The sequence below is a fragment of the Leeia speluncae genome, assembly GCF_020564625.1.
Taxonomy (GTDB): domain Bacteria; phylum Pseudomonadota; class Gammaproteobacteria; order Burkholderiales; family Leeiaceae; genus Leeia; species Leeia speluncae.
The window spans coordinates 57,672-115,342 of record NZ_JAJBZT010000010.1; the positions used below are offsets into that span (position 1 = coordinate 57,672).

Sequence of the window (57,671 nt, forward strand, 5' to 3'; positions counted from 1 at the left end):
GCATTTTTGTATTGGTTTTCTTGATGCTGAAGATTGTTAATGCTGGCTGTTAGCTCTGCTTTTGCCGCAATCCATTGGTCTTGCTCTTGGCTGGTTGTCACGCCATTCTGGATTCTGCTTTGCGATAGTCTTGATTGCGCTTCAATCAACTTTCTTTTTTCATTCAGTAGTGAAAGTTGTTTTTGTACCCATCGGTACGATTGATATTGTTTAGTTAATTCAGAAACTAAAATTGTTTGGGCATAGTAAGCATCTAATTCTGTTGCCAGTAGCCGTGCATTGGCTGCTTTTTCAAGCGCGTCTTTATAGCCCCATAAATCTAACTCCCAACTAGCGCTAAAGTTAGTTGCCCATGTATCGGTTGGCGTAGTGGGTGCCCCTAGTTTTACCAGTGGGTTGTATTCACTTAATGCCGCTCTTGCGTAACTTGCATTAAATGCCACTTGTGGTTCATTTGCAGATTGCCTCCAGCCAAGAATTGCTCTGCTCTCATCAATTTTGGAAAAAGCTAGCTTGAGATCTAGGTTTTGACGAATTGCACGATCAACTAATTGGTTAAGGGTTTCATCATTAAAGACGTGCCACCACGCTGCTTTTTTGGCAGTGGTTTTTAATTCTGGATGTTCTGCTAAATAGCGTTGTTGGGCCGCAAGACTAGGAGCGGAAAGATTCGCTTCTAGGATGTCGCTTACCGATTGCGAAGCGCAGGCAGCTAGTAAGGAACTAACCAATCCCACACTTATCACTGAAATAGGGCGCTTTAGCGCCGTGTGCCACATGGAGATCATCTTTGCTTTCTGCAATTGTGTAAAATCAATTGCTAATTACTGTACCGATCGGTACTATAAAGAAAATTTGATGATAAAGTCAACCATATAAATTAGAAATACTTAGGTTAAAATCCAAATAACCAACCTAGGTAAAGGCAATAGGCCGTTTGCCATACCCAAAAATAGAGAAAAGCATGGTAGAGAACTGCACGAAAGAGAAAAAAGACAAAGCACAGACCGTGCTAGATGCGGCGACCGAGATATTTCTATCTCATGGGTTTAGTGCTGCCACCACGGATATGATTCAAAAAAAAGCAGGGGTATCGAAAGCTACCATGTATGGTTGTTACGCCAATAAAGAAGCTATTTTTGCGGCGGTAATAGAGAGAGAATGTCAGGCAATGATCTCGGTAGTGAAAGATGTCGCGCCAACACCAGATAATATTGCCCAGACGCTCACCGCCATTGGTACTTCTTATTTAACCATTATTCTTTCAGAGACCGGTATCGCCTTGTTTCGTGTGGCGGTGGGGGATGCGCCTAGATTTCCTTCCTTAGCGAGAGCATTTTATTTATCCGGCCCAAAAGCCATGACGAATGTGCTGGCCGATCATTTGGCGGAAGCTGCGAAAGATGGGCAACTTAATTTGCAAACAGTGGGCATTGATCATGCTGCAGGCTTGTTTATTAGTTTGCTACGCGGTGAATTGCAAATGGATACCCTGACACACCCCGGCGCGACCCCTTCTGCCGCCCAAATTGATTATCACGTTGGATTAGCCGTAACCACTTTTATGGCTGCGTTTGGTGTAAAAACTGCCACATAAGGCTTAGAGAATCTCCGCTCGGCTACCAAAGTATTCGACTAAGAAATCGAGCAAGCACCGAAGGCTGGTGGGCATAAATTGTCGAGAGCTATAAACCGCATAAATTCCCATCACAAACGGGGCGTAATCGGGCAATACTTGGACTAGTTCACCCTTATTCAAATTGGGGAAGGCTAGGCTCTTTGGTAGCATGGCAATGCCATTCCCATTCATCGCGGCTTGCATTAATACCGTCACTTCATTGGCACTTAGGTTGCCGCTTACCTCTACGGTTTCCGGTTGGCCATTTTTAAAAAATACCCATTCGCTTTTTCCTACATAAGAATGGGTTAAGCAGTTGTGCGTAGATAATTCAGAAAGTGTGCTGGGCAATCCATGCTTGGCAAGATACGCTGGCGATGCGCACACGACAGAGTGGCAATCTCCCAGTTTTCTGGCAATCAACGAAGGGTCTAGATCGTTGGTAATACGCAGGGCTAAATCAATACGCTCTTCTACCAAGTTCACCCGATAATCAACTAACTGCAGATCTACTTTTACTTTTGGGTAGCGGTTTAAAAACGCTGCAATGGCACCAGAAAAATACGTTTGCCCAATCGATACAGGGGCAGATAGCCGTAATAGCCCGCTTGGTTCTTCGTGCCCAGAAAGTGCATCGGACTCTAGTGCATTAACTTGATGTAAAACAGACTGACAATACGAAAGTGTTTTTTCACCTGCAGGTGTAAGGCTTAGTCTTCTGGTGGTTCGGTGTAACAAGCGCGTGCCAAGCCAAGACTCAATCTCTGTTAGGTAACGCGTGACCATGGCGCGGGACATATCTAGCTTTTCTGCCGCCGCTGTTTGGCTTTGCTGGTTAACCACCTCTACAAACACCTTCATGGCCGTGATCTTGTCCATCTATATTCCTTTGTTTATTAGATCGAATTATGCAACAAATATGTCTGGTTAATGATGTTTTTCCGATCAAATACTGGGCGTAAACTGCGTTCATACCAAATTGAACACGAAGGAAAACAAATGAAAGTCGCGTTAGTTGCCCCAACCGGAAATATTGGCTCTCATATCGCAAAAGAGCTATTAGCCAACGGTCACGAAGTCATCGGAATTGTTCGCTCAGAAAAAGCAGTACCTGCAGAATTAGCAGGCGTTAGCTTTAAAGTGGTTGATATTGCAGATACCACCGCATTTGCGGCTGCAATTGCCGGTGCGGATGCTTTGGCTAGTGCTTACGGCCCTGCATTAGATAATATTGATTCTGTAGGTTTGGTGGCAGAACAACTAGTGGCTGCAGCCAAAGTGGCTGGTGTAAATCGCTTAATCGTCGTGGGTGGGGCAGGTAGCTTAGAAGTGGCGCCAGGCATGCAGTTGGTCGATTTGCCAGATTTCCCAGATGCTTACAAGCCATACGCGCTAGCGCACCGTAAAGCGTTTAATTACCTACAAACGGTGAATGATCTAGACTGGACATTTTTCTCCCCAGCCGCTGAAATTGGCCCTGGTGAAAAACTAGGGGGCTTTACTGTGCAAGAAAAGCGTTTCTTGGCCAATGCAAAGGGTGAAAGCCGTATTCATTACCCAGACTACGCAATTGCTTTTGTTAGTGAATTAGTGGCTAAGCAGCATTTAAAAACGATTATCACCGTTGCTTACCAATAAGCTAGCTTCAGCTGGGCAAGATAAAGCAGGCACGAATTGACGTGTCTGCTTTTGTTGTTTGAAAAGAAAGAATTACCATGACCCAACAAACACTTATTTACGTGCATGATCCCCTGTGCGGCTGGTGCTATGCAGTGGCACCCCTAATGAAAGCGGCAAGCCAGCTACCAGATTTGCAAATCAAACTATTTGCCGGTGGTTTATTTATTGGCGATAACCGTCAGCAGTTGTCCAAATTAAAAAGCTACATCATGCCGCATGATCAACGGATTGCTGCCATGACAGGGCAAGTTTATTCGGATGAATACTTTAATGGCTTGTTGAATGACCCTACGGTTATTCTAGACTCTGCCATCCCCATGGCGGCCATTATTGCTGTCGATCGCTTAAGTGGGAAAGCATTGGAAATGCAGCACCGAATTCAACATGCGCATTATGCGGAAGCTAAAAAAGTCATGGATCCTTCTGTACTAGCGGATTTGGCGGTTGAGCTAGGGATTGATCGTGCTGAATTTGAAGCAGAAATGGCGAAAGTAGATGAAACGGCGCTGGTGCAAGAAATTAACCAAGCACATCAGTGGCTACAACGCTTGGGTGGAAGAGGTTTTCCAACCTTAGGGTTACAAATTGGCGATGAAATATATGCGCTACCTGTTAGCGAATACCTTGGTCAGGTAGATAAATGGTTGGCAATGCTGGCTAGCAAATTACCTGCAAAGGCGGAATCTTCAGACCTACCATTCTGTTCGCCAGATGGTTGTACGCCTGTAGCGGAGTAAGCGGCATGAACCGTCGTGATCATCTAAAAACGATGTTAGCAGGCTTAGTGGCCAGCATTGGTTTTATTCCAGAAGCCAATGCAGAGAAAACAAAGCAAGCTACACCAGTCAAAATGCCGGTTTTATTTGTCGGGCATGGCTCTCCAATGAACGCGATTAGTGATAATCCCTACACGCGCCATTTGCAGAAGCTAGGTAAGCAACTACCTACACCGCATGCAATCGTGGTGATTTCTGCGCACTGGGTCAGAAACGATACCCGTGTAATGATTTCCGCCAAGCCAGAGACAATCCACGATTTTGGTGGGTTTCCGCAAGCCTTGTTTGATATGCAATACCCCGCACCGGGCTCGCCTGCATTGGGTAAGCAAATTCAACAATTAATGGCCCCGGTGAATGTCATAGGTGATGCGAAATGGGGCTTAGATCATGGTGCTTGGACGGTGCTGCATCACTTATATCCCAAGGCCAACATCCCTGTGATTCAGCTTTCTATGAATGCCAATTTGACGCTTGTCCAACATATGCAAGTGGGGGCTGCTTTGCAGACTCTCCGCCAGCAAGGTGTGTTGATTTTGGGTAGTGGGAATATCGTACATAACATTCCCATGGCGCAAGACAGAATGGCATCCAAACCATTTGAATGGGCGGCAGCATTTGATGAGCTAACCAAAGAAGGGTTATTGCATCGAAACCTTGGACAATTACTCGCAACGGATAAGCGCCAAGCACAACTCTGGCAATTATCTCATCCAACTATCGAGCATTACTTGCCCTTGCTGTACACCCTAGGGGCCAGCAATAGCACCGATAAAGTTAGCTTTCCTTACGAGGGCTTTCAAGAAGGCGCATTTTCTATGCGATCGGTGCTATTTAGTTAATGTAGGGCGTGGCGTGCAACGTGTTAATGAGAGCCAGACAGTTTCATTAACACCAGCCCACTCACAATCAATAAAGCAGCCATTATCCGCATGGTGGTTAATGGCTCTCCCAACCAAATTACCCCAGCTATAAATGCACCTACCGCACCAATGCCTGTCCAGACCGTATAAGCTGTACCAAGGGGAAGCGTGCGCATAGAGTATGAAAGCAAAATCACACTCCCAATCATGGCAATTAAGGTGATTGCAGAAGGAATCGGCTTGCTAAACCCGCCCGATAACTTCATGGTATACGCCCAGACTACTTCTAAAAGACCTGCAAAAAATAACATTACCCAAGACATATTCGCATCCTGAAAAATGTCAGGTCGTCCTGACGTATAGACCCAAAATGGGGGAGGTCGTCCTCGCGTTGATACTTATTTATAAATAACCGGCCAATACAATTGCGACCATGCCAGTAATAAACGGAAGCCATGGGCTGCGTGAAACCATGATGGTCACTACTGCCACCACCGTGGCGATAATTTTGGGGCTAAATGGATCTAAATCTAGCTGATTATGCGAGAGTAAAATATCTGGCAGAATCAAACCGGCTAGCGCACAGGCCGGTGCAAATTTTAACGCCCGCTGAATAGATCGAGGTAATTGTGCCCGCTGGCCTAAAACAATAAAACTACTTCTTGGCAAGAAAGTGCCTAAACCAATAAGGATGATTGTCGTCCAGAGTAGCCATTTATCATGCAGCATTTGTCGGCTTCCTTGTTTGCCAATTTTCCCAAAGCACGCCAGCAGTCATCCCAATTAAAATCGCCAGCAAAAAACCCAGTTTTAATGGAAAGTTTCTAAGTAAAACCGCTAGAGTTCCGCTCACTAGAGCACCTACCAAAATGCTTTTATCTTTGATCAGCATCGGGACGACTAAAGCGAGTAGGGCGATGGTCGCCATAAAACCAATGGGTAAATCTGGCGGTAAGCTGCTACCAATCACTAACCCGACCCAAGTGCTTAGCTGCCACATCACCCAATTGAGAGTGGATGGGCCTAAGAAGGTGCCCCAGCGAACATCCTGATTTTTTTCACCCAATAATTTGCTGCTAAACGCCGCTACCACGCCATCGCTCAGTAAATAGCCAGCCAACCAACGACGTTTCTTTGGCATATCATGAAACGCAGGTGCAATAATCGCGCTAAAAATCAAAAATCGCAGGTTAAGCGCCACCGCCGTAATAGCAATTAACCAAAGTGGCGCACCGCTAATTACAAGCGGCATTGTGCCAAGCTGCGCAGTTGCACCATAGACAATTAGATTGATCGCAAAGGTTTCGAACGTAGAATACCCCGCGCCACGCATTGCAATGGCAGTCGCCATCGCCCAAGGAATCATCGCAAGAGAGAGGGAAAAATACTGCTGAATGCCTTCACGGAAAGCATTTTTAAACTGAAGGTTCATCTGCCGCCAAACGAATTAGCCCTACTGCTAGCAGTGCTAATAAATTGATTTGTATACAAAAAATTATTTTATCAAATAATTGATACGCTGCGAATGGGAATGATTACGGAAGGAGTGTTTATTTCTGTTCTAGCTGCTACCCCCAATCTGTTCCTGTTTCCATACGCAGACAATCTCTACCATCACTAGCAAATCAATTGTCATTTGCGGGGAGGTGGGTATGTGGAAGGATGTGTCGTTGTCTGCCATTGTGGCGGGGCTGATCGCGGTGACGATCTCGTATGCGGGGCCGGCTTTGATTATTTTTCAGGCGGGGAATGCAGCGGGGCTAAGCCAGTCGGTCATGGCTTCCTGGATCTGGGCGGTATCGATTGGTAGTGGGGTAGCAGGGCTGTGGTTGAGCTATCGCTACAAAGCGCCGGTCATTACCGCATGGTCTACACCGGGGGCTGCACTATTGCTTAGCTGCCTGGGGCAGGTGAGTTTCCCGGAAGTCATTGGTGCTTATTGTTTTGCTAGCTTTTTGATTCTGGTGCTGGGGATGACGGGCGGCTTTGACAAGATCATTAGCTGGATTCCCAAAGAAATAGCCGCCGCAATGTTGGCGGGCATTTTGTTCCGGTTTGCATCAGAAACGATGACCGCCTTGCATGATTTGCCCATGCTAGTCGTGCCAATGTTTCTTGCCTTCTTGGTGTTGCGCAAGCTACTGCCACGCTATGCCATTTTGCTGGTGCTGTGTGTGGGAGTCATCATTTCTGCAGAAATGGGTTTATTGCATCTTGGCAATGTACATCTGGCGGTGATGCAACCTGTTTGGACTACGCCGCAATTTAGCCTAGCGGGGATTATCGGGATTGGTTTGCCGCTAGCCATGGTGACGATTACCGGGCAGTTTGTGCCGGGGATTGCCGTGATGCAGAACGCAGGCTATGAAACCGCTGCCAAACCAATGGTATCAGTCACCTCTCTAGCTGCCCTGTTGCTAGCGCCATTTGGTGCGCATGGTATTAACTTGGCTGCCATTACCGCTGCTATATGCACCGGACGGGAATCGCATGAAGACCCTAAAAAACGCTACATTGCCGGTATTGTGGCGGGTGCGTTTTATATTGTAGTGGGGATGGTGGGCGGGGCATTAGTGGCGCTGTTCGCTGCCTTACCAAAAGCACTGGTGATTACCATTGCCGGTTTGGCACTGCTGGGGGCGTTAATGAATGGCTTGGCAGTCGCCATGAGTAACGAGCAGCAACGCGAAAGTGCGCTGATTACTTTTGTTGTGACAGCCTCTGGCGTGACGCTGGTAGGCTTAGGCGCGCCATTCTGGGGGCTGATTGCCGGAATGATTGCCAAGTGGTTGCTAGAAGGGCGCGGATTATCGCTAGTGCTGGCTTGGAAGAAAAGTTAAGCCACAACACTCGCTATTCAAACGAACAACAAAAAACCCGCACTCATCGGAGGCGGGTTTTTTGTTTGCTACAGAAACCTAACAGCGGGAAAGCTTATTTGCCTTCTTCGCTTTTCAGGTTTGGTAGCGCAGAGGCGCTAGATGCAGCTAGCAGGCCAGCTTCGGTATAAGTCATCAACTTATCACGTGTATCCGCGATATCGTGGTTACGCATGGTCAATTGGCCGATACGGTCTAGTGGGGTGAACGAAGATTCGTTCTTCTCCATGGTCAGACGCTCCGGCTTGTAAGTCAGGTTGCCAGAACGGGTATCCAAGATAGAGTAATCGTTACCGCGACGTAGTTCGATGGTCACTTCACCAGTGATTGCACGAGCCACCCAACGCTGAGCGGTTTCACGCAGCATTAGCGCTTGAGAATCGAACCAACGGCCTTGGTACAACAAACGACCCAAACGACGACCGTTTTCACGGTATTGTTCGATAGTGTCTTCGTTATGGATACCAGTTACCAGACGCTCGTAAGCGATAAACAGCAGTGCCATCCCTGGAGCTTCGTAAATACCACGGCTCTTCGCCTCGATAATACGGTTTTCGATCTGGTCACTCATGCCCAAACCATGACGGCCACCAATGCGGTTAGCTTCTAGCATCAGTTCGACAGGGTCGTTGTATTCCACGCCGTTTAGGGCAACTGGCTGACCTTCCACGAAGCGGATAGTTACTTCTTCCGGTTTCACTTCTACGTCATCACGCCAGAACGCCACACCCATGATTGGCTTCACAATCTTCAGGCTGGTACTTAGGAATTCCAGATCTTTCGCTTCGTGGGTCGCACCTAGCAGGTTAGAGTCGGTAGAGTAGGCTTTTTCAGCACTCATTTTGTACTCGAAACCATACTGCGCCATGTACTGAGACATCTCAGAACGGCCGCCCAACTCATCAATAAAAGTCTGGTCAAGCCATGGCTTGTAGATTTTCAGTTCTGGGTTGGTCAACAAACCGTAGCGGTAGAAACGCTCGATGTCGTTACCTTTGTAAGTACTGCCATCACCCCAGATGTTTACATCGTCTTCTTTCATCGCAGCCACTAGCATGGTACCGGTCACGGCACGGCCAATCGGTGTGGTGTTGAAGTAAGTAGAACCTGCGGTCGTAATATGGAACGCGCCAGCTTGCAAAGCGGCAATACCTTCTGCCACTAGTTGTGCACGGCAGTCGATCAGACGGGCATTTTCTGCACCGTATTCTTTAGCACGACGTGGGATAGAGTCGTAATCGGTCTCATCCGGTTGGCCAAGGTTAGCTGTATACGCGTAAGGAACCGCGCCTTTGTTACGCATCCACAATAGGGCTGCGCTGGTATCTAGACCGCCAGAAAATGCGATGCCGACTTTCTGACCTGAAGGAATATTCTGAAGAATGGTTGCCATGTCGTGATGTCTGGCCACTTGCGTGGCTTGATAAAAAGTGAACAGAAAACCGGTTGCTACCGGGGCGCGCGCTGCCGATTTTACCCGCTGGCAGCCTTGCGAAAGTGCAGTTTAAAGAAATGCACGTATAACCTTGCAATTGTCAGGCTTAACGGTAGGTTTGGTCAAGTATCTGTTTGTTATTTCAGCAGTTTTTTGCGTGTGTCGCGGTTATTGCTGAGCAATAAATTGCATGTTGGGGGGAGTGGCTGAGAACAACTTCCATAATGCAGACAAAATTAAGTTTTAAATACAATGTTGGCTCAACGTGTAGGTCGTAAGTTCGGCCGGGCTGTCTCTCGACAGATAAGTATGGAGCAACAGGTTTACATGGAATATCGGACTTGTCCGGCATAACGTGAAAGTAAGTGGGCGTTGGAGTCGGCCCCCACCGGGTGAGCTAGAGACATAGGTCTCTGTGCTTTTGGCTGTCGATATTTTGAAGGAAGTGTGAGTCTTCTTCTCGATAATTATAAACTGTGCGTTTACCGTTGAAGAGGTTGCTTTGAAAGGCAAGTAAAGCTACGAAATTAATGAATTTCATGTTTGCGATCGACCGTGAATTGATGTGGCTAGCGTTGAAGCATGGCCAACTGGTTAGACTTCACCTAGCTAGGCGTGCTTAGTTGATTCAATCGTTTGATTCGCCATGGTCATTACGTTGAGGGTCGCAGAATTCTCAATCGCAATTGCCTCCTCTACACGCTCAACGAATAGGCGGAACGCTTCTGGGTCGTTCATTCCTTGATAGCGACCTACTCTCGACTGAAACAAGAACCGCTCGTGTCCTAACAACTGCTCCGTTGAGCGATAGTTTTTCCACTGCTCGCGGTAGTGGAAAACGCTTTCAAGCGAAACACAAACTACCACCAAGAGACTGATAACCGTGACAGCCCACTGGGTTACTGATGCGCCAAGGAACGTGTACTTGGAACTCACATTCACCAACACGGGAACAAGACTACCACCAACGACTGAGAACGCGCGCATTTGCAAATATCGACTCTTGCTGCTGACAGCCTTGCCGTTGTACCAATTTTGATACTGAACAACGCGCGTCTCGATGTAGTCCTCGGGTGTCATTGATGTTCCCTTTATGTGAAATTGAAGTCTAACGCAGAATTAATGGGCTGTGCGTCAGCGCGGTCCTAGTACACGAAGTATGTGATTGGCATGGCGGGGTGGGTGCGTTACTCATAAAATTTGACTGCACACAAAATGTGCGCACAAAGTTGCTATTGATTATATTTGCTTTTTTATTGATTGAAGCAAGTAAGGTATCAAGATTTTGAGGCATGAAATCACCTAATGTCAAAGTTGTGAGGTGAACAGCATCGATTCGAACAAGGAATTAGACCCCACTACATTGACCTGCATTGCTAGCACTATCCTTGTTCCTCGATTGTTTCAACGAGAAGAGTTGAGATGCCGCCTTCAGGATTAATCTGCTGTACGTTTGAAGTCGTGTCAAAGCCGTCGCCGTCACCTTGAACTGTAGGAACCGAACCGAAGTATCGCTCGTGAATTGACGCGCTGGACCGTGATGCGTCTATAGATGAAGGTGCTCCCGATAGCATCATGAACATGATGCCCGGACCAACCGGAACATCACCTGAAAGTCTTGGAGTATCTCCGCGGTTGATATTTTTACGCTTGTAAGTCTTGCGGCCAGTGACTTCGAGAAGCTCTTGAATTGTCTTTGACCATTCGTCCTTCGTGGTGCCCAGTTTGAAGGGGCGACCTTCCTTACCGAGGATCATGTCTCCCAGCATTCTTGCAAGCGAGCGGTCAGCTGTTAGTCGCTGTGTGGCGGGACTGGCGGCCCACGGACATTGGTCTGCCCAGACGATCTGTTCTGGGTAGGCTTGCCTGTCTAGTACCAAGGCATATCGCGAACCTCTTCCCGTCTCGTTGAGATTGCGAATGCCCGAAGCAAGGCCACCAGTTACGAATTCGAATGGAGGCCAATGCGAAAACAGTTGCAGTTGGGCATCTCCTGCCGGAAGCAAGTGTGTTGAATCTGCTGACATCTTCGCTTGGAGCAGGATCGCGCGCGCAGAAGCTCTTTTGCCTTGAGTGTGCTGGTGAACGATGAGAAGATCAGCGAGTTCCACCTGATTTGATGGCGTCCCGAATTTCACTTGCGGATGTCCATGACAAAATACACCGGATAATCTCAACCCGATCCGCTTTGATTGAAGTAGCGGAATCCAACGTTCCGCTAGGAAAGGTATTCCGTTGGTTACAAGCGTTGCCACATGATCTTCTTCTCGAGTCTTGCGCTTTGATGAGAGATAATTTGCCAGTTCGTGTGCATGCCAGACTGCCGCATTTGCTCCGGTATACAGAGTTTCTATTTCGTGGGGTTTTAGAAGCTTCTTGATGGACATATGTATATCTTGTTGGGCCTAACGTAGAGTTAACCGGCGCTGCGCGGCTTTATCACGCAGCGTCCAGCGACCGAAGGCAGCGAGGTTGAGCGCTATGTTAGAGCCTTGTGGACTTAACGTAAGTAGCGGCATGAAGCCCAATTGCCGTAAATGTGAAGCCTAATTCTTCTGAGACAAACAGCGGCACTTGTCGGATAGTGTTTAAAGACTCAAGGACTTCCAACTCTTGATTGACAACTAGCTGGCCGCTCCAAAATTGAGGTCCTGCATTTAGTGCGGAAATAATATCATTGAGCCAAATCGCTTTGGCTGTTTGTATAAGGCCACCTGTGGAGAATTTCTTTTCTTGCGGTGGTGTACTCAGCATCACAGAAAGTAGCTTGATCTGAACTGAAGTGAGACGCGAAAGATGCTCCAATACAGAAAGCTTCTTTGCATCACTGGCATGCTCAACAGTTCCGCATGTTGCCACTAACCGGCCTAGTGCATCGACTTTTGCTTTGTCCGGCTCATATGAGGCCTTGTCGGAGAGTATTTTGAATGCCGCCAACGCTTCTTCCGATGAAAACCAATCCTTATCGATTGCCTGGTGCCCTAGCTTCTGAACTTCATCTGACAACGATGCAACAGCGGCTTCCATATTACGCATACGGATGGTATCAGCCTTGTCAAATAGAAGATGGTCAAGGGCGCTACCGGCAACTGGGATTGATGATACTGCGGCTCTTAGCCACGATGTACCTTCGGGTATGTATTTCTCAATGTTGCTCATGTCCAAGGGCTCTAACGTTTGAGTGTAGGGACTATGAAAAAGCGCAGCTTTTTCATAGTCCCCTGGAACGAATTGTTATGCCGTCGATTAAAACGGGAGAGATAATGAGTCTTCTAGTTTGTTTGTTGTAATCAATAGTTCAGCAGCCAATTTCTTGATTTGTTCAATCAGACCTAAAACTTCATTTTCGGCAAAAACGATTGGGGTGCCGTCCTTATCGTGCCCGGCTCTATGTACGCAGTGGTGACGTTTTGCAACTGCCTTAAATAGCCATGAAATATCGCCAAAATCATGGCCCAAAACATCTTTGTACATTGGCTTTATTTTCTTTAGGTCGTGAAATATTAGGTCGTGAAGATACTTTGCGACCGTGTCTTTGATTTGCTCTCTTTCTTTGAAAAGCTGAGAAAGAGTGAACTTCATGTCCGAGAACTTTGGATCTGTCTCGACCAATTTTCTTATCAGCTCTTCGTGACCAACAGTTGTTTTGATGAAGATTGATGACAAAAAACCTTCCGCTGCTGCCACAACATGCCCGTAAATCATTACATTCAGGCTAAACCTATTTCTTTCGTTCACGGCAACTTTTAATAATTCGGATGCGCTGTCAAGGTGGTCATTGAGGACTCTGTAATGTTCTGGTGATTCGTTTTTCCAGTAAAGCACCTCGTCATCGTCATCGTCTTTGCTGTAATACGGGCCGCTGTTCTGAGAGTTTATATCCCCGTTATTTACGTATACATCCGCGCCGCCAAACGAATTCATTATGGTTACGTCGTAATCGGCTCCGCAGCTTTCGCAAATTACCGACTCGTAGCTTTCGGTGTAACTATCACTATTTCTTTCAGCCATGAAATTTGGCTCAGGGCAAGGTAAAGTTTCAGAATTTCTCTGGCCGCACTTGCAATTAAATGAGATGTCAATGTTCATTGTTGGCGAGACTCAAATGTCCAAGGTGAAATATACACCATTGCAGGTGTATATTTGGTTTGTCTGGGTGTATAACATGGTATGTTATATGCATTTATATTTGTTTTACAAGCTATAGCATTTGCTAATACCTAAAAGTACACAGCCAGATGTACTGCCGCGGCACGCTTGCTCGATTTGTTGGGCGAGATGCTGCGAATCAGGCATTTCAGCCTGCGTACCGAGTCGCAATACGTTAATCGGGCTCGGCGCTTTTTGCTATTTCACTATCATCGACACCCTCGCAAGATGTTGGGCTGGCTAATATGTGCTATTCGTCACCTGTTTTGTGTATGGATTGAGTGGTGGTAAGTAGATGCCCCTAGTTAGCATTCGCCTTCATCAATACTGTGAACCTGGCGTTTAATCAGATCGGCCAATACGTCGACGGCGTCTTTAATTTTTTCATCCCATGGGTTGCCGGCATTTAGCCGAACGGCATTGTGGTATAACTCCCGTGCACTAAATACGGCGCCGGGTACCACATTGATACCGTGCATCTTGGCGTCTTCGTACAGCTGCATCCCGTTACATCCTTCCGGCAGTTGCACCCATAAGGCGAGCCCGCCCTGTGGGTGAGTGACCGTACAGCCGGGTGGGAACTGGGCTTCCACATAACACCTTAATGCATCTACTTGTCGAGCCAGGTCGATGCGCAGTCTTTTCAGATGCCGACGATATTCGCCACTATGTACAAAATCGGCCAGTGCCAGTTGCAGTGGCGAGTTCACAGCCAGGCTTTGGCTTAAATGCAGGCGACTAAACGCCGGTGCATAGCGTCCGGGGCCGCACCAGCCTACACGGTAGCCGGGGGCCAGCGTCTTGGAAAACGATCCGCACCATAGTACATCGCCAGTCTGATCCCAACTTTTAATCGGCAGTGGCCGCTGCGGGTGATAGCCACACTCGCCAAATACATCATCTTCCACGATCGGGCATTGGTAGCGGCTGGCCAGCGTCGCAAGCTGCTGCTTTTGTGCAGAGGTTAAACAATACCCCAATGGGTTCTGAAAATTGGCAGTGACCAGACACGCCTGCACCTGACCGCTGGCCATGCTTTGTGCTAACGCATCCATGTCCAAGCCACTGGCAGCAGAGGGAATTTCCACTACGTTGCGCCCAAGGCTGGCCAACAATTGAAGCTGCCCGCTGAAACAGGGGGAGGGGATGGCGATATTGTCCCCCGGCTGGGTGGTGGCAGAGATTGCCAGACTCAAGGCAGACATACATCCGTTGGTAATGTGGAGTTCGTGTGCAGGCAGATGAATGCCATCCTCACCAAAATGATGACTGAGGGCCGCGCAAAGTTCCGGTTCGCCACTGGGTGGGCAGTAGGTACTGGCAACCAAGGGGCGATTTCTTAAGGTTCGTTGCAGACTTCTTTGTAAGGCGGCTAATGGCAACAGCTCTGGGGCGATCATGACCGTGCCCAAGCCAATCCGGTGTGGGTCATTCGCTGCCGACTGGATCTCATACAGCAGCGCTTCATTATCTACGCTACCCACTACTGGGCGGAATGCCGGTAGTGATAGTTCTCCTAGCTGCTTTGGCCGTGGGCGAACGAAGAAACCAGCCTGAGGTCGCGATATTAAATAACCTTCGGCTTCAAGTTGTTCATAGGTCTTTAATGCGGTGGTGATGCTGATTTTATACTGTTGACTCAACGCCCGAATGGAAGGCATGCGCTGCCCCGCCTGCAAACGGTTGGCATTGATGTCGCTGATCAGTTTATCGGCCAGATGTCGGTATTTAAAAGTCACTGTGCTTTATTTTCTTAAAAATTTTGTATCTGTACTCTTTTTTCAGTCCAAGGATAATCCAAAGCATCATTCCATGACAAGAGAGGTACCCCATGAACCAATTCAATGCCGATTTCTCATCTCTGCCTCAGTTGGCAGAGAGCGTCAGCCGCTGGGCTATCGATTTTCAGCAAACGCTTTCAGAGCGCCCGGTGGGCTGCCTGAATGCCCCTAATCTGTTGGAGGGGGGATTGCCCGAGGTGGGATTGGGTGCCAAACAGGCATTCGCAGAATTTGAACATCGGGTAGCACCGTTTTTAAATGCGTCTGCCGGGCCGCGTTATCTGGGGTTTGTGACTGGTGGCACGACGCCCGCCGCCATGCTGGGAGATTGGCTTGTTTCTGCGTGTGACCAGAATGTGGCGTCCCCGGGGGATTCGATCAGTAGCGCTGTCGAACTTCAGGCATTGGCCTGGTTACGCCAACTACTTGAACTGCCCGAAGAATTTAGTGGCATTTTAACGAGTGGGGCGACGGCCTCGAATGTACTCGGTGTGATCTGCGGCCGACAATTTGCCGGTAAACAACAGGGGCAGGATATCGCTCGGGATGGTTTGGCCGGTGCCAGTATCGAGGTGTTTTCCGCTACTCCGCATGCCAGCGCACAAAAGGCGCTCAGCTTTGCCGGTCTGGGGAGAAACCAGTTCACCCAGATTGCCCGACTCGACAACTCCGAAGCCATGGATGTGAATGCATTGGCCCTTGCGCTCCGGGAGAGTTCGGCAGCAGGTAAAATCGTATTAGCCAGTGCGGGTACAGTGACGGGGACGGATTTTGATGATTTGGAAGCCATTGCGGCCCTTTGTCGTGCTCATCAGGCGTGGCTGCATGTAGATGGTGCCTTTGGATTGTTTGCCCGTTTGTCAGCCACGCGCCATGCCTGGACAAAGGGCATCGAACTCGCAGACTCCATCACCAGCGATAGCCATAAATGGCTGAATGTGCCTTACGATAGCGGGATTTTCTTCACGCGCCACCCCGAGATTTTGCAACAAAGCTGCTCGGTGGCCGCCCCCTATCTGGATGTTGAGTCCTCACTCCCTTCCTTTATGGATCGTGGCATCGAAAACTCGCGAAGGTTTCGTGCGTTGCCACTTTGGTTTAGTCTTCAAGCCTATGGCAGGGAAGGGTTTGCCGCACTGATCGAGAGCAATTGCGCCCAAGCCAGCATGCTGGCTGACTGGATTGAGCAGTCTCCCGGCTACGAACTGTTACACCCTTGTCGCCTCAATGTCGTGGTATTCAGGCCAACGTCAGATACGGTGTCGGTCAAAGAGAGGCTAAAACAGATCAATCAAAGCGGAAAGGTATTGCTGACGCCGGGCATGTGGGACGGAAAAAGTGCAATCCGCGCTGCGTTCAGTAATTGGCGGACTACAACAGCGGATGTGGAAATTGTCTGCGACATTCTCGCAAATTGTGCGATGTAAATCTCTCTATTGAATTTAAAGCTAGTCCTGCAACCAAAATGAATCGACGGCTGTAAAGGCGTAGAGGTAGCAAGCCGTTGACGTGTGGTTTCGTTCCAGCTTAGAAATGCAGCAAGCCTAATATTTACGCCTGATTAGGGAACTACTTTGTCTGGAGCGACCGAGTAGTTCCCGCTTCCCAAGCCGAGACTATGCGTTTGCCAATGGGGGCAAAGTCTGGGCGTTCTGATCCGTAGCGGATTAGATCGGGAAGGGTATCGCTTACTGCGTCGGCGACTTTTTCCATTAGCTGTTTTGCCGTGCGGGGGGCGATGCCACAGGCTTGCTGTGCGAATTTGCTTAAAACTTTGGCGGATGGGTAGGATTTTCTGCCATCCAGTGTCAGTGCTATGACATCCCTCGGTAGGTAGGGGCTGGTGCTCACCACGTCGTATATCGGTGCGAGATATGTGCTGGAAAACGGGTCGGCGTACAGTATCCCAAAGTTTTTCAGGTGCGCATCGCCATTTTGCACGGCGCAATTCACCAATAACGCGGTAAAGAATTGCGCTAATGCCTGTGATCGATGTGTGGGGCTAACAAACTGTCGTATCCCTTTGGCCACCCGTTCATAGCTAAGGCTGTATTTATCTTGTGTAGGCAAACCGGTGAGCACACAGAAGTCTTCAAATCCCAAATAAGCCCCTTCAGGCGATAGATCGAATCGGGTCACTACTAGCAATTTGCCATTATCTGACAACGCCACTTCCGGGATGGGCAAGCCCGCTTTTTTTGCCACTTGCAGACAGAAGTATTCATTGGCGGCGAGTTCGGGAAACTCGTTGGCATCCCATGATTTGACAATATGGGTGGCACTTTTCATTGTCAGGCTTTTGCGTCCATCACCAGAGAAGTAGGCGTCGTCTCTGATCAGTACTTTGGGCTGTACGCCAGAAATGCCGGATTGCTCGGCAAAACGATTCAGTAAGTCCTGAAACAGATCTTCTGCCCCGTCATAAGTCAGAATCTCTGCAATACTTTGTGTTTGAAAAGCCGGGTGATCTAGATGGCTGCCATAACGCAGGCGCCCAATTTGCGAGGGACCGGTGATTTCGAGCAGCGAGAGTTCATCATAGTCTGGGGTTAGCTTGCGGACTCGTCTTTCGATGGATTCTTTCAAACGACCTTCCGGCAAGTTCATCTGAAAAATAGGATGTAAGCCATTGGGGTAGGGGTAGCTTTTACTGCCCACCGGCATGGTGAGCGATACTGCTGCTGATGGGGGCGCGTCGGGTTGATAAGTAAAAGTAAACTGCTTGTCATCTAATACCGACCTAGCCACCACCCCCGCTTCCAGGTTATCTGCCCAGACTTTTAGCATTTATCGGCCTCGTTTTTGTTTTTCTTGCCGATTTTCATTGATCAGCTGTTGCAAGGTGGGGCGGAAGGTATCTTCTTCTAATATAAGCCGCAGTCCAAGATGCTCTGCCAAGCGCATGAGTTTACGAATCCCAATATCTGGCACTTGGCCGGTTTCGATTTTGCTCAGCGTAGGTCTGGCAAGGCCAACGGCATCGGCCACCGTTTGCTGTGAAAAGCCGAGTGATTTGCGTTGCAAACGCAGGGTTTGCCCAAATTCAGTTAGGTCCATTTTGTAACCTATAAATAACAAAATTTTTATATTGGCTAATTATGTTAGATATAGATTACAAAATCAAGGTATTGATGAGCTTCGTATTACCAGATGAATTCAAGGCGATGCTGTGAAGCAGCATTCCCATTTATGATTACAGTTATTTTTTGAGGTAAGGGACTTTTAGGGTTTAGTTAATACATGTCATGGAGTGGGAGGGTTCGAGCTTCCAACCCCTTGCACCCCATGCAAGTGCACCTGCAGGTGGGCAGGGTGTGTATGGCGGAGATTACACCCGCTTAAACAATGGGTTTCGGATCTGCTGCGCATCGGTGGTCGAGAAGAACTTCTCGGTATAGATATCGCGTTCGAACAGTCGGCCTTGCATAAGGGTTGTGATGCAGGATTCGATCACAATAGGCGGACTAGAACAGCGGACGTGGAAATTGTCTGCGATATTCTCGCAAACTGTGCGATGTGATCATCATCTACTTGGTTTGCTAAATGTAGCTTCCCTGATTTTCTAGCGTTTTAAGTGATGCACTATGTGATGGCAGTTTCCTTGCGCTGGCATGCATACAACCTAAGTAACTGCCATCTCTACAGGGGAGGTCGTTTATTTGATGCGACCTCTGGCGGAGAAAGTTATTTGCGGTTTATAAATCTTTATGTGCTGGTAGCTCATGCCTAGAAAACTCATTAAATGGGCAAGATAGCGACTGGTGCGGTGCATTTTGCGTTGAAGTGCGGTCGATAGCAAACATCTAAAACCAGAAAAATTACACAAGTTTTGGTGTTACCCTCGGATAGATGATGCCGTTCTCGACTTTAACTAGTGCGGGCCATTTGAGAGTGGGTAAATAGTAAACATCAGCCAAATACTCTCCTGAAACGGGTTTCCATCCGATGGGGATAAAAGCTATCTGCCAGTGCTGAGTGCCATTAGTTGGTGTAATAAGAAAGTATTTAGTTGTTTCTGATTCATCATCAACTGCAATCTTAATAATTAACTGTTGAATATTGGCGTTGTCCAATGCTTTCACTGCTGCTTTGATATGCGGATTACCGTGATAGGCGGAAAAAGCAATGAGTGAAGTACAAAGTCCACCAATCAGGTATTGGGGATGCTGTTCTATGGCAAATACAAACAATAATATGATCGATATGATGGACAGTATCCTCGCTATCCATGCCAGAACATTGCGGCGAACGACTTTTTGTAGCGCGTGGATTTGCTGATCTGTTGTCATCGATATTCAGTGGGATAAGGAATGATCAGTGTAGTCTACTAAATGACATTTGGGTGATGTCTTTTTTTAAGTTTTCTCTTAATTTGGATAAGTTTCATCTTTGGCAAGATGTGTAGCAACAACAACTGCGGTTAAATGTATGTATTTACACTGCTAAATGAATAAAGCCCTATGTAGATATAAACTGCCTAGGGCTTTCTACACCAATTACGTTTAATGACTACCTACACGCGCTTAAACAACGGGCTGCGGATCTGCTGGGCATCGGCGGCCGAGAAGAATTTCTCGGTGTAGATATCGCGTTCGAACAGTCGCCCTTGCATCAGGGTGGTGATGCAGGATTCGATCATGATCGGTGGGCCGCACAGATAGGCTTTCTGGCCACGGAAGTCATTGTCGAAGTGGGCTTTGGCAGCCTCGTGTACGTAACCACGGTAGCCTGTCCAGTCGCTATCTTCAGGTTCTCCTGATAGCGCGGGGAGGTAGGTAAAGTTGGCGTGCTTTTCAGCTAGCGCCAAGAATTCCTGATGGTAGTACAGCTCGGTCTGGTTACGTGCACCATAGACGAGGGTGATGGGTAACTCCGAGCCATCGTCTAGTAAATCCAGAATCATGGAGCGGGGGCTAGATAGCCCGGAGCCACCGGCCATAAAGAGTGAAGCGACATTGGCAGATTTATGCACAAAGAAGCGGCCATAAGGGCCTGAGAAACTGATGCTATCGCCTACTTTTAGCGATTCGTGAATCCAGGTGGTGCCGACACCGCCGGGGACGATGCGGATATTCAGTTCGATTTCGTCTGCGGTCGAGGGCGGGTTGGCGAGCGAGAAAGCACGTACGCCGATTTCTTCTGGCAGGTTCAAGTTGATGTATTGTCCCGCCTGAAAATCCATTGCTTTGCCGTTGTTTAGCTTGATCCAGATTCCTTTAATCGTCGGAGTCAGGTCTTCGATGCGGCTGACCACGCCATGATAGTCTTCAACGGGGATGTCACGCGCGTCGACATCGGTTTCGATTTCGACATCAATCACGGTGTCGGCTTCTAACCGCGCACAGCAGGCCAGAGTTTTGCCTTCTTCCCGTTCGTAATCCATTAGCGCGAAGCTGGACGCGTTGGCGTGGTCTACTTCGCCATCCAATACGCTAATTTTGCAGGTGGCACAGTAGCCTTGGCCACAGGCGTGCGGCAGGTAGATACCAGCACGTAAGCTGGCATCCAGAATGGTTTGGCCTTCTTCTACCTCAATGGTGCGGCCAAGTGATTCGATGGTGAGTTCGTAACTCATGGTTTTCTCCTCTGGGCAAGCAGGTGTAAAAGCGAATCGCCCGTAATAGGCAGGCCACCAGCGCGGAGCGGGTGGCCTTGAGTTGCTATCTCTAATTAATAGCCCGTCCCCGCGATGCCATCCAGGCCGGGGGTGGTAAAGCGGATCAGGTCTTTATGACCGATACCGTTTTCTGCTAAAGATTTATTCATGTCTGGCGTAAAGACATCGTTACTGTTCTGCCACACCACTTTGCTCCAATCGATTTGGGCAAAGTCGGGGTGATAGCGGTAGCAATCGGTAATGTATTTGTCTTTGATGACAGAAAACGGGGTGTCTGGTGTCAGCGCGAGCACAAATGGGCGGGAAAACATACGGTGTTTTTCCCAGTTCACATACACCAGTTGCTTGCCTTTAAAGTTTTCCAGGCGGTCGCTGGAGGGAAATTCGTAATCCGCTAATGCATTGATCGACATGCGGTGTCTCCTTAGTTCTTGGTCGCTTGGTCACGCCAAGCAGCAAAGTTCTGTTTGTCTTCCGAATCGGCAAAATCGCCAGTCGCTCGCTTATCCAGTTTCCAGTAATCCGCGATATGCTCGCCCGGATTAAAGTCTGGCGCAGTCGCATCGACGCCTTCGGGTACGCAATTACCTTGCAAGCCTTGGTGGGACGATACATAGGTTTGCACGTATTTTTCTGGCTCGTTCTCGAAGATTTCTTTGCAATGATCCGAGCAGAAGTGGAATTTCTCGCCTTTGTATTTGGTCTCGCGGAAGCAAGTCGACATCGGGTCGTTCGGCTCGTTGAACTTGATGGTGCTCACGCACACTTGGCAGTTCATCGGCTGGGTTTTGTTGTTAAACCGGTTGCCCGCCTTAGCTTCTTTATCCAGATGCTCTAGCACCGGACGATAGTATTTATCGAAGGTGTTAGGGTATTTCTCGGACAGCCAATCCATCTCTTCAGGTTCTGGAATCCAGGTGTGGAATGGTGTGGAGTCGGGCTTCATGTAGAAACCAATCCACGATTGATGGGTAACGTGTTCTTTTTCGTCGATGGTTTGCTGGAAGCATTTTGGCGGGCGAATGCCGTAACGTGCCAAATCGTTAAACAAGGCACCGCCGTTTTGTTCGACGTAGATTTCCCACGCTTCTTTAAAGCTCATGATGCGTTTAGGCAGCATGTAATCCATCATCATGCCGACAGACGCCAGCTTACGCGTACCACGCCAGGTCCACTTGTCGATCCAGCGTTGCACGATTGGCAAGTTGTCTGGGTCTTGTTCCAGCATGAACTTGATACATTCCAGACCCAAAGTCATGTGGCGTGCTTCATCAGATTGAGACGAGAAGCCAACCGTCATCGCCGCCATGTCGCCGTTGTAAGCCGCGCCAGAGATATACGGCACAAACAGGATGTTGGTTAGTACGTATTCGAAAGCAAAGCCAATCGCCACCATAAATTCGAACGGGCCAGCGGTAATGGCATCGTCAAAGAACGATTTACCATCCGACAAATACCACATGCGTGATTGCTGATGGGCGAATTCATCCAAGCCGTTGTAGAACTTGTTGTAGTTCGAGAGCGAGTGGATCTGGGTCTGGAAGTGGCGGTATTCGTCGACTGCCTGCATCTGGCAAGCCACACGCGGGCCAGCGCCGACCATCTGACGCCCGACCATGCTAAAGCCGCGAGCAGCCATTAGTTCGAGTGGCGGGGTAGAGCCCAGGAACAGTTTTAGCACGTTCATGTAGCGAGCGTCAGTTACCGACAAATGGCCGTTATTCTGGTTAAAGGCATCCAGAATCGCATACAGTTTGCGTTCTTTTTCGCCTTGGTATTTCCAGTAAGCATCCATCGTCAGGCGGAATGGATCTTCCCATTTATCCCAATCGTGAATCTTGATGCCTTCATAGGTGACTTGCGGGAAAACTTTGTCCATTGGCTGGTAAGTGGTGTCCCAAGCCAGATCACGTGTCATCAGGGCGTAGCGTTCTTTTAGCCCCAGTTTTTTGCTAGCTTTCATATCCATAGTATTTACTCCTTGCCCGCTGGCTTAGTTGGCCCAGCTAAGGGTGAATTCGTCGTCGGTTTCGTCCAGATGGCCTGAAATGGTGATCAGATGCAGTTGCAGTTCTTGCAGGTCAAAATCACGGCCCATTTTTTCTTCGACAGTTTCGCGTTTAATCACTAGCTTGTTAGGCACATCCACTTTCACCATGGCGGGTTGTTCGTTGACGATGGCACCGGGGTTGTCATCCACAATCGCCTCGACAATGCAGCGTGTTTCTTCGTTTTTCTGAAAAGCGATAAAGGCATAAGAAACCATGACTGCTCCTTGATTAGAGAGGAATACCGGCTTTGGTCGCGCGGGCTTTGAGTTGAATAACGGCGTCGTCCATTTCGCTACCGGCTTGCTCGCCAAAGGCGATTTCGACAATCGGTGCCAAGGCATTCACAACACGCGCCAGATAGTGATTAGCCCATTCGCCCAGTAATGCTTTGTTTTCAGCGCTCTCAGCAGCAGTGGTTTTCATGATCGAATCAATCCACTTGGTGTTTTCTGTAAACCATTCGCGCTGGAAGCGGGTGAGCATCGAGAATACCGGGCTGTATTTGTCGTTTAGGCGATCATTAAAGCGATCGTAAATCAGTGGGTAGAGCAGGCCTTCCATCACGTAGTTCTGGGCAACCAGTACCTTGAACCAGTCTTTTTCTACCATCAGGTCTTCTACTAATTGGCGCAGACCTTGCCACTCTGGTGCGTGTAGCCACGCATCTTTAGCACTTGCGAGTGCATCCAGATCGCCAAATGCCATGCCCAGGCGGGTAACGTATTGGGCAATCCCCAACTGATCCATACTGGCGTAACAGGTCGCCTGAGAGATCGCAATCCCGTAGCTGTAAGCAGAGATATAACCGTTGTTCAGGTTGCCTGCCCAAGCCAAATGGCGTAGCGGTAAGAAAACACGTAACGCTTCGTTTTTGCCGACTTCCGGGTAAGTGCCCGCCAAACCAAGGTCTTCTACCAGCTCAAAATCCCCTTCGGCGGTTTCTTGCATCCGGCCACGTGCGAGTGTCCAGGTGCCGTAGTAGTACTGGCGTGGGTCTTTCAGTGCGTACCAGTCTTTCATCACAATCGCGGTACGCGCTTTATCGAAAATATCGAATTCAGGCTCCCAAGTTGGGCGATAGTGGAAGTTCTCTACCGGTTGCAGATCAAAGGTGGCTTCTTGGTAGCGAGAAGCGGGTTTGTCTGCACCAAAACGACGGGCCAAATGGCCGAAGGTTTGGCGCAATGGGGTAATGCTGACGGTACGCAAATCAATTTGCATGGCGTGCTCCTAAAAGGAAGTCTGACCAACAGCAAGTTTCTGTTGGTGGGTATGGCAAGTACGTTTGAATTCGGGCTTGAATTCGTGTTTACGTGGGGTCGCGAAAGCGTTGGTTAGTCGCGTCACTCAGACGCCAATTCCAATCGCTGTTGCTTGCCGAATCAGTAGAGGGGGCAGGATTGTTTGTCAGGAAGATGACCTGATTTTTTTCGCAGAACTCGGCAAACGCCGGTTTAGGCATGACAAGTTCCACCATCATCTCGGGTTCACCGACAGAGAATTCGAAAAGTACCAGTCCGTTAGACTGCTCTTCCATTATCCGAACGTATTTTTTGTTCAGATCAAATGTGGATGGATGATCCATTAGAAACCGCTCCTCTTGTTCGGCAGTCTTTGCTGCTCGTTGTGTAGGGCGTATTTCAACAAATCAAACGAGGAATGAGAATGGACGAAAGGAATGATCAATTGTACTTTTCATAGGTAGGGAAAATCCCCTTGGAAAAATACCAATTTTGGATAGTCACAAAAATAGTAGAAACAAGCTAAGGCTTGCAGGTGTTGTGACTTGTAAGCTAAAAAACAACTTATTGATAGCTAACAGAAATTAATTTCCCCATGTTTTTCTTTGGTTTTTCTTTATTTAGCTGCTCTAATCCTTTGTTAAACGCTTTGATTAACTCTTGTGAACGCGGGGCATGAATGGGAAACCCGACTACACTATCCAAATTATTTAACTGAATCTCTGTTTTATAAAGACGTAACTTGCTCGCACTAAGATCGGTTTGCAATAACCAATCGACGCGCTCTTTGGTGGCAACGGCGTAGTCGGTTCTGCCCATTAGTACTTTTCGGAAAATACTAATGTCGTCATTCGAGTAATCTAATTGCAGGACACCTTTTGAGATTTCATTTGGGTATCCGTAGCTACTCACTAAGCCAACCGTATGGCCTTTTAATTGGCTGATAAATTTCGGCGGATATGCGTCATCCGATCTACCATAAATACTAAAGATAGAATGATGAACACTGTGTGAGGGTAGAAAATCTTTGGCACGCTCAGGCGTCATCCATAAGTCGTAAATGCCATCAAATTTCCCCGCTTTTGCCATGGCATAACCACGAGCAAAGGGTAGGAAGGTTACTTTTACCTCATAGCCAGCTAATCGAAAAGCTTCTTTCACTTTTTGATCTAGTAATCCTCCATTTGGCATTTTTTCGCTAGTGGTCGGCGGATATTCAGAGGCTACTAGATGAACCAATTTGTAAGTTTCATCTTTAGCGTAAACAGTAGAACTGGCCAATATAGATAGACCAAGAAATAGGGACGGCAATGCGAGACTCTTCATTTTAGAGCGATTATTTTTTCTATTAATATGATTTAATCATAGGTGATGCATAATGAATTGTCATGTAGTTTGTATACAAAATTTGACGACTAAATATTCGTAAAATGAATCAATCTACTATTTTGTTTTGCTAGCTAAATGTGCACAATTTCATTTGAAACAATTTTTACGCTAACTATATGTATTCTTACCCCTTATCTAAAGAAGCAAAGCTGTGTTTGTTGACCATTGCGCTAATGGTCTCGTTAGAGTTCATGCAAAATGCCATGGTCTCTTTCTCTGCGTTATCCATCACCCACGGTTTTCATGGTACTGCTGAATCTTTTAGTTTGGCGGCGTCACTTTATGCGGGCACAGCTATTTTTATGATTGCCATCCACCACTGGATTGCAGATAGACTTGGCTACCGGCGCATGTTGCACTGTTCTTTGGCGCTCTTTGCGATAGGGGCTGTTATTTGTGCAACGGCGAATACACCACTTCATTACATTATTGGGCGTGTAGTACAGGCGCTAGGGGGCGCAACCTTCTTTACCGGTGCACGTGTATTGGTGAACTATTTTAAAGGCCCTTCTAGATTAGATGCGGTAAGAGCTTTAATTACGGGCTTGATTGCATTTAGTGGAGTAGGGGTCATCATCGCGACCTTGCTACTTACTTTTGCTAGTTGGCGTTGGATATTTCTAGTTCCGCTCATTGTGATTGTGCCGGTTTGGTTGCTCGTGAATAAAGTGTTAAGCCACGATCAAGGCACAAGGCTACCAAGCACATTGCATCCTTGGAGTGCCATTTTATTAGTGACGGGTGTGCTAGCAATTCAGATTCTATTAGAGCGGATTGCTTATGATCAGTTAGACACACGTGCCGCGTGGGTCATTCCTGCTGTGGTTGGTATTGGTGGCTTGATTTGGTTTATTCGTCACGAATACCAACGAAAACACGCGCTATTACCCTTTTCTACCTTTTCTAATAGCCCCAATAACCGTTACCTAGCGGGGATGACGATTTATGGTATTTGCTATTTAGTATTATCTAGTGGTTACTATATATTGCCTGTTTTTCTAGGCAAAGGGCTTGGCTATTCGGTAGCGATTACCGGTAGCATATTGGCGGTGACGTCATTTTTTGGTTACGGGATGGCACACTTACATATGTACTGGGTAGGTAAACATCCTGGACATAAAAAGTATTTATTTTCGGCTTTTTTAGTCTTGAGTATTTACAGTGGCTTAATGTGGTTATTAGCCAAAGACATGGCTGGCGTGTGGGTATTACCCATTGCGCTTATTTCTATTGCTTCCTTTGCTTCATTAGGGCAGGGAACGGCTGCACTGAATTCATTTATCGGTATTGATGAGCAAGTATTTTCTCAAGCTTACCAAAGCAAAAATATGATGCGTGAAGTACTTATTTCTACCGGTATTTCTCTCTCTAGTTTGTTACTGCATCATGCGGGGGCTTTTTCTCAACATGCCAATGTGAGTGAGTTGGTGAGAAATGCAAGTGCGCATTTCTTTACCATTTTGCTGTTGCTAGGCGTGGTAGGGATGCTAGTTTCTTTATGGCAAAAGCGAATTGTTTAAATTTGTGTATTATCCCGTATCAATTTTGTCAATAGTATCGAGTATAATTCCCAACTTTCTTTAGATTGATTTGGGTACTGCAGCATGAAAAAGCCATTGGTGGGAATCTTTTGTGACCGTAAGTTTATCGGTGAACATGCTTTTCATGTGGTAGGTGAGAAATACATCTCTGCGGTGGTTGGTGGTGGAGATGTGTATGCTGTACTCGTCCCTGTATTAGAACCTCAACAATCTTTAGCGCAAACCTTAGAACAATTTGATGGCATCGTGTTTACGGGTAGCCGTTCTAATCTAGAGCCTCGACACTATGGCGGACCAGCAAGTGAGCCGGGTACGCTGCACGATCCACACCGTGACGCGAATAATATGAGTGTGATGAAAGCAGCTGTCGCAGCGGGCATCCCTGTATTGGGTATTTGTCGTGGTTTCCAAGAAATGAACGTCGTTTTTGGTGGTACATTGCACCAAAAAGTACACGAAGTACCGGGCAATATGGATCACAGAGAAAAAGGCGAGGGGGCAGAGGCTCATTACGCGCCATCACATGAGATCGATATCCTGCCGGATAGCCACTTGCGTCAATGGTACGGAAACACCAAAGCAATGGTAAATTCTGTGCATAGCCAAGGGATCAATCAATTAGGAGATGGGGTAACAGCGGAAGCGGTTGCGCCAGATGGCTTGGTCGAAGCGATTCACGTAAAAGATGCAAAGACATTTGCATTTGCGATTCAATGGCATCCTGAATGGCAATATCAGGATAATCCACTTTCTCTTTCTATCTTTAATGCATTTGGTAAGGCTTGCCACGCCTATCAAGCAAGTCGCTAACCAATTAGCGTTCTGCTATGCGGAAGGCTGTGCAGGTGTATAGACCAAACGGCCTTCGCATATTGTATCCATTCTGTCACTGTTGGCATGGGCTAATGATGCGTAATGTCTACATTCAAAATAACATCCAATTTCAAGAGTAGACATGAAGCATGATCCCCATCACACCATTCTGAAAGGAATGGGACTTTCTGTTTTTTCATCCGTTGTGTTTATGCTGATTGCAGGCTGTACGCTGCGACTAAAGCCATTAGACGGTATGGAAATCTTTGCCTGGCGGATTATCTGGACGCTACCTTGCGTGCTGCTATTTATTCGCTTGTCTGGTCGTTGGGACGCGCTCGTTCAATTCATCAAGCAACTGATTCAGCAACCCAAATTGTTTGGGATTGTATTGGTCGATGCGTTGTTGCTTGGGTATCAGTTGTGGATTTTTGTCTGGTCACCGCAGGCGGGGAAATTAGTCGATGTTTCCATGGGCTACTTTTTGCTCCCGCTCATTATGGTACTGGTGGGAAAGGTTCTCTACAAAGAACATGTTGGCCCGGGCGAACTGTTTGCGGTGGGTTTAGCCTCGCTAGGTTGTTTGCATGAATTATGGCTAACCCATGCTTTTTCTTGGGTTACCTTAACAGTGCAGGCTTATATTCCCTATTTTATTATCCGCAAGAAATTTAAGGTAGATGGGATAGAGGCATTTGCCGTTGAGCTTTCACTGATGCTCCCTGTGATGATTATTTATATGCTGATGAATCAGCATATGTGGGAAACGTTCCAGCATTATCACCACTTATGGTTGTGGCTACCTATCTTTGGTGCCTTAAGTAGTATTGCCTTAGTTTCCTATTTAGTTGCGGTAAGATTATTGCCGCTAGGCTTGGTTGGTATGCTTGGCTATGTAGAGCCAGCTTTACTCTTTATGTTTGCGGTGTTTTACCTGCAAGAACCATTTACGAGTGATTCACTCGGCACATACATACCAATATGGAGTGCGATTGTCATCATGTTAGTAACCAATGGTTACCGCTATAGAAATAGCTTTAAGAGTCTCATTTCTAAGTAGATTTGTAAGCCATAACTTCTGATGACTGTCTAACACTAAATCCCCATGAAATGTTTTTTCATGGGGATTTTTCATTTGGGGAGTGGCTAACTTTAGGCTTTCTTTGCCAAGAAATGCAGATCAACTTTTTGAAAAAACTCTGCTTCAGCCCATTTTTCTGACAACGCTGTTGCCAGTAATTGCTGACCTGTTTGGGGAGCTAAACCACCAACCGGTGGAGACTTGTCTAAGTTATTAGGGAAAGAGTAGCCATCTGCCGACATGGCAATTGCAATGGCTAATTGGCTTTCTGATAAGGCATTGTTACTGACCTTCTCCAGTAAAGTTGGGTAAACCGCTTTCATCATCGCTTGATGATCAATGGTTTCCATGGGTTTTCCAAAAGCAGAAGAGACTTGTAATAGGTTCGCCATTCGATGAAGGTGCTGGGTGGTATTGTTGCCTGCCGCATGGAAAAGCGCTGGGCTAAAGAAAATAAGATCCCCTTTACTGAGTGGCAATTGCACATGATGCTGTTGGAAATACGCTTTAAAACGTTCATCTCTCCAAGCTAAATAGCCCAGCGCATATTGCTGAGAATAGGGGAGTAACAAGGTTGGCCCGCTTTCAATAGGCATGTCTGTGTGGGCGACCGCACCTTGCAGGGTTAACAGTTGTGACATGACTTGAAGCTGCACCGGAAACTTGGCAATGTCTTCTACCACCTGAAAACCAAGGTGATAATCACGATGCGGTTGTTGTGCTTCACCACCTGGCCGCACCACATTGACTTGCGCCGTCATCTGATACCACGGTCCTAGCCATGCTTCACAAACTAAATCAATCATGGGGTTAGCGTAATAATCGATAAAGGCGGATGGGTCTAAAACGGCTGCTTTTTGAAATGAATTCCAAATCCTGCCATTGGCACCTGCTTTCGCAAAATGGTCTGCGGCTACACCATGCTTACTTTCTTCTTCTAAGATCTTTTCAAATACAGCACTCTCTTTATCCACTTCAGCTAGCTGATCAAACCCCGCTTGAATCACTATCACCCCAGGGCCATTTGAAAGTGCGTAGTTAAGCTCACTGAGAATGGCACGCCTTTGCGTTGTTAGTTGTGCACGTAATTGATGCCCATCATAGATCAGTACATTTTTCTGAGTGGCTTTGGCAAATGGGTAGTTTGCCAGCTGCGTTTTTTGTGCGCAGATCGTCTGAAACGCATCGAAATCCAGATTGGCGCTGTCCGCAAACTGAGTAACGGTGTTCATGTGTGTTGTCTCCTCAATTCAATCATTGATTTATTGTTTGAGGTCATCCTATCAATATTTGAGGTTGTTAATTAATCAAAAAAGAATCAAAATGACATCAAATAAGAATCATTAGAGGATGAAATGGAGACATTGCCAAAGTTTTCGGTCAAGCGTATTTCTGCACAAGCAGGGGTAAGTAAAGCGACGGTCGATCGGGTGTTGCATGGGCGAGGGAATGTGCATTTCGAGACAGAGCGCAGAGTCCATCAGGCCATTGAAGAATTAGAAGCGCAAAGTCGGGTGAGTTTGGCCTCTGGCCGCACGTTTTACATTGATGTCATCATGCAAGCACCTAAGCGATTTTCTACGGCGGTAGAAAAAGCGATGGTCGAGCAAGTGGCTAGTCTTGCCCCTTTTCGTATTAGCCCACGCTTCTTCTTTCAAGAAGATATTTCTTCAGCGCAATTAGCCAAACAACTGCATAAATCTCTCTCGAATGGGGCCGCAGGTGTGATTGCCAAAGTCCCTGATGACGCGATGATGACAGGGTGTATCAATGAAATTGCGCTTGCAAATATCCCGGTTGTGACGCTAGTTACCGATGTACCAAAAAGCCAGCGTATTGCTTATGTCGGCATGGATAACCGTTCTGCCGGCGAAACAGCGGCGTACTTAATGAATAGTTGGCTTCCAACGAAACAAGCAGCAAAAGTTGGGGTGATTTTAAGTAGCCAACGTTTTAGAGGGGAAGAGGAGCGCGAAATGGGGTTTCGTCATTGGTTAAGAGCCAGAGCACCCCAGCTGACGGTGATTGATATTAGCGGTGGGCTAGGGGTAGATGATAAAACCGCTTCGCTCGTTGCCAATGCTCTTCTTCTACATCCAGAACTCGTCGCTATTTATAGCGCGGGTGGTGGCAATCAAGGAGTGTTAGCCGGGTTTGAAACTGCAAAGCGTCAATTAGCGGTATTTATTGGCCATGATATGGATGAGGCCAATCGTCAGCTGCTGCAACAAGAAAAGATTCACGCCATCATTGATCATGACTTACAAGCCGATGCGCGAGCGGCTTTTCAGCATATTTTGCAATTTCATAAAGTCATCCCGAAAACGAACATTCCGTTTTCCCGTGCGCAAGTGATTACGCCGTTTAATCTGTATTAATGCAAGGTAGACAGTTTACTTAGCCAGTGGCAAATTCAGTTTGTTTGCTTTTATCGCATCTAAGATAAATTGCTTTGCCTCTTCCGATGGGGCGGGTTTCCCTAACAGGTAACCTTGCAAAATATCGCAGTCATTTTCAACCAAGAAAGTTTGTTGCTCTACGGTTTCTACACCTTCAGCAACTACTTTTAAACCTAGGCTGTGGGCTAAATTAATAGCGGCAATACAGATGACTTCATCGTTTTGATCTTGCCCGATGTCATTCACAAAGGATTTATCAAGCTTCAGCGTGTGAACAGGCATCACTTTCAAATAAGAGAGAGATGAATAACCTGTACCAAAGTCATCAATCGCCAGTTGTACACCCATAATGCGTAAAGCGTTGAGCTGCCCAATGCACGCATTTGGGTCTCGCATCGCCACGGATTCGGTAATTTCTAATTCCAAATCATTCACCGATAATTCGTAACGCTGCATTACCGCATTCACTTCAGACAATAAGGTGGTAGAGCGAAGCTGATAGGCCGATAAGTTAATCGCAATCGGGATTGCGTAGTTGAAAGTTTTTTTCCATTCATACACTTGTTTACAGGCTTCTTCTAATACCCATAATCCTATTTGGCTGATCATGCCATTTTCTTCGGCAATTGGAATAAAGCTGAGTGGTGGCACCATGCCAAGCGTTGGGTGGCGCCAGCGGATGAGCGCCTCGAAGCCAATTAGTGTTAAGTCTTTGGCCGAATATTTAGGTTGGAAGTAGAGTTGGTATTGCCCTAAATCTTGCGCACTACGCATCTCTTTTTCTAAATGAAGCCGCTCTAAGGCCGCACGGTTCATTTCGCCGGAATAAAACTGGAAGTTATTCCGTCCGGAGCTTTTGGCATGGTACATTGCCGCATCCGCATTTCGCATGAGTTCGCTGGCTTCAATGCCATCGTCTGGGTACATCGTAATACCAATACTAGGAGACGAGTTCATCTCTGTGGTGCCATGGTAATAGGCATTCTGACCTAGGCTGACTTGCAGTTTGGTTGCAACGGTCGTGACATCGGCAACAGACTCCACTCCATTTAACACGATGATAAATTCATCTCCCCCCCAGCGGCAGACCAAATCACTTTCTCTTACATTTCGACGAATACGGTTGGCTACTTCTTTAAGTAATGCGTCGCCGGTTTCATGGCCAAAGGTATCGTTAATAATTTTAAAGCGATCCATATCGATAAACATAACCGCCATTTTGGTCTTTTGGCGTTTAGCAATTGAAATAGTTTGCTCTAGCCCATCCATTAGACTAAATCGGTTAAGAAGGCCGGTGAGGCTATCATGTTTGGCTAAACGGTTAATGTGCTCTTCGGCTTCTTTGCGCTCAGAAATATCGGTAAAGCTGGCAATATAAAAATCAATGTCGTTGTACGCATTTTTAACCACAGAAATGCTTAAGTATTTAGGGTAGACGCGCCCATTTTTATCGACATCCCATAATTCGCCTTGCCAAAAGCCATTGTCTTTTAGCTCTTGCCACATGCCAATGTAGACTTCTGGATGCGTCTTTCCCGCCGATAAAAACTTGGGGTCTTTCCCTTTGATCTCATCAATGGAGTAACCGGTTAGCTTAGTAAAAGCTTGGTTAATTTCGATCACACAATTGTTTTTATCGGTAATCATGATTGCTTCACCACTCGACTCAAATACCTGAGCGGCTAATCGAAGTTGTGCTTCAGCACGTTTGCGTTCTAATAAATTGGAGACACGTACTTTCAGAACGGTGGTCGAAATGGGTTTGGTTAGATAATCATCCGCTCCTAGTTCTAGCCCGGTTAGTTGGGTTAGTTCGGTGGTGTCTGCACTCACAAAAATCACAGCAATCCCTCGTGTTTCTTGAGATTGTTGCAAGATCCGCATGACATCGATCCCGCTCATGCCTGGCATCATGACATCTAACAAGATTAGATCAGGTTTCTCTTGGGCGATCGACTTAAGCGCCGCATCCCCACTTGTTGCTGTTTTCAAACGGTAATGATCTTTTAAAGTAGAAACCAGCACATGCAAATTGGTCGGGACATCGTCTACCAATAAGATTAGTTCTTTATTTGTTGTTAGGTTTTTCATGGAGTTAAACCTTTTCTCCAAGTTGCTGACAGATGGTTTCTAGGGTAGCTAATGCCTGTTCATGGTTAAATGCATCAATACAGTTTAGTAGCTCGTAGATTTCTACATTGTTTGGCAATGCTTTATGAATACTTAACAATACATTGTGAATTTCATCTGGAATGACCTCACCTTGCTCTAAATAATTCCTCAGCGCAGGGATTACCTCCTGCAAGGCAACGAAGGCATTATTATTATCTTCGCCAAACCCCGCCGGCGTCTCTTCCTCAATCGCTTTCACCATATTCAATTGAATCAAAATATCATTTAGCGTGCCGAGCAGTGCCGCCCTTTGTGCAAAGGTGGGTATCTGATTTTGTTTTAGCAGTTGTTCGATTGGTAAACAAACTTTTCTATGGGTTGTAAAGCCTAAATTATCCAACACGCCTCTTAGGGTGTGTAAGGCCATCGCTGCTTCGTGGAGTTTTTGATCGTTGAGTAAGTCCTCAATTTGCGATGAGAAATTGCTGTATTGTTCGACCGTGTTATGGACCAACTTTTGGGATAGCGCCATATCATTGCCAAGTTTGTCTGCTAAAACGTTAATCGCCCAGATGGATTCTGTATGGGGCGTCTCGTTGTCTGATAATTCAGATTGGCCAATGAGTACCCGACTAAAGCATTTTCTTATTTCTGCAATTTCAATCGGTTTTGCAATAAAGTCGACCATGCCTGCCTCTAGGCATAAACGTTTATCTTCATCAAATACCGCGGCAGACATAGCAACAATTGGGGGGCAGGCTGCACCTAGTTCAGTGCGGATCTTTTTCGTTGCAAGAAAACCATCCATTACTGGCATATGTAAATCCATCAGGATGATGTCAAATTTTGTTTCAGACGCTTTTTTGGCTGCAATCCATCCATTTTCCGCAACGCTAACTTTAACCCCTAGTTTGTGAAGGAAAGATACTGCAATTTCTTGATTTATCTCTTGATCTTCGGCGAGCAACACGCGGTATCCCGTAAAGGATTGACTATCGGTAGATTGAGAGTTACTTGCTTCATAAACAATCGCTAAAGGTTGTTCTTGTTCTACTGCATTACTTAAATAAGGTTTGGCTTTGATGGTGAAGGTAAAGGTAGCACCTTCACTTGGCATGGCGGTAACGGCAATATCCCCACCCATAAGTTGTACGAGTTGCTGGCAAATGGCCAAGCCAAGACCGGTACCGCCATATTTTCTGGTGACAGAGGTATCTGCTTGTACAAATGGTTTAAATAGTTGGTCAGCTTGCGCTTTAGATAAGCCTATTCCAGTATCTTTTACAGCAAAGCGAATGATTAAATCATTTGCGTCTTTCCTTTGTACACTAGCTTGAATCCAGATGCCGCCTCTCTCTGTAAATTTAATTGCATTACCGATTAAATTATTAATCACTTGAGAAATACGTAAACTATCGCCAAGTACAATGCTCGGCATTTTTGGGTCTACCTGAACTTCTAAATTGAGCGATTTTTTTTCAAGCTCGGTAGTGAATAGATCGACAGATTGCTGAATAATATTGCGAATGCTAATTGGGGCTTGTTCAATTTCTAAACGGCCCGCTTCAATTTTTGAATAGTCTAGAATGTCATTCAGGATGCGGAGTAGGGCGCGCGACGAGGTGGCCGCTTTCTGTAGGTAATTTTCTTGTTTGGGCGTAAGGTCGCTATCTAGTACGAGTTGTGTCATTCCGATAATGGCATTCATCGGGGTACGGATTTCATGGCTCATGTTCGCCAAAAACTCTGATTTAGCCTGGTTGGCTCTCTCGGCTTCTAGTTTTGCTTGCTTAAGCTCTTCTTCCGCCTCTTTTGCTTTAGTAATATCGCGTGCAATTTTAGAGGCACCAATTACTTTGCCTAGCTCGTTTTTAATCGGTGAGATGGTGACCGAAATGGTGAGAGGGGTGCCATCTTTACGAAGGCGAATAGTTTCAAAGTGTTCAATCCGGTCACCATTTCGAATTTTGGTCATGATTTCTTTTTCCTCGCATTTCCTATCTTCAGGAAAAAGAATCAAAATCGAATGGCCAATCATTTCACTGGCAGAGTATCCAAAGATACGTTCTGCACCTGGGTTCCAACTTGTAACAATGCCATCTAACGTTTTCGCGATAATTGCATCATCAGACGCATTGACAATGGCCGCTGTTTGTCGTGCGCCCATATTATTTCTGATCTGGAGCGTTAACATCAGCACAATATAAATGGCACCAATCGAGAAAATAATCGTGATATTTTCGATGGTACTGGTGAGTTCTACCGCTTTCTGTGAAGAAGCTTTCCCCAGTTGAGCGTTGTAAACAATATGTTGCTCAATGACATCTTGTGTATGAATCGCAAATGGGGTGGACTCGTACATTAACAGCGCAGCTTCATTGCTATAGCCTTCTTTAGATAAAGTCACTACGTTATCTAAGGTTTGAAGGGTTTTTAGCAGTAGTTGATGGACTTCTTCATGTCTTCTTTTATCTTCTGCATCACTAATTAATGGGTCATATTCTTTAAGAGAGTCAAGTAAGTCCTTTTTTGCGGTGACAATGGTTTTCTCGATTCTAGGCGATTCTTCAGGGTCTGTATTCACTAGGTATCGGTAAACACGAATCCGCAATTTCATAAACTGCAAAATGGTGTTGTTTAAGACTTGTAGGCTGGGAACGGTATTTTTATTGGCGACATTGGTTAACTGATATACCTTATCCATATAGACAAGGTTAACAATCGCAACTGAAGCGAGGGTGATCGTCACCGTTACTAGCAAAATCACTAGTCGTTTAGATACATCTAGTGTGTTTCCTAGTGTCACTAACGTCTTTATTCGAATAAAGAAATCGCCAAATTTCATTGAAACTGCTGCCTAAGGAAGATGGTCTCATTTCATCTTAGGCAGCAATTTGAAATTCGGATAGGAAACAACAACAGGAGGATGGTGATAACAGCAGAAAACTATCAATAAGATCGATGTTTTGAGTTTATCTAATGATTTGCTTCTGAAGGCGTAAGGCTAATGACCCAACTCCTCCGCCATTTACTACCTGCTGGTAGCCTTGTGACATGAGCTGTTGCCTTGCTAAGGAGGATCGCATGCCAGATTGGCAATATAAAACTAACGGTTCGTCTATCTTGTCACATACCTTTTTAATTTGGCTAGCAATCGAATCTAGTGGCAAGTTAATAGCCCCTTCTATGTGGCCATTAGCAAATTCACCTGCAGATCTCACATCAATGAGACGCGCATTAGCAGGGATTTCTACCGGTTGTGGTGTGAGCATGTGAATCACCTTTTTTAGCCATTGCAACATGGTTAGTCTCTTTTTAGATATTACTGATTGAATTCATCAAACGCTTCTAATGCTTCTGCCGCGGTCATCAAAGATGGACCACCACCCATATAGATAGCTACTTGTAGCATTTCCATAAATTCATCTCGCGTAACGCCTAATTTCACACAGGCTTTAGCATGAAAAGCCAAACAGCCTTGGCAACGGCTGGCAATCCCAATCGCCATGGCCATTAGTTCTTTGCTTTTTGCGGAGAGTGCGCCATCTTTATTCACCGCATTACTCATTTGATAAAAGCCCTGCATCGTTTCTGGTGCGGCAGCGCGAATATCTTTTACTTTATTGGTGATTTTGTTTGCTACTTCTTGAAAATGTCCCATGTTGCACCTCGATGCTTTATTCAAACGCTAATGGTTTTGGCGTTTCTGTTGGCAAAGCCGCTGCTTGCCAAGCTTCCCAACCACCTGATATCGAAATCACATGTTGATAACCCATTTCTAACATTGTTTTCGTTGCTAATGCAGCTCGCCCGCCTGTTTTGCAGTACAGCAAGAAGGCTTGCTCTCTGTTATCTAAAATAGGGGCTGAAGCTAACTTAAACTCTAATAATCCACGTGGGATATGTAATGCACTGGGAAGGTGCCCTTGCATATATTCATCTGGTTCTCTGACATCTATCACAATCGGCTTAGATTGATTCATTAGCTGATTGGCAAAGGTCGGGCTGCATTCTTCAATACAGGCTTTTGCTGCTAAAACGAGATCATGTGCGGTTTTCATTCTCTACTCTTTGTATTCGCTGATGGTGAGTGGCTAGATTGTCGAAATGTGGCTAAGCACAATCATGTTTTATCAATCGTTGTTTATTTAAAATAACTATATAACCATATAGTTATTTTATGCAAGTATTTTTTTGAAGGTTTTCAGATACGATTTGATAGATGGGGACTTTTGGAACGTGTAGAAAGAGAAATCCGCTTGCGGATACTGATACCACAAGCGGATGGATAGCATTGTTATGTTAGTGATTAGAGAATTGCTTGGAATTTACATCCCTTTATACGCCTCTACTTTTACTGCCTGGATTTGGTAAGCAGATGGACTCATCCCCATATTGCTATCTAACGATTCATTACTTGCTCTAATGGTCGCTAAGGTGCCGCTCACCCACACGGCATCCATTACTTTTAGCCCCTTTTGTGGTTTAGCTAAAAGAACGTGGATGATTTGATTCGCTGGTGGTGGTGGCGAGTGGATACAAGCCCCAAAATAGGGGACCAGCAAGAACTCTTTAATCGCGCCTTTGGTGGCTTCTAGTGGTACTACAAAACCAGGGATTCGCCCGGTTTTTCCATTCATTGTAGGGTTGGTTGGTGCGTTATCCCATTCGCTTCGCATTTTATTTAGTAGGGCAGTGGCCTTTGGGTCACCATCGTCTAGTTTATTTAAATCTACCCCTTTGAATGCTTTGCTTGGGTCCCAAGATTTTGGGATGAGATCTTCCCAGTTAATTAACGGATAGCTGGTGGATGTTGGCTTGTCTGTTTTTTGTTTAACGACTTTGTCACCGAGTTGGTAATTTGCCGCCGCTTTGGTTTCCGCTAATAAAGGAAGGCTGAGGATAGTGATTGCCAAGCCTGCAAGGGATTTGACCAATGGCTGTTTTAATCTTTGTTTGAACGTCATCTATAACATTCCAAATTTAACTAGTTAAGGTGCCAGCTAGTGAAAGGCGATAGGCACGAATAGCGGGAATAAATCCTGCAATGAAAGTGGCTAGCAATAAGTACGCTAACTGCGTTAGATCATTTAACGTGAAAGTGCTGAGCGATAAATCTAAACCAAAGTTAGTTAAAATCCATGGTGATAACCATTGAGTAAATATGAGTAATAGTCCTGTCCCACCGATTAAGCCAAGCGCCATTAATACCGTCATTTCTAGCAAAATCATGAGTAGCAGCTGATAGGGTTTCGCACCCACTGCACGTAAAATGGCAAACTCTTTTTTGCGTTCGTTTAAGTTAGCCAGCAGTAACGTCACCAAGCCTGCGAGGGAAACCGCAAACACTAAACCAGATAATAGGCGGAGCGATTTCTCTACAAACCCCAGCATTTGCCATAGCTGATCGATGACTACGCCTGGGATTATCGCCTGAAGCGGATCCTTTTGATATTGGTCGATTTGCCTTTGCAGCCTAAAGACATCTATCCGGTTATTTAGCCCTACTAGGGTGGCGGTAATCGACTTTGGTGTTAGATCAAACTTGCCTACTAAGTTGGCTGGAATATGAAACCCTTTGATTGGAACGCCGGCTTGCCAATCTAAATGAATCGCCTCCATGGCTGCTAAGCCGATATGTAAGGTACGGTCTACCGCAGTTCCGGTTGGTGCTAAAACGCCTACAACATGAAATGGTTTATCTTGATGAGCAATCAGGTTAACCCCACTACCACTGCCATGGCTTAATACGATTGACTGACCAACACGGTAATTTAATTCGTTGGCGACACTAGATCCGATCACCACATCGTACAAACCTGCTAGCCATTTACCTTGTTGAATATGTAATGGTTGATGATCCCCATATTGGTAATGTGCGATGTAGTTGTTGTTTGTCGCTAAGACTGGATAACCGTGATGAGAATCCCCTAGTGAAATAGGAATAGTCCAGGCAACGGCTGGATGATGGCTGAGTTTTTCGTAACTATCCCAAGCCATATTTTGCGTCGCATCTCCAATGCGAAACACAGAATACAGTAGGAGTTGGGTGGCGCTTCCTCTTGCCCCTACGATTAAATCGGTACCAGAGAGGCTATTCTCGAAGCTAGACGCTGCACTTTCCCGAATTTTTTCTACACCGAGCACCAAGAAAACACTCAACATCACAGAGAGTAAGGTAAGGATCAGTGTATAGCGGCGGTAGAGGGCACTTTGCCATGCTAGTTTAAAGAGATGCATTTATCTCTCTTTTCGCATGATTTATGTCTGCCATAGAAATAGTACGATCAAATGTGTCTGCCAACCGAAGATCATGACTAACAAACAATAAGGCGCTTCCAGCAACTTGGCAGGCATTCTTCAAAAGATGCAAAAACGCATTTTGCCTTTCTGCATCTAAAGATGAGGTGGGTTCATCGGCAATAATTAAAGCTGGTTTTCCCATTAATGCCCGGGCTGCGGCGACGCGTTGTTGTTGGCCTACCGAAAGTTGATTGACGGAAAGGTGTATATCGCTAATGTCTAGTGCGTGTAAAAGTGTAGTAGCCGCCTCAGACAGCGATTGCCCGGTTGAGAGGACTTGTTGCTTGCGTAACTTGGAAAACTGACAACTTAATAACACGTTGTCTATCACAGATAGATAGGGAATCAAATTAAACTGCTGGAAAATAATCCCTAAATAGTCTGCACGAAACTGATCTCGCTGATGGTTTCGCATCTCCTTTAAGGATTTACCCATTACCGTTAACTCACCATGCTTCACTTGCTGCAAGCCTGCAATTAAGCCAAGAAAAGTACTTTTCCCCGATCCACTAGCACCATGCAAAAAAACCGATTCACCTTGTTGCAGGTGAAAGGTTGGAATGTCTAAGCATGGCGCTAGCTGTTTCGGCCATTGAAAAGTAAGGCCCCGAATGGAAATGCAATGCATGGCTAAATAACGTGATTAAAAGTGAATCTTATTTTGCTTTGGGGTTAGGGTAAATGCTTTTTGAAGTTTCCCGCTAACTAACTGAACTTGAACTGATTGCGTATGTGGGAAGTGCTGAAATAGTGAAACCTGAATCTCTGAAATTGCTTGGATATTCGCGCAGGTAAATTCAAAGCTACCGTCTAAATCGGCATGACCATTTTCAGGTTTGTTATCTGATTCTGCAAAAGGGTTCTCTTTTTCTGGCGCTATCTTGCCACCCAGATACTGAGCAGAAATGGCCGCACTTTCCAGTGTTACCTTACTGAGTTTACAGTTGGCAGCGGTTGGTAGCGTGATGACGCCATTTTTACTCATGAGCGTGCTTGCCATTTTTTTTGCTAATTGAATTTCTGCTGGCGTCTTGGGCGCATGTTCAAAACCAAGCAAGTTATCTAATGGGCTTTCCAGTGAAACAAGTACTTTGTTGTGTTCAATCGCAATATCTAAGCTAGCTTTTCCGTGTTGATGCGCTGGTGCTGCATAGGCATAGTTTGCGATGGCAAACAAAGAGATACCAAAATAGGAGGAAATTTTTTTCACAATCAATTCAATCAAGTTAGTGGGTAGATGCATCATCAGGTGAGTAAGTACAAGTTAGGCTTGTGGTTCGTCATCTAATTCTTCTTGCCACGCCCAAGTCGGGAAGGGGTCATCAAAGGATTCCCATTCTTCTTTGGATAAATTCAGTTCTTCATCTGTTAATAAGCACTGATCAAACGACTCAATGAGATGGTCACGATCTAAACCCACACCAATCATCACTATCTCTTGTTGTCTATCGCCAAACGGTTCTTCCCATCTTGAGGCAATCATTGCTAGGCTTTCCTCGTCAGCTGGCCAATCTGCTCTATCTAGCGCATCCCACCATAGTCCAACTAGTTGGTGCCGAGTCACTGCCCCTGCTTGTGACCAAAGGCCTACCATATCGTTCCGAGATGCAAGCCAAAAATATCCCTTCGATCTCACCACACCTGGCCAACTCGCATGAATCCAATTCCAAAAGCGTTGCGGGTGAAATGGACGACGTGCACGGTAAACAAAACTATGAATGCCATAAGTTTCGCTTTCTGGCTGGTGTTCTCCACGCATTTCAGCCAACCAACCCGGCGCCTCACTCGCCGCGTCAAAATCAAATAAACCGGTATTGAGTACATGGTGCAAATCGACTTTACCAAAGCTAGAGTGCACAATTTTTGCTCTTGGGTTTAATGAGGCAACAATCTGTTGAAGTTGTTCTAAATCTGCTTTAGAGACCAAATCTGTCTTGTTTAAGACTAGTACATCACAAAATTCAATTTGCTCGACCAGCAAATCGACAACAGTACGCTCATCTTCTTCGCCCAGTACTTCGCCGCGATCGCTTAATCGGTCGGTCGACCCGTAATCTCTTAAGAAATTCATTGCGTCGACAACGGTGACCATCGTGTCTAATTTAGCTAAATCAGACAGGCTTCTACCTTCTTCATCTCTGAAGGTAAAGGTTTCCGCGACAGGAAGGGGCTCCGATATGCCGGTCGATTCGATGAGCAAATAATCAAAACGCTGTTCTTCTGCTAAACGACGAATTTCAATCAGTAAATCTTCACGCAATGTACAGCAGATACAGCCATTACTCATCTCGATCAGTTTTTCATCCGATCTTGATAATGATGCGCCACCATCACGTACTAGCATGGCATCGATGTTCACTTCGGACATATCGTTAACAATCACGGCAACCCGTTTCCCTTCACGGTTATTGAGGATGTGATTCAGTAACGTGGTTTTGCCTGCGCCTAGAAAGCCCGAGAGTACGGTAACTGGAAGTTTGTTCATTTTGTAATGTTATAATATATCAATAATGTATAAATGTTATAACATAACAAAATAGTGGGTCAAATAAAAATTGTTAAAGATATAGCTTGGTTGAACGGATGTTGGTAGCTAACTGCGTCAAGATTTTTCAAAATGGGTGCTGTTTTGCTTCCGCCATTATCCAATTGGCTATCGCTTTCAGATGCGGTTTTTCTGCATCTTCCTTTGGAAAGACCAAGTAATAGCCAAGTGCTTGCTGTAAGTGGATGTCAAACGGCTTTACTAATCTGCACTGAGAAATATCGTTCGCAACTAAGGGATCGCTTGCCAGGGCAATGCCTTGGCCGGCAATCGCCGCATCTATCGCTAAGGCTGTTTGGTTAAAACGCAACCCTTTACTGGTATCGATAGCTATTGGTAGCGCTAAGGACTGAATAAATGGCGACCAAAGATCATGTGCATCATGTAATAACACTTGACTCGCTAAGTCTTGTAATGAGTGAAAATGCGCTTGCTGGTGCTGCGGGCTACACACCATGTAGACATCCATCGGAAACAGCAATGAAGCGGATATCGACTTATCAAAAGGGGGCTTTGTCAGGCGTATGGCTAAGTCTGCATCCCCTTGTGTGAATGAGGAAACTTTTTCTGTGGCGACAATTTTTAAATCTAAATAAGGAAATGCTCGCTGAAAATTAGCAAGGTGGGGAATGAGCCACTTGCTGGCCAGAGACGGCGTTGTACTAATTGTGATCTCGCTCGATTTTTTCTGCAGTTTTTCTGTTGCCAGCGCAATGATCTCGAGCGATTTTTGAATCTCTACATAATAAGTGGCACCAATCTCTGTTAAAGATAAACCCCTTGGTAAACGGTTAAATAATTTTACCCCAAGTGTTTCTTCTAAATGCCTCACTTGCTGAGCTACTGCGCCTTGCGTCAAAAACATGTCTTCTGCCGCTAAACGAAAATTTAATCGCCTTGCCGTAACTTCAAAGGCACGTAGCGCATTTAAGGGTGGCAGTTTGTTAGATAGATCAGGCATTGGGTGTGCTTGCTTAGACAGTAGAAATTCTATTGGGTAGTGTAATTTACATCGTTAGTCGCGACAACCGAAAGTGCGTACATTTCTCCCATGCAGATGAAATCATCTTTTTAAAAGGAATACATCATGAGTGAATTAAAAGTAGCGGTGATTACGGCGGGTGGTAGTGGTATGGGGGCTGCTGCCGCTAAGAAACTAGCCAGTGAAGGCTATCAGGTGGCGATTCTTTCATCATCTGGCAAAGGGCAAGCATTGGCCGAGTCTTTGGGTGGCATTGGTGTAACGGGATCGAACCAATCCAATGCAGACGTAAAAAAGCTGATTGATGAAACCATGAAAAAATGGGGGCGGATTGACGTGCTAGTAAATAGTGCCGGCCACGGCCCACGTGCACCCATAGTAGAAATTAGTGATGAAGATTGGGTGAAAGGAATGGAAGTGTATTTCTTGCCAATGGTAAGAACGATTCGCCTAGTTGCACCCATTATGAAGGCACAGCAATCTGGCTCTATTGTAAATATTTCTACTGCCTGGGCATTTGAACCAAGCGAAATGTTCCCGACTTCAGCCGTGTTTCGAACCGGCTTAGCCGCGTATAGCAAAATTTTTGCAGATACTTTTGCGAAAGATAATGTCCGGATTAATAACGTTTTACCAGGCTGGATTGATAGCCTACCGGAAACCGCCGCCAGAAGGGCGACTGTACCAATGGGCAGATACGGCACCGCAGATGAGATTGCCAATGTAGTCGCATTCTTAGCCTCTAACCAATCATCCTACATGACAGGACAAAATATTCGTGTAGATGGTGGTGTGACGCATTCGATCTAATAGCGCTGCATGCTCACTAGAAGGGGCGCGTAGATAAGATGATACGTAACTTTCAATACCGCGTACTCGTTGATGCTTGGAGTTCATTAAAAGGACGTTTGCTAAATAAAACGCTATAACAATAGAGAGCGACAGAGAGGGCAATAGGGAGGCTATGGATGGGCAGAAGGTAGGCAGGCCAGAGGCCGATGAGACAGCCTAACCACCAAAAAGAGGGTAATTGATGTGGCTTACTTTTTGAAAATTGAACAATTGTAAAAATTGCAGATATCCAAGTGGCTACGGCAGAGGCGCTTAGCATTAGCCATTTTGCGGTATCGCTGAACAGTAGATTGGGTAAATTCGTTTGCGGGTGCAAGCTATCTAGCGCCGTAAAGGTGGATAACAACCAACCCCAAAATACAAGGCCACATAGAAACCCCAAACTAGCAATGACGATTGCTAGGATGATCGTAAAAAGCTGCTCAAGTTTGGTCATGACCTTACCTGCATGCCATTAGAATATGGATGATTCTATAGCACTTTTATGACGATAAGGTATGAAAAACTTGTAAATATCTTTCGAATTTTTTGATGAATGCATAAAAAAGGAGGTAATCACCTTGGGTGACCTCCTTTTTGTGGCTTAGGCGGCGTCTTTTTGTTTGTCTTCAATGAATTGTTGCGCGTCACTATCTTCTTGGAAGTTTTCCAAGATTCCTTCTTCTAGGCAAAGCACAAAGGTGGATAGCTGCTTGCCATTTTGCAAATGCGAAGTGCAAACATAGTACTGATGATGTTTTTTGAGTTTAACCATGCGAACACGAGTGGACATACCTTTTAGCAAGTAGACGAATACATCTTGTAGTTTTTCGCGTTCGGCTAGGTAGGTTTCTAATGCGATACGAAAGCTGATGGCTCGGTTGAACTGATTGAAGGTGATAAATACGTTTTCTTGCGGGGTGGTAACGGAAAAGAGCGCGTCATTCATAATAGTTTTAATGCAATTACAGGTATAACAAAGGCGCATATTATATACTTATTTATGTAAATTTCATTTTCTTGTCAAAATATTTTAACAATACTTTTTTGCTAGTGTAATGAAACTAAAGAGATTTATGGTTGATGACTGATTGGTCACTATATTTTGATAATTAACTGACTGATGGTTTGGTTATCTGTTCTGAAAGAAAGTACAGATACTGATGCTAGGTAATTTTGACGCGGCTTCTCTTTTTTAGACTGTGCTTGGGTTGTTTTCAGCGGTTAAGAGTTTGAAATGGCAATCCCTCAGTTGCTGAATAACAGATTGCCATGGTGCAGGACGGCCGAGTAGATAGCCCTGATAACTATCACATCCCAGTGCTTGTAAATACTCCAGTTGCTCTCTGTTCTCTACGCCTTCGGCGGTAACTTGTAAGTGCATTGCAGAAGCTAGCGCAATGATACTTCTAACAATTGCGGCATCATTTGCATCAAAGTGAATCCCTCTGACGAAGGATTGATCGATTTTTACTTGGGTCAGTGGCAGCTTTTTGAGGTAAGAAAGTGATGAATAGCCGGTGCCAAAATCATCTAGAGAAAAACGAACGCCTAATTTCGTTAGGCGTTCCATTTTGCGGATACTATCGGCCATATTATCAATGAGGCCGCTCTCGGTAATTTCTAGCATCAGTTGTGAAGCAGGGGCGCCCGTTTCTAGTAGCGTTGATTGTACTTGCTCGACGAAGTCGGCAAGGTGAAGTTGTTTTACGCTGACGTTGACAGACAAGCTGAAGTGTTTCAAATGTTCGTCTTGGCTAAATTGCTTTAGCAATTTGCAAGCTGCGGTTAGCACCCAATTACCCATCGGGATGATTAAATCGGTTTCTTCTGCTAGCGGAATGAATTTATCAGGGGAGAGCAAACCTAATGTTGGGTGTTGCCACCGGACTAATACTTCTCCACCGTAGACAGTGCAGTCTTGCTTCATCTGCGGTTGGATATACAGTTTAAGTTGATCTTGTGCAATGCCTTGGCGCAGTGCTGCCTCTAAATTAGTTCGTTCGGTTAAGTTGGTTTGCATGGTAAGGTCGAAGAAACTAACTGCGTTTCTACCGGATGATTTTGCACTATAAAGTGCTAAATCAGCATGCTTTAGTAACTCATCTGCAGTGATATCCGATTTGCCAAACATGGCAATACCAATACTTGGTGTGGTGATGTATTCGTGTTCTGCTAAGTGATAGGGCTGATTGAGCGTGATTCTAAAGTGTTCGCCAATGGCTTCAGCGCGTTTTACCGCGTTATGATAGTCGTGGCTAAGGTGATTCAGAATAAGAATAAACTCATCTCCGCCAAGCCTTGCGACAGTATCTCCTACTTGTAGATTTTGATTTAGGCGTATCCCCACTTCTTGCAATAATAGATCACCGTAATCGTGACCTAGTGTGTCATTTAGCTGTTTGAAATTATCTAAGTCGATAAATAATAATGCGCCAATCATGTGTTGGTGATTGTCACTATTTACCGCTTCTTGCAGCTTTTCTAACAACAAACGTCGGTTCGGTAGTTTGGTTAATGGGTCGTAATATGCAAGATGGCGGATTTCTTCCTCTGCCTCTTTACGCTGCGTGATATCGGTTAAGGTGGCTACATAATGACTGACGATAGCCGAGCTATTTTTGATGGCAGTAATGGTTAGCCATTCTGGATACACTTCACCTGTTTTGCGTCGATTCCAAATTTCACCACTCCAAAAACCGGTTTCAACTATTTGCTTCCACATTGCTTGATAAAACGGAAGGTTATGCTTCCCTGAGCTCAGGATTCTTGGCGTTTTCCCGATCATCTCTTCGGCAGAGTAGCCAGTGATTTCGGTAAAGGCTGGGTTGACACGAAGAACATTGGTCTCCGAATCGGTAACGATAATTCCTTGCTGCGTTTCAAATGCTGCAGCAGCAATATTGAGTTGATGTTCGTCTTGTTGGCGAATTCGCTCTAACTTTTCCATTCTGAAGAAAAAGAAGATTGCAGTACCTAAGGTAAGTAGTAACACTATGCCAACAATAATGGAGGAGGTGATTGCTTCTTGACGCCACGCGGCTAAGACGGATGCCCGATTTGCTCTGACAACCAGAATATAGGGGTAGCTTCTGGAAGCACGGTAAGAGGTAAGGAGCTGTTCGCCATTTGGTGCAACATCTGTGTAATTGTCTACTTCACTCACTTTTAAGCGTTTTTTTAGCGCTTGCGTAAAGACTTGAGATGTAATCCTTTGATGGCTTTGAATTAAGGGGGTGCCATCGTAGCGCAGCAAGAGTACTTGCCCTTGCTCTGATGAAAGATGAGAAAGATAGAAGTTTAAAAAGTAATCTGGGTTAATTGTGGCAATAACGGTATGCCAGTGCCCATTTGGTTGAGGTACATCTAGGGAAACGGGGATGAACGAAATATCGGTATCATCTTTACCATCCCAGTTGATGGGACGACTATCAGCAAAATCTCTACCGCCTAAGAGTTTGCCACTTCGTAAGACGGGAACAGGATCATCGCTAAACGGCATGTAGTCGGTATTATCGATCTGAATACCAACGTTGGATTGAGTGGTGCTGTGCGTAATTCGGTGTTGAGCATCAATAATCGAGATAGAGCGTAGATAGGGAGCCTGTTGTAGGTAAAAGGAGAGTCGCTCTCCATTTTTTGGGTCTGTACCGGCTAGGGTGAGTGTTCGCTCTACAATGGTAAGACTTTGGGTGAGCTGATCTTCCATTGCCCGGGCGGTGAGGTTGTCTAATGCGACTTGACGATCAATCGTATCGTTTCTTAATCGCCAAATGATAGACGCAGTAGTGGATACCACCAGAACCACTAGCAACAACATGCTAATGATAAAAGCAATTCGACGCTTATAGCGTTTATTGGCCAATGGTAGAAGCAGCGGGATATCCACTTTAGTCTAACTAGCGCTCAGCGATTGGGTCTAGCTTATGCTTTTTGATGGCTGCTAATAATCTGCCATCTGCTCTGACTTTATCTAGAAATGCTGAGACACGATTAAACCACGCATCATCGCCTTTTTGCATTGCATAGGCGTAAGGGGTTAAATGATATACCCCGGTTGGCGCGATTAACTTCGCCCAATCGGTCGTTTCTAGCATACGTCGGCTAAATGGATAATCCGTCATAAACACATCTGCACGACCGGATTCTACGGCTTGTTCTCTTCCTTTTGGATCTGTCGTGACCATTAAGGTGGCAGCTTTTAGTTTTTCTTTCATCACGCTTTCGTGAAGCGTGCCTTTTGCAACGGCCACTACCCGACCTGGTTTATCAATATCTGCCCAAGATTGAATACGTTGGTTGCTTTTTGTCGTAATGGCGTAGATATCGCTTACTAGATGGGGTTTTGTAAAACGGAGATGCTCGCTACGTTGTGGGGTGATGCCAATCGCAAACATGGCGATATCACATTTGTCTTGCTCAACATCTTGAATCAAGTTGGCAAAGGAACTATCTACAAACTTCACTGGCACACCTAAGTCTTGCCCTAGCGCATTTGCCATATCGATATCAATACCTGATAGCTGCAAGGTTCTAGGATTACGGTAAGAGATGCCGTAATAGTCTGGCCAAATACATACCTTTAATTCGTTCTTACTTTTGATGGAATCAAGATGCCCTGCAAACGCAGTGGTGCTAAGAAGGAGGCTAGCAATCAGTATTTGGCGCAGTGGTTTGCTATTCAAGATATTCACTTTCTTATTTGCAGATGAAGAACCAATAAGGCGTATTCATTTGGCCAAAAAAAGATGAACTGATGGCCTAAAGAGATTTGGAGTTGATTTTATTCATAAAAGATTTTGCTTGATCTGCGCCAGATCAAGTTTTGAGGTGTAATCTAGGTGTAAAGCCATTCTGGCGGCGTAAAAACGGGTAAATCCGTTTGCTTTCCGGCTAGAATTAAATCAATGGGCGGTTGTCGGTTTTAGGCGTGTTCGATAAATAACGAAATACCAGCAAGCTGCAAACAGCAGAATAATCGCGTTGACGGTTAAGGTATGGTTTACGCCAATCTGGCTGGCTACAGCGCCTGCAATCAGACCGCCTAGCGCATCAAATCCAAAACGAATCGCTGTGTAAACAGACAGCACGCGGCCTCTTAGTTGATCTGTTACCGCTAACTGAATATAGCTGTTACTCGCTACATTGGTGAGCGCAATCCCAAAGCCAACCGCACAGATAGATAGCAGCGCAATCGGCAAGTAGTGCGTTAAGCTAAAGATAAGCAATGCACTGGCGGTTAGCCAAATGCCAAAAAGCACAATCTTTAAAATGGCTTGGTGATTGGTTCTGCTGGCAAGCCAAATCGAGCTAGTTAATGCACCAGCGCCAGCCGCACCTAATAGCCCGCCAAGAAGCTGCGCATCGCCATGATAAATTTCCCTAGTAAACGCAGGCATTAGTACGACGTAAGCAGAGGCGGTGATATTGAGGATGGCAACAACAAATAACAGCGTTTTTACTTTGTGATGCTGAAAAATGTATTGCATACCTTCTGACAACGCATTTCCAAAGGATTGGCGTAGTTTAGGCGTGGGAGCGATCTGCATTTTGGCTGCTAATAAGATGAGCGCAAGAAAAGAAGCCGCGTTAATAAAGAAGCAGATGGTTTCTGATGTGAGCGTTAGTAACACTCCGGCAATTGGCGGCCCTAAAAAACGAGCGCTATTAAATAACGCGGCATTTAGTGCAATGGCGTTTGGTACGTCTTCTTTATTGGACACGATTTGACTAAGTAAGGATTGCCGTAGCGGAACGTCTACGCTGGTAAATACGCCCATCATGGTAGCGAGCACAATTAAATGCCACGTTTCAAGTAGGTTGCCATACGAAAGTACGCCTAACAAGATGGCTTGCAACATGAGTAATGCTTGAGTCGTCATTAACATGCGTTGCCGATTATGTTTGTCTAACCATGGGCCAGAAATCGGGCCAATGATTAATTGCGGGGCTTGTGCTAAAAAAGCGGTTAGCCCCAATAAGGTGGCAGAACCAGTTAGACGATATACCAGCCAACTTAGTGCAACTTGTTGTACCCAAGTGCCTAAAATTGAAATGGCCTGCCCGATGAAATAGAGCCGGTAATTTCGATGCTTTAACGCCCGGAAAGCAGAGGATTGGCGAAAAAAGCTAACCATTACATCATTAACTTTCTTTGATGTAGCCATTCTGCATTCATGACACCATGGGTAATCAGCTGATCTGGATTTACCGGTGTGCTTTGCCCTAGCCAGCGGGCGTCGATCGATTGTCTGGTTGCTTGTGGTCTAAACCAATGGATAAATTCGTTTATTTTACTCAGTAAATTGGCATTTTCAGGTAACGCTGCAACGGCCGCTGTGTAGCACCAAGGTGTTTGGCTGAGCGCACTGGGTAAAATTTCTAGTTGTTGGTGCCAAGGGCTATCCGCATGATTAGCTGCCCAATAGAAAATGGGTTTGTCGACAACAAAAGCATCTACTACGCCTTCTGCTACTGCATCATGGATTCGGGTTTGGTCTGAATAGACAATCAGGTTTTCTAATAGGATTTTGCCTCCCGCTAATTGCTGGTTGGCTTGCCATCTCACTCCTAGGTTTTCAAGTGCAGCAAATGCATTGGGATCATTGCCGCAGCCAAGCACCTTGCCAGATAAGTCTGAAATAGAGCCAATCCGTTGATCATTTTTTCTTCTTGCTAGAATGAGCGGAAAAAAGGTGTATGGATCGGAAAAGGCGAGGCCATAAAATGCATCTGCTGGCGGTAGTGCGCTCCACATTACATCTGCGGGCGGCTCGCTGCGGAATTTGCCAAAATAGAGCATTCCCATGCATTGATCCCAACTTTGCTCGATAAACTCGATTTTTACCCCTAGCCAATTGGCAAAGGCGGTGGCGTATTCAATGTCTAGCCCTTGAAGTTGCGATTGTTGTTTGGTGCGAAAAGACAATCCAATAAAAGCGGGTTCAACGGCCACCCGTAACACTTTTCTTTCTAAAATATCATTTAGGCGATCGTAGCTATTTGACGTGGCAATGAATTGCGATTGTAGTAGTGCCGTAGTGCGCTCTTGTTGGACGTCCGGTGATTGCACCATGATGCTGGTGGCTTCACGGGTAATGTCGACACCGCGGTCGATTCTAGAAATCAGTTGTCGGGCCCGTTTTGCTAGCTGTGGCGTGGTTTCTTTGATGACTTTGTTGGTGTCGATGAGTTGGCTGACGTTACTATCTACACTTTTAAATCGATCCGTTAGATGGCTGAGTGATGTGACCACATTATTTGTGAGCGCATTGAGGTTCTCCTCCCCTTGATTGGCGGTATTCGCAACAAGCGATTGGATATCGGATAAATCCATTTTGGCGGCTGCGCGTTTGGCACTATCCATCGTTCGGAAAGCCAATTGTCGGACTTCATCTGCCACAACGGCAAAACCTCGACCAGCTTCGCCCGCTCTGGCGGATTCAATGGCAGCATTTAAGGCAAGCAGATTGACTTGTTTAGCAATTGCAGCGATTTCTTCCAAGACAGATAGCACCTCTTCCGATTTGTGATCGATTTTTGCGATGGTATCGCTTAATTGCTGTTTAACGCTTTGGCTAAGCTGGGCTAGTTCTTCGGTCAGTTCGTTTTGCATCTGCAATGCTAGGCGATTGCTTTCTGACATTTGTTGTGCAGAGTCTGTCAGCGCTGCCGACATTTTTTGGCTGCGCTCTTCAATTTCTGCAGCCGCTTGAATATTGCTTTGTATGCCATCTGCAATGGTTTGCTGCAAGAAGGCCAAGGTATGAAATCCTCTTGAAAGCATTTGCCCGGTGGACTCCCAATACTTAGGTGCTGCAATGTCTAGTTCGGTTTGAAGTGGCGCCGCTTCATAAATGGCTTCGCTGCTGGCTGATTGAATCCAACGTTTTAGCATAGATTTCCCCCTTCTTTTGCTAGTGCTAGTTTTTTGCGGCAAGTGCGCGTTGTGCCGCTTTTAGCGCGGCATCGACAGAGACCAATTGCTCCGGTGATAGCTGCGCGGCAGGGGAATGGGTATCCGCTAAATATTGCTGAACTTGCTTTAGGTATTTTTGCGTGCCACTACCTGCTTCGTTTCTTTGAATGAGCCGAGAGGGGAGATGGAAGCGATAGGAGTTCAGCATAGCGATGACGTCTAGTTCATCTAGCGATTCTGGGGTCGGGCTGCTGCCTTTACGTAATAAAGGGAAGATTTCTTTCCATTTTGCTTGTGTATCAATCCAACGGATCGACTCTAGCCAGCCAGTGAAGAAGTTAGCGAGTTGGTCATTAGAAAACTCAGCTGTTAAATTGGGCTGTCCCACAATCCCTTCCGGCAAGATGCCAGGCCAACTAGCACTGTTGCCGACTTCATCGCCAGCGCCTTTTCGTCTGGCATCTAGAGCAAATGGATCATAAGTAACAATCAGCGGATATTTGCCGCTAGCAAAGTCATTGGTGAGTTTTTCTGGCGTGGCTTCTTCTAGCTTGACGTCAGTTGGTTTGAGCTTTTGACTGGCTAGATATTGGTTGAGAAAGTTGCCAATCGTGGCGTTTCTTAGATAAACCCCAACCGTCGCGCCTTTTAGTTTGTTTGCACTTAAGTTTTGTTTGGCGATTAGCTTATCACTGCCATGAGACCAACCCGTTTCTGCCATGAGGTACATGGGGATACCTGCCTGCCGGTAGCCATAAATATTACCCACCATGGTGGTCATTAAATCAATTTTCTTTTGCTTGAAGGCGGCTAGCGCTTCAGCGTCAGATGGGTAGCTGATCACTTGAACATCAACCCCTGTTTGTTTCCAAAAGCCTTTGCCTGCTGCAACTTGTAAGGGCGCAAAGCCAATCCATGGAAATGTTCCAATTTTGAGTGGACGAGCATAGGCAATGGTTGAAGCGAACAGTGCAATGACTAAACTACTACGTTGCAAGAACCGGACAAACATCATGCGCCTCCTCAAGCGAAAAATGCAGTCAAACAGCAAACCGCTCCCTTTGTTGATAGGTAAAACCTTCAACTAAGGGAGTATTTGTGTGCGGGGATTGAATTAATAGACGCTAATTTTGCCGCTGGTATCAGGGGGGCTGACAGGCGCTGCATCCAGATATTTCTGGCGCAGTGCATCTGCTGCTTGGGCGAGTAGGGTGGTATCGACGCCCACCGCCACAAACAAAGCACCCAGAGCCAGATATTGGCGAGCAAGGGCTTCGTTGGTCATCAAAATGCCTGGTGCTTTGCCGGCAGCTTTGATCATAGAAATGGCATGGGTAATCGCGGCTTGTACTTCTGGGTGGCCAGGGTTACCAATAAAGCCGAGATCAGCAGATAAATCTGCTGGGCCAATAAACACGCCATCCACACCATCAACCGCTAAGATTTCTGCTAAGTTATCCAAGCCTTTTTTTGTCTCGATTTGTACCAGCACGCAGATTTCACTGTTGGCAGCATGTAGATAATTACCTACTCGGTTCCAACGGGACGCGCGTGCTAGTGCACTGCCAACGCCACGAATGCCTTCTGGGGGGTAGCGAGTCGCGGCAACGGCCAAACGCGCTTCTTCGGCGGTTTGTACCATTGGTACCAGTAGCGTTTGTACGCCCAAGTCCAGGATCTGTTTGATGCGGACGGGGTCATTCCATGGTGGGCGAACAATCGGCTGGCTTTTGTATGGGGCTATCGCTTGCAGCTGGGCGAGGGTGGTTTGTAGCTCGTTTGGTGCGTGTTCGCCGTCAATGAGTAGCCAATCAAACCCCGCACCGGCAAGTAGTTCTGCCGTGTAGGGGTTGGCCAAACCAAGCCACAGGCCGATTTGGGCCTGCTGGTTTTTCATCGCTGCTTTGAAGTGATTCACTGGCATTTCCATTATTTTCTCCTAGTGAATTACACAAAGCGGCAGCTAATTGCGCCCAACTGACCATAATCGACATGGAAGGTATCCCCCGTACGTGCAGGAACCGGGCGAGTGAACGAACCACCCAGAATGATCTGACCGGGTTGCAGGGTGACACCATATGGGTAGAGTTTGTTGGCTAGCCACGCCACACCGTTGGCCGGGTGGTTGAGCACCGCCGCCGCCACGCCTGATTCTTCAATCACGCCATTGCGGTAGCAAATGGCAGATACCCAACGAAGATCCACTTCGGATGGTTTGATTGGGCGACCACCCATCACAACCCCTGCGTTGGCCGCGTTGTCTGAAATGGTGTCGAACACTTTACGTGGACGTTTGCTTTCTGGGTCAATCGATTGGCTTCGCGCATCAATGATCTCGGCAGCAGGGATCACATAGTCAGTCGCGTTGTACACATCGAACAAGGTGCAGTTCGGGCCAGAAAGTGGTTTTGCCAATACAAAGGCTAGCTCGACTTCCAAGCGAGGCACGATAAAACGGCTAGTCGGGATGTCTGAGCCATCCGCAAAGAACATATCGTCCAGCAGCGCACCGTAATCCGGCTCGTCGATTTGCGAGGAGTACTGCATGGCTTTAGACGTCAGGCCGATCTTGTGGCCTTTTAGCGTGCGGCCTTCTGCCATCTTCATCGCAACCCATTCGCGCTGGATGGCATACGCATCTTCGATGGTGATGTCTGGGTATTCCAAAGATAGCTGACGAATTTGAACGCGATTTTTTTCTGCTTCGTGCAGACGTTGTGCACAAAGGGTAATGATTTCTTTATCTAACATGTTCTTCTCCTGATAGGTATATGTCGGTTTGGGGCTTAGATGCCACCAAAGCACATGTATTTGATTTCCAAGTATTCTTCGATGCCGTATTTCGAGCCTTCGCGGCCTAGGCCAGATTCTTTGATGCCGCCAAACGGGACGGCCTCGTTAGAAATTAGCCCTTCGTTAATGCCGACCATGCCGCATTCCAGTTTCTCTGCTACGCGCCAAGCGCGGCCAATGTCACGAGAGTAGAAGTAAGCCGCCAAGCCAAATTCGGTATCGTTAGCTAGGCGGATGGCATCTGCTTCGGTGTCGAACTTAAATAGGGGTGCGACTGGGCCGAAGGTTTCGTCTTTGGCGACGACCATGTCGTTAGTGACACCAGTCAGTACGGTTGGCTCATAGAACAAACCACCACGAGCGTGTGCTTTACCGCCAGTGGCTACTTTTGCCCCTTTGCCAAGTGCGTCTTCTACGTGTTCTTTAACCTTGTTGAGTGACGATTGGTTAATCAGTGGGCCTTGCTGGAAAGCACCTTCTAGCGCGGGGCCTACTTGCATGGCGGCCACAGCTGCGGCCAATTTCTCTGCAAAAGCATCGTAAACACCGCTTTGTACCAAGATGCGGTTCGCGCAGACGCAGGTTTGGCCGGTGTTACGGAATTTGGCGATCATGGCGCCTTGCACTGCTGCATCCAGATCAGCATCGTCAAACACAATAAATGGGGCGTTGCCACCTAGTTCTAGCGATAGCTTTTTGATGGTGTCGGCACATTGCGCCATCAGCAATTTGCCGATGCGGGTAGAACCGGTGAAAGAAAGCTTCTTCACAATTGGATTGGCAGTGAGTTCACCACCAATATCACCAGAGCGTTTGCCCGGTACGATGTTGATTACTCCTTTCGGGATGCCCGCTTTTTCTGCCAACACGGCAAGCGCCAGTGCGGATAGAGGGGTTTCGGTAGCTGGTTTGACCACCACGGTACAACCTGCTGCCAACGCTGGGCCGACCTTGCGGGTGATCATCGCATTCGGGAAATTCCACGGGGTAATGGCCGCCACGACACCAATTGGTTGCTTGATCACGACCAGCCGTTTGTCTGCCGCAGGACCTGGGATGGTATCGCCATAGACACGCTTGGCTTCTTCGGCAAACCATTCGATATAGCTGGCACCGTACAAGATTTCGCCTTTGGCTTCTGCTAACGGCTTGCCTTGCTCGGCGCTCAAGATGGTGGCGAGATCATCGATGTTCTCAAGGATTAGGTTGTACCAATTACGCAGCAAGTTCGATCGTGCTTTGGCTGTTAGATCGCGCCAAGCAGGTAGGGCGGCTTCCGCCACTTCGATTGCGCGTGCCGTATCTGCTTTGGTAGCAGAAGCAACCGTCACTAACACCTGATCATTTGCTGGGTTGGTCACTGCAAATACTTCGCCGTCGCTGGCGGCTTGCCAGGCACCGTCAATGTAGAGTTGCTGTTGTAGTAGGGAAGCATCCTTTAATTGCATGTCGTGCCTTTCTCTTAGCTTTTTTGTAGGGAGATTTGCGGCGTTTCTAGCCAGCGATAGACAAATAAACAAATGGCGGCAATGACGGCGCAACCGAGCATGACGCAGGTCATTGCATGTGGGGTGTGTGGCTGCAAGGCGGCAACAATAAAACTAGCGAGAGAGCCAAATCCAAACTCGATCGACACTGCCAATGCACTAATACTACCGATCTGATGTTGGTGTCTGCCGAGAAGGGCGGCCATGGCGTTGGCGTTAATGGCAATGGTAAGGCCGACGTACACCACAATCATCGGTACGAGTAGCCAAAGCGAAGTCGTATCAGTCAATAGCGCGCCAATGCTAGCGGTAAGTGCCAGCAAAATGGCGATGTTGGTAATGGCGAGCGGGGAGTATCGTTTTAATAACTGGGTATTGATCAGGGTAAATATGGCTTGACCGATGATATTGGCGCCAAACAGAAAACCATAAAACTGGTTGTTAACGCCAAAGCGTTCGATATATACAAAAGGCGAGCCAGTGATAAACGCGAACATACCAGCAAACGGAAACCCCATGCCAATGATGAGGAGTAGATTGCGTGGGTCGATCAGTAAACGCCAGTAATTCACCAACACTGTCCCCAGACCACCATGGCTTCGCTGGGTAGACGGCAATGTTTCTGGCAAATAGCGCCAGACTAACCAACCACTAATTAACCCTTGCACCGACAACAGCACAAATACGGCACGCCAACCGATGTGATTACCCAACCAACCTCCCACAAGTGGTGCGATAAGTGGCGCGACCATGGTGACTAAAGCCATTTTAGATAAGACGCTGGCCGCATCTTCTTTGGGAAATACATCCCTGACGATGGCGCGCGCCATCACCGAACCTGCACCACCACCAATTGCTTGCAGCAACCGAAAGGTAATCAGACTATCAATTTGGTGTGCAAAGGCACATAAGAGGCTGCTGACTACATAGAGCCCAATCCCCACTAGCAATAATGGGCGACGACCAAATCGATCGGACAATGGCCCATAAAACAACATCCCGACACAAAACCCCAGCAAAAAGGCGCTGAGTGTGTGCTGCATATCGTCTTGCCCTACGCCTAGCTCATGCCCCATCACGGGGAGGTTGGGTAGGTACATGTCAATCGCAAACGGGCCAAACGCGACTAATAGCCCTAAGAGGGCAATCAGCCGGCTGGTACGTATCGGGAGGTCTGATAGGTTCATGGGGAATGTTTTATTTAAAGCGCGCGTGCACGTTGTTGTGCTTGTAGTTCAGCACCGGATGTAGCTCTACCATCTCGAAAGACAGCGCTAAGTAGCGATCTTCCATCAGTTTTGCGAAATGGGTTTTGACCAACCCAAATAGATGATCACCAACGGCTTTTCGGGTGGCTTCGTCACGTCCATGGCCCACTTTTAGCGTG

General features: G+C 46.4%; 56 protein-coding genes (2 of these 56 cut by a window edge). 11 read left to right on the forward strand and 45 right to left on the reverse strand.

The window, feature by feature from the left end; genetic code table 11:
• Positions 1-788, reverse strand: partial view of an efflux transporter outer membrane subunit gene (locus LIN78_RS15195; protein WP_227181710.1) — the 5' portion only. Its footprint begins 694 nt before the window's first position; 788 of the gene's 1,482 nt are visible here — the first part of the coding sequence; it begins with the start codon at positions 786-788; its stop codon lies beyond the left edge, outside the window.
• A gap of 176 nt (positions 789-964) precedes the next feature.
• Between LIN78_RS15195 and LIN78_RS15200 the strand changes: the two genes are divergently transcribed.
• Entirely contained in the window at positions 965-1,597 is a 633-nt protein-coding gene (locus tag LIN78_RS15200) for a TetR/AcrR family transcriptional regulator (protein ID WP_227181711.1), read from the forward strand.
• A gap of 3 nt (positions 1,598-1,600) precedes the next feature.
• Here LIN78_RS15200 and LIN78_RS15205 read toward each other — a convergent pair whose 3' ends face one another.
• Positions 1,601-2,497: a LysR family transcriptional regulator gene (locus LIN78_RS15205; RefSeq protein ID WP_227181712.1), complete on the reverse strand. Its 897-nt coding sequence runs from the start codon at positions 2,495-2,497 to the stop codon at positions 1,601-1,603.
• A 120-nt stretch (positions 2,498-2,617) separates the two neighbouring features.
• Here LIN78_RS15205 and LIN78_RS15210 point away from each other — a divergent pair, with 120 nt between their 5' ends.
• The 3 genes from LIN78_RS15210 (at position 2,618) to ygiD (ending at position 4,916) form a co-directional block, all read left to right on the forward strand.
• Positions 2,618-3,256, forward strand: coding sequence for an NAD(P)-dependent oxidoreductase (locus tag LIN78_RS15210; protein WP_227181713.1), 639 nt, complete (start codon positions 2,618-2,620; stop codon positions 3,254-3,256).
• A 77-nt stretch (positions 3,257-3,333) separates the two neighbouring features.
• Positions 3,334-4,035, forward strand: a complete 702-nt coding sequence (locus LIN78_RS15215; protein ID WP_227181714.1) for a DsbA family protein — start codon at positions 3,334-3,336, stop codon at positions 4,033-4,035.
• Between the two features lie 5 nt (positions 4,036-4,040).
• A complete protein-coding gene (gene ygiD, locus LIN78_RS15220) occupies positions 4,041-4,916 on the forward strand; it encodes a 4,5-DOPA-extradiol-dioxygenase (RefSeq protein WP_227181715.1) in 876 nt (291 codons plus the stop codon).
• 23 nt (positions 4,917-4,939) lie between these two features.
• Here the strand turns inward: ygiD and LIN78_RS15225 are convergent, their stop codons facing one another.
• The 3 genes from LIN78_RS15225 to LIN78_RS15235 form a co-directional block, all read right to left on the reverse strand.
• The gene (locus tag LIN78_RS15225; protein WP_227181716.1) at positions 4,940-5,260 is read right to left on the reverse strand and encodes a DMT family transporter; all 321 of its coding nucleotides are present in this window, start codon (positions 5,258-5,260) and stop codon (positions 4,940-4,942) included.
• Positions 5,261-5,339: 79 nt separating this feature from the next.
• On the reverse strand, positions 5,340-5,666 hold the full coding sequence (locus tag LIN78_RS15230) for an AzlD domain-containing protein (protein ID WP_227181717.1): 327 nt from the start codon (positions 5,664-5,666) through the stop codon (positions 5,340-5,342).
• Positions 5,656-6,369: an AzlC family ABC transporter permease gene (locus tag LIN78_RS15235; RefSeq protein WP_227181718.1), complete on the reverse strand. Its 714-nt coding sequence runs from the start codon at positions 6,367-6,369 to the stop codon at positions 5,656-5,658. The genes LIN78_RS15230 and LIN78_RS15235 overlap by 11 nt, the downstream gene beginning before the upstream one ends.
• Positions 6,370-6,589: 220 nt before the next feature.
• Between LIN78_RS15235 and LIN78_RS15240 the strand changes: the two genes are divergently transcribed.
• Complete coding sequence (locus LIN78_RS15240; protein WP_227181719.1) at positions 6,590-7,777, forward strand: benzoate/H(+) symporter BenE family transporter; 1,188 nt, start codon at positions 6,590-6,592, stop codon at positions 7,775-7,777.
• A 94-nt stretch (positions 7,778-7,871) separates the two neighbouring features.
• Here LIN78_RS15240 and argG read toward each other — a convergent pair whose 3' ends face one another.
• From argG to LIN78_RS15270, 6 genes are all read right to left on the reverse strand, one after another.
• Positions 7,872-9,227, reverse strand: a complete 1,356-nt coding sequence (gene argG, locus LIN78_RS15245) for an argininosuccinate synthase (protein WP_227181720.1) — start codon at positions 9,225-9,227, stop codon at positions 7,872-7,874.
• A gap of 633 nt (positions 9,228-9,860) precedes the next feature.
• A complete protein-coding gene (locus tag LIN78_RS15250) occupies positions 9,861-10,331 on the reverse strand; it encodes a DUF4231 domain-containing protein (RefSeq protein WP_227181721.1) in 471 nt (156 codons plus the stop codon).
• A 302-nt stretch (positions 10,332-10,633) separates the two neighbouring features.
• Positions 10,634-11,638 (reverse strand): hypothetical protein, encoded by a 1,005-nt coding sequence (locus tag LIN78_RS15255; protein ID WP_227181722.1) that lies wholly within the window; start codon positions 11,636-11,638, stop codon positions 10,634-10,636.
• A 97-nt stretch (positions 11,639-11,735) separates the two neighbouring features.
• A complete protein-coding gene (locus LIN78_RS15260; RefSeq protein ID WP_227181723.1) occupies positions 11,736-12,410 on the reverse strand; it encodes a hypothetical protein in 675 nt (224 codons plus the stop codon).
• Positions 12,411-12,497: 87 nt separating this feature from the next.
• Positions 12,498-13,262 (reverse strand): hypothetical protein, encoded by a 765-nt coding sequence (locus tag LIN78_RS15265; protein WP_227181724.1) that lies wholly within the window; start codon positions 13,260-13,262, stop codon positions 12,498-12,500.
• 443 nt (positions 13,263-13,705) lie between these two features.
• A complete protein-coding gene (locus LIN78_RS15270) occupies positions 13,706-15,139 on the reverse strand; it encodes an aminotransferase-like domain-containing protein (RefSeq protein WP_227181725.1) in 1,434 nt (477 codons plus the stop codon).
• 92 nt (positions 15,140-15,231) lie between these two features.
• On the opposite strand from LIN78_RS15270, the gene LIN78_RS15275 reads away from it, so the two are divergent.
• A complete protein-coding gene (locus LIN78_RS15275) occupies positions 15,232-16,608 on the forward strand; it encodes a pyridoxal phosphate-dependent decarboxylase family protein (protein ID WP_227181726.1) in 1,377 nt (458 codons plus the stop codon).
• A 142-nt stretch (positions 16,609-16,750) separates the two neighbouring features.
• On the opposite strand, the gene LIN78_RS15280 is transcribed toward LIN78_RS15275, so the two are convergent.
• The 10 genes from LIN78_RS15280 to LIN78_RS15325 all read right to left on the reverse strand — a co-directional run bounded on the left by LIN78_RS15280 (position 16,751) and on the right by LIN78_RS15325 (position 25,401).
• Entirely contained in the window at positions 16,751-17,968 is a 1,218-nt protein-coding gene (locus LIN78_RS15280) for a type II toxin-antitoxin system HipA family toxin (protein WP_227181727.1), read from the reverse strand.
• Positions 17,969-18,238: a helix-turn-helix domain-containing protein gene (locus LIN78_RS15285; RefSeq protein ID WP_227181728.1), complete on the reverse strand. Its 270-nt coding sequence runs from the start codon at positions 18,236-18,238 to the stop codon at positions 17,969-17,971. It abuts the gene before it with no gap.
• 761 nt (positions 18,239-18,999) lie between these two features.
• On the reverse strand, positions 19,000-19,470 hold the full coding sequence (locus LIN78_RS15290; RefSeq protein WP_227181729.1) for a hypothetical protein: 471 nt from the start codon (positions 19,468-19,470) through the stop codon (positions 19,000-19,002).
• A 224-nt stretch (positions 19,471-19,694) separates the two neighbouring features.
• The gene (locus tag LIN78_RS15295) at positions 19,695-20,756 is read right to left on the reverse strand and encodes an NADH:ubiquinone reductase (Na(+)-transporting) subunit F (protein ID WP_227181730.1); all 1,062 of its coding nucleotides are present in this window, start codon (positions 20,754-20,756) and stop codon (positions 19,695-19,697) included.
• Positions 20,757-20,851: 95 nt separating this feature from the next.
• Positions 20,852-21,211 (reverse strand): phenol hydroxylase subunit P4, encoded by a 360-nt coding sequence (locus LIN78_RS15300; protein ID WP_227181731.1) that lies wholly within the window; start codon positions 21,209-21,211, stop codon positions 20,852-20,854.
• An 11-nt stretch (positions 21,212-21,222) separates the two neighbouring features.
• The gene (locus LIN78_RS15305) at positions 21,223-22,767 is read right to left on the reverse strand and encodes a YHS domain-containing protein (RefSeq protein ID WP_227181732.1); all 1,545 of its coding nucleotides are present in this window, start codon (positions 22,765-22,767) and stop codon (positions 21,223-21,225) included.
• Between the two features lie 24 nt (positions 22,768-22,791).
• On the reverse strand, positions 22,792-23,064 hold the full coding sequence (locus LIN78_RS15310; protein ID WP_227181733.1) for an MmoB/DmpM family protein: 273 nt from the start codon (positions 23,062-23,064) through the stop codon (positions 22,792-22,794).
• Between the two features lie 13 nt (positions 23,065-23,077).
• On the reverse strand, positions 23,078-24,070 hold the full coding sequence (locus tag LIN78_RS15315) for a ferritin family protein (protein ID WP_227181734.1): 993 nt from the start codon (positions 24,068-24,070) through the stop codon (positions 23,078-23,080).
• A gap of 88 nt (positions 24,071-24,158) precedes the next feature.
• On the reverse strand, positions 24,159-24,434 hold the full coding sequence (locus LIN78_RS15320; protein ID WP_227181735.1) for a phenol hydroxylase subunit: 276 nt from the start codon (positions 24,432-24,434) through the stop codon (positions 24,159-24,161).
• Between the two features lie 220 nt (positions 24,435-24,654).
• Positions 24,655-25,401: a substrate-binding periplasmic protein gene (locus LIN78_RS15325; RefSeq protein ID WP_227181736.1), complete on the reverse strand. Its 747-nt coding sequence runs from the start codon at positions 25,399-25,401 to the stop codon at positions 24,655-24,657.
• Between the two features lie 194 nt (positions 25,402-25,595).
• Between LIN78_RS15325 and LIN78_RS15330 the strand changes: the two genes are divergently transcribed.
• The 3 genes from LIN78_RS15330 (at position 25,596) to rarD (ending at position 28,893) form a co-directional block, all read left to right on the forward strand.
• Entirely contained in the window at positions 25,596-26,999 is a 1,404-nt protein-coding gene (locus LIN78_RS15330; protein WP_227181737.1) for an MFS transporter, read from the forward strand.
• A gap of 84 nt (positions 27,000-27,083) precedes the next feature.
• The gene (locus LIN78_RS15335) at positions 27,084-27,830 is read left to right on the forward strand and encodes a gamma-glutamyl-gamma-aminobutyrate hydrolase family protein (RefSeq protein WP_227181738.1); all 747 of its coding nucleotides are present in this window, start codon (positions 27,084-27,086) and stop codon (positions 27,828-27,830) included.
• A gap of 145 nt (positions 27,831-27,975) precedes the next feature.
• Positions 27,976-28,893 carry an EamA family transporter RarD gene (rarD, locus tag LIN78_RS15340; RefSeq protein WP_227181739.1) on the forward strand — a complete coding sequence of 306 codons (918 nt, stop codon included), beginning with the start codon at positions 27,976-27,978 and terminating at the stop codon, positions 28,891-28,893.
• 92 nt (positions 28,894-28,985) lie between these two features.
• Here the strand turns inward: rarD and LIN78_RS15345 are convergent, their stop codons facing one another.
• Complete coding sequence (locus LIN78_RS15345) at positions 28,986-30,146, reverse strand: phytanoyl-CoA dioxygenase family protein (protein ID WP_227181740.1); 1,161 nt, start codon at positions 30,144-30,146, stop codon at positions 28,986-28,988.
• A 123-nt stretch (positions 30,147-30,269) separates the two neighbouring features.
• Here LIN78_RS15345 and LIN78_RS15350 point away from each other — a divergent pair, with 123 nt between their 5' ends.
• Positions 30,270-31,292 carry a LacI family DNA-binding transcriptional regulator gene (locus LIN78_RS15350; protein WP_227181741.1) on the forward strand — a complete coding sequence of 341 codons (1,023 nt, stop codon included), beginning with the start codon at positions 30,270-30,272 and terminating at the stop codon, positions 31,290-31,292.
• Between the two features lie 15 nt (positions 31,293-31,307).
• Here LIN78_RS15350 and LIN78_RS15355 read toward each other — a convergent pair whose 3' ends face one another.
• The 11 genes from LIN78_RS15355 to LIN78_RS15405 all read right to left on the reverse strand — a co-directional run bounded on the left by LIN78_RS15355 (position 31,308) and on the right by LIN78_RS15405 (position 43,234).
• The gene (locus LIN78_RS15355; RefSeq protein ID WP_227181742.1) at positions 31,308-33,404 is read right to left on the reverse strand and encodes a GGDEF/EAL domain-containing response regulator; all 2,097 of its coding nucleotides are present in this window, start codon (positions 33,402-33,404) and stop codon (positions 31,308-31,310) included.
• Between the two features lie 4 nt (positions 33,405-33,408).
• Positions 33,409-36,270, reverse strand: coding sequence for an ATP-binding protein (locus tag LIN78_RS15360; RefSeq protein WP_227181743.1), 2,862 nt, complete (start codon positions 36,268-36,270; stop codon positions 33,409-33,411).
• A 127-nt stretch (positions 36,271-36,397) separates the two neighbouring features.
• Positions 36,398-36,697, reverse strand: a complete 300-nt coding sequence (locus tag LIN78_RS15365; RefSeq protein ID WP_227181744.1) for a rhodanese-like domain-containing protein — start codon at positions 36,695-36,697, stop codon at positions 36,398-36,400.
• Between the two features lie 50 nt (positions 36,698-36,747).
• Positions 36,748-37,086 carry a carboxymuconolactone decarboxylase family protein gene (locus LIN78_RS15370; RefSeq protein WP_227181745.1) on the reverse strand — a complete coding sequence of 113 codons (339 nt, stop codon included), beginning with the start codon at positions 37,084-37,086 and terminating at the stop codon, positions 36,748-36,750.
• Positions 37,087-37,102: 16 nt separating this feature from the next.
• Positions 37,103-37,486, reverse strand: coding sequence for a rhodanese-like domain-containing protein (locus LIN78_RS15375; RefSeq protein ID WP_227181746.1), 384 nt, complete (start codon positions 37,484-37,486; stop codon positions 37,103-37,105).
• Between the two features lie 267 nt (positions 37,487-37,753).
• On the reverse strand, positions 37,754-38,392 hold the full coding sequence (locus tag LIN78_RS15380; RefSeq protein WP_227181747.1) for a DUF3299 domain-containing protein: 639 nt from the start codon (positions 38,390-38,392) through the stop codon (positions 37,754-37,756).
• Between the two features lie 16 nt (positions 38,393-38,408).
• Positions 38,409-39,665, reverse strand: coding sequence for an ABC transporter permease (locus LIN78_RS15385; RefSeq protein WP_227181748.1), 1,257 nt, complete (start codon positions 39,663-39,665; stop codon positions 38,409-38,411).
• The gene (locus tag LIN78_RS15390; RefSeq protein WP_227181749.1) at positions 39,652-40,356 is read right to left on the reverse strand and encodes an ABC transporter ATP-binding protein; all 705 of its coding nucleotides are present in this window, start codon (positions 40,354-40,356) and stop codon (positions 39,652-39,654) included. Before LIN78_RS15390 ends, LIN78_RS15385 begins: the two co-directional genes overlap by 14 nt.
• Before the next feature lie 15 nt (positions 40,357-40,371).
• Positions 40,372-40,938 (reverse strand): DUF2796 domain-containing protein, encoded by a 567-nt coding sequence (locus tag LIN78_RS15395; RefSeq protein ID WP_227181750.1) that lies wholly within the window; start codon positions 40,936-40,938, stop codon positions 40,372-40,374.
• A gap of 54 nt (positions 40,939-40,992) precedes the next feature.
• On the reverse strand, positions 40,993-42,213 hold the full coding sequence (zigA, locus tag LIN78_RS15400) for a zinc metallochaperone GTPase ZigA (protein WP_227181751.1): 1,221 nt from the start codon (positions 42,211-42,213) through the stop codon (positions 40,993-40,995).
• Between the two features lie 127 nt (positions 42,214-42,340).
• On the reverse strand, positions 42,341-43,234 hold the full coding sequence (locus LIN78_RS15405) for a LysR substrate-binding domain-containing protein (protein WP_227181752.1): 894 nt from the start codon (positions 43,232-43,234) through the stop codon (positions 42,341-42,343).
• Positions 43,235-43,360: 126 nt separating this feature from the next.
• On the opposite strand from LIN78_RS15405, the gene LIN78_RS15410 reads away from it, so the two are divergent.
• Complete coding sequence (locus tag LIN78_RS15410) at positions 43,361-44,065, forward strand: SDR family oxidoreductase (RefSeq protein WP_227181753.1); 705 nt, start codon at positions 43,361-43,363, stop codon at positions 44,063-44,065.
• Between the two features lie 52 nt (positions 44,066-44,117).
• Here the strand turns inward: LIN78_RS15410 and LIN78_RS15415 are convergent, their stop codons facing one another.
• The 12 genes from LIN78_RS15415 to LIN78_RS15470 all read right to left on the reverse strand — a co-directional run.
• Positions 44,118-44,543 (reverse strand): hypothetical protein, encoded by a 426-nt coding sequence (locus tag LIN78_RS15415; protein ID WP_227181754.1) that lies wholly within the window; start codon positions 44,541-44,543, stop codon positions 44,118-44,120.
• Positions 44,544-44,690: 147 nt separating this feature from the next.
• Complete coding sequence (locus tag LIN78_RS15420; protein WP_227181755.1) at positions 44,691-45,035, reverse strand: hypothetical protein; 345 nt, start codon at positions 45,033-45,035, stop codon at positions 44,691-44,693.
• 246 nt (positions 45,036-45,281) lie between these two features.
• Entirely contained in the window at positions 45,282-47,975 is a 2,694-nt protein-coding gene (locus tag LIN78_RS15425; RefSeq protein ID WP_227181756.1) for a bifunctional diguanylate cyclase/phosphodiesterase, read from the reverse strand.
• Between the two features lie 10 nt (positions 47,976-47,985).
• Entirely contained in the window at positions 47,986-48,771 is a 786-nt protein-coding gene (locus tag LIN78_RS15430) for a substrate-binding periplasmic protein (protein ID WP_227181757.1), read from the reverse strand.
• 219 nt (positions 48,772-48,990) lie between these two features.
• Entirely contained in the window at positions 48,991-50,253 is a 1,263-nt protein-coding gene (locus LIN78_RS15435) for an MFS transporter (RefSeq protein ID WP_227181758.1), read from the reverse strand.
• Entirely contained in the window at positions 50,223-51,983 is a 1,761-nt protein-coding gene (locus LIN78_RS15440) for a methyl-accepting chemotaxis protein (protein ID WP_227181759.1), read from the reverse strand. The genes LIN78_RS15435 and LIN78_RS15440 overlap by 31 nt, the downstream gene beginning before the upstream one ends.
• A 25-nt stretch (positions 51,984-52,008) precedes the next feature.
• Positions 52,009-53,019 (reverse strand): ABC transporter substrate-binding protein, encoded by a 1,011-nt coding sequence (locus LIN78_RS15445; RefSeq protein WP_227181760.1) that lies wholly within the window; start codon positions 53,017-53,019, stop codon positions 52,009-52,011.
• A 99-nt stretch (positions 53,020-53,118) separates the two neighbouring features.
• Positions 53,119-53,934 (reverse strand): 4-hydroxy-2-oxoheptanedioate aldolase, encoded by an 816-nt coding sequence (gene hpaI, locus LIN78_RS15450; RefSeq protein ID WP_227181761.1) that lies wholly within the window; start codon positions 53,932-53,934, stop codon positions 53,119-53,121.
• A 17-nt stretch (positions 53,935-53,951) separates the two neighbouring features.
• Positions 53,952-54,755: a 2-oxo-hept-4-ene-1,7-dioate hydratase gene (hpaH, locus tag LIN78_RS15455; RefSeq protein ID WP_227181762.1), complete on the reverse strand. Its 804-nt coding sequence runs from the start codon at positions 54,753-54,755 to the stop codon at positions 53,952-53,954.
• Positions 54,756-54,790: 35 nt separating this feature from the next.
• On the reverse strand, positions 54,791-56,245 hold the full coding sequence (locus LIN78_RS15460; RefSeq protein ID WP_227181763.1) for an NAD-dependent succinate-semialdehyde dehydrogenase: 1,455 nt from the start codon (positions 56,243-56,245) through the stop codon (positions 54,791-54,793).
• A 14-nt stretch (positions 56,246-56,259) separates the two neighbouring features.
• Positions 56,260-57,471 (reverse strand): Bcr/CflA family multidrug efflux MFS transporter, encoded by a 1,212-nt coding sequence (locus LIN78_RS15465; RefSeq protein WP_227181764.1) that lies wholly within the window; start codon positions 57,469-57,471, stop codon positions 56,260-56,262.
• A 10-nt stretch (positions 57,472-57,481) separates the two neighbouring features.
• Positions 57,482-57,671, reverse strand: the 3' portion of a protein-coding gene (locus LIN78_RS15470) for a tautomerase family protein (protein ID WP_227181765.1). The gene runs 191 nt beyond the window's last position; the window shows 190 of its 381 coding nt (coding positions 192-381); the start codon falls outside the window, past its right edge; the stop codon is at positions 57,482-57,484.

Coding starts and splice junctions, on each gene's coding strand:
- LIN78_RS15415 (WP_227181754.1), bottom strand. CDS start 44,543: ATGACCAAACTTGAGCAGCTTTTTACGATCATCCTAGCAATCGTCATT.
- LIN78_RS15360 (WP_227181743.1), bottom strand. CDS start 36,270: ATGAAATTTGGCGATTTCTTTATTCGAATAAAGACGTTAGTGACACTA.
- ygiD (WP_227181715.1), top strand. CDS start 4,041: ATGAACCGTCGTGATCATCTAAAAACGATGTTAGCAGGCTTAGTGGCC.
- LIN78_RS15290 (WP_227181729.1), bottom strand. CDS start 19,470: ATGACAACAGATCAGCAAATCCACGCGCTACAAAAAGTCGTTCGCCGC.
- LIN78_RS15375 (WP_227181746.1), bottom strand. CDS start 37,486: ATGAAAACCGCACATGATCTCGTTTTAGCAGCAAAAGCCTGTATTGAA.
- LIN78_RS15310 (WP_227181733.1), bottom strand. CDS start 23,064: ATGGTTTCTTATGCCTTTATCGCTTTTCAGAAAAACGAAGAAACACGC.
- LIN78_RS15275 (WP_227181726.1), top strand. CDS start 15,232: ATGAACCAATTCAATGCCGATTTCTCATCTCTGCCTCAGTTGGCAGAG.
- LIN78_RS15410 (WP_227181753.1), top strand. CDS start 43,361: ATGAGTGAATTAAAAGTAGCGGTGATTACGGCGGGTGGTAGTGGTATG.
- LIN78_RS15445 (WP_227181760.1), bottom strand. CDS start 53,019: ATGATGTTTGTCCGGTTCTTGCAACGTAGTAGTTTAGTCATTGCACTG.
- LIN78_RS15255 (WP_227181722.1), bottom strand. CDS start 11,638: ATGTCCATCAAGAAGCTTCTAAAACCCCACGAAATAGAAACTCTGTAT.
- LIN78_RS15200 (WP_227181711.1), top strand. CDS start 965: ATGGTAGAGAACTGCACGAAAGAGAAAAAAGACAAAGCACAGACCGTG.
- LIN78_RS15345 (WP_227181740.1), bottom strand. CDS start 30,146: ATGAACACCGTTACTCAGTTTGCGGACAGCGCCAATCTGGATTTCGAT.
- LIN78_RS15205 (WP_227181712.1), bottom strand. CDS start 2,497: ATGGACAAGATCACGGCCATGAAGGTGTTTGTAGAGGTGGTTAACCAG.
- LIN78_RS15225 (WP_227181716.1), bottom strand. CDS start 5,260: ATGTCTTGGGTAATGTTATTTTTTGCAGGTCTTTTAGAAGTAGTCTGG.
- LIN78_RS15295 (WP_227181730.1), bottom strand. CDS start 20,756: ATGAGTTACGAACTCACCATCGAATCACTTGGCCGCACCATTGAGGTA.
- LIN78_RS15280 (WP_227181727.1), bottom strand. CDS start 17,968: ATGCTAAAAGTCTGGGCAGATAACCTGGAAGCGGGGGTGGTGGCTAGG.
- LIN78_RS15305 (WP_227181732.1), bottom strand. CDS start 22,767: ATGGATATGAAAGCTAGCAAAAAACTGGGGCTAAAAGAACGCTACGCC.
- LIN78_RS15385 (WP_227181748.1), bottom strand. CDS start 39,665: ATGCATCTCTTTAAACTAGCATGGCAAAGTGCCCTCTACCGCCGCTAT.
- LIN78_RS15350 (WP_227181741.1), top strand. CDS start 30,270: ATGGAGACATTGCCAAAGTTTTCGGTCAAGCGTATTTCTGCACAAGCA.
- zigA (WP_227181751.1), bottom strand. CDS start 42,213: ATGAACAAACTTCCAGTTACCGTACTCTCGGGCTTTCTAGGCGCAGGC.
- LIN78_RS15250 (WP_227181721.1), bottom strand. CDS start 10,331: ATGACACCCGAGGACTACATCGAGACGCGCGTTGTTCAGTATCAAAAT.
- LIN78_RS15380 (WP_227181747.1), bottom strand. CDS start 38,392: ATGACGTTCAAACAAAGATTAAAACAGCCATTGGTCAAATCCCTTGCA.
- LIN78_RS15365 (WP_227181744.1), bottom strand. CDS start 36,697: ATGCTCACACCACAACCGGTAGAAATCCCTGCTAATGCGCGTCTCATT.
- LIN78_RS15320 (WP_227181735.1), bottom strand. CDS start 24,434: ATGGATCATCCATCCACATTTGATCTGAACAAAAAATACGTTCGGATA.
- LIN78_RS15405 (WP_227181752.1), bottom strand. CDS start 43,234: ATGCCTGATCTATCTAACAAACTGCCACCCTTAAATGCGCTACGTGCC.
- LIN78_RS15240 (WP_227181719.1), top strand. CDS start 6,590: ATGTGGAAGGATGTGTCGTTGTCTGCCATTGTGGCGGGGCTGATCGCG.
- LIN78_RS15440 (WP_227181759.1), bottom strand. CDS start 51,983: ATGCTAAAACGTTGGATTCAATCAGCCAGCAGCGAAGCCATTTATGAA.
- LIN78_RS15265 (WP_227181724.1), bottom strand. CDS start 13,262: ATGGCTGAAAGAAATAGTGATAGTTACACCGAAAGCTACGAGTCGGTA.
- hpaH (WP_227181762.1), bottom strand. CDS start 54,755: ATGTTAGATAAAGAAATCATTACCCTTTGTGCACAACGTCTGCACGAA.
- LIN78_RS15315 (WP_227181734.1), bottom strand. CDS start 24,070: ATGCAAATTGATTTGCGTACCGTCAGCATTACCCCATTGCGCCAAACC.
- LIN78_RS15330 (WP_227181737.1), top strand. CDS start 25,596: ATGTATTCTTACCCCTTATCTAAAGAAGCAAAGCTGTGTTTGTTGACC.
- LIN78_RS15460 (WP_227181763.1), bottom strand. CDS start 56,245: ATGCAATTAAAGGATGCTTCCCTACTACAACAGCAACTCTACATTGAC.
- LIN78_RS15215 (WP_227181714.1), top strand. CDS start 3,334: ATGACCCAACAAACACTTATTTACGTGCATGATCCCCTGTGCGGCTGG.
- rarD (WP_227181739.1), top strand. CDS start 27,976: ATGAAGCATGATCCCCATCACACCATTCTGAAAGGAATGGGACTTTCT.
- LIN78_RS15370 (WP_227181745.1), bottom strand. CDS start 37,086: ATGGGACATTTTCAAGAAGTAGCAAACAAAATCACCAATAAAGTAAAA.
- LIN78_RS15300 (WP_227181731.1), bottom strand. CDS start 21,211: ATGTCGATCAATGCATTAGCGGATTACGAATTTCCCTCCAGCGACCGC.
- LIN78_RS15230 (WP_227181717.1), bottom strand. CDS start 5,666: ATGCTGCATGATAAATGGCTACTCTGGACGACAATCATCCTTATTGGT.
- LIN78_RS15235 (WP_227181718.1), bottom strand. CDS start 6,369: ATGAACCTTCAGTTTAAAAATGCTTTCCGTGAAGGCATTCAGCAGTAT.
- LIN78_RS15355 (WP_227181742.1), bottom strand. CDS start 33,404: ATGAAAAACCTAACAACAAATAAAGAACTAATCTTATTGGTAGACGAT.
- LIN78_RS15390 (WP_227181749.1), bottom strand. CDS start 40,356: ATGCATTGCATTTCCATTCGGGGCCTTACTTTTCAATGGCCGAAACAG.
- hpaI (WP_227181761.1), bottom strand. CDS start 53,934: ATGGAAATGCCAGTGAATCACTTCAAAGCAGCGATGAAAAACCAGCAG.
- LIN78_RS15465 (WP_227181764.1), bottom strand. CDS start 57,471: ATGAACCTATCAGACCTCCCGATACGTACCAGCCGGCTGATTGCCCTC.
- LIN78_RS15210 (WP_227181713.1), top strand. CDS start 2,618: ATGAAAGTCGCGTTAGTTGCCCCAACCGGAAATATTGGCTCTCATATC.
- LIN78_RS15435 (WP_227181758.1), bottom strand. CDS start 50,253: ATGGCTACATCAAAGAAAGTTAATGATGTAATGGTTAGCTTTTTTCGC.
- LIN78_RS15260 (WP_227181723.1), bottom strand. CDS start 12,410: ATGAGCAACATTGAGAAATACATACCCGAAGGTACATCGTGGCTAAGA.
- LIN78_RS15335 (WP_227181738.1), top strand. CDS start 27,084: ATGAAAAAGCCATTGGTGGGAATCTTTTGTGACCGTAAGTTTATCGGT.
- LIN78_RS15420 (WP_227181755.1), bottom strand. CDS start 45,035: ATGAATGACGCGCTCTTTTCCGTTACCACCCCGCAAGAAAACGTATTT.
- LIN78_RS15285 (WP_227181728.1), bottom strand. CDS start 18,238: ATGGACCTAACTGAATTTGGGCAAACCCTGCGTTTGCAACGCAAATCA.